The following is a 55,603-nucleotide window of genomic DNA, read 5'->3' on the forward strand; positions in this document are numbered from 1 at the left end:
AAGGGATCGGCGGCGAGGGGGGATGGGTTGTCCATGGTTCGGTCTCCTGTGGGGAGCCAGAGGATACCCTATATGGTGAGATGTAGGACAGAAGGTCGCGATCTCCCCTCCCCTCGATGGGGAGGGGCCGGGGGTGGGGTGACGCCGCAACGGGGGCAAAAGTCCCGGTCGATGCGCCGGGCGGAAAGATCACCCCCACCCAGCCTCCCCCATCAAGGGGGAGGGGCCACGCTTCTCGGCTTTCCTGCCGGGCCAGCCGTCCGTTCAACCCCCTCCCAACGCGCTCACCCTGAGCCTGTCGAAGGGTCGTTGCGGATCGAGAGGACCGTTGACCTTCGGTCGCCTTCGGCACGCCAGGCTCAGGGTGCGCGCGTGGAGGGTGTGGTTCGGCGTTAGAAAGAGGGCGCGGCCATGCCGGTGCGCGCGAAGACGGCCGCCGGAGCGCTCCCCGGCCCGTCGATCAGCGGGCGACAATTTCCTTCATAAAATGTCTTTCAAGCGTTGCAGCGGCAGGGATAGCGCGGTGTGGTGCGGGGTCAAGGCGAGACGAGCGCAAGAGCGCGCTAATCAGAAGGTCACCGGCAAATTAAGAGCGCGGCTCGTATTGCTACGGATCGTCGATGACCCGTCGGACCGCCAGTTACATTGGTCTTTTACTTCTAGCTCTCGCTATCATCCTCGTCTTTTTTCTGTTCATCGAAAACCTTTGATAGCGGACGTCCCGTTATGAGGGCTGTCGGTATAGCGATTACTAGCCAAACGCCAAGCGTGACGAAAATACAGACTGCAAGAAATATGATAACAGAAAAAAGAAGTGGCAAGTCTTGAGTAAATTGATATATCTCATACCAACCATCAGGCACAGGTTTATATAACTCCGTCCGCACTGCCGATCCTGCAAATGTAACTATAGGGAAATCATCCCAATTTGTATACTCTAGATTGCGCTCCGGATAGATAGACCATGCCCAAATTTCGATTGACTCATTCGGGTTTAAGTTGGGTATAACAAAATACTCATCATCATCCGATTTTTGAACATCGACGAAATCTCTTCCCCGTCGATACTGCAAGGCGTTTAGGTCGCTCGCTCGAATCCGGATGTCCGTCGCTATGTCCTGCCCTACGTTTGTTATTTCATAGCGCAGAAGCGAAGAGTCAGATTCCGAAAACTCGCCATTCCAACGAGCGGCAAATTCGATTTCCGTGAAATCTTTGCAGCTTATAAAGCCTGACGGATCATCTTGCTCTTCTTCCGCTCGCCTTAGTTCATCACGGTCCGTCTCAATTACATAGGATTGGTCTATATTTTCACAAAATGATGTGCGGAGATTTTCGACCAAATCCCGCGCTGGCGCGCCTGTACGTAACGGAGCGCCGGAATAGTTCGGCGTGCGAAATTCATACTGGTGGAGAGAAACTGTAAGCTCCGATTTTGCATCCGGTCGTAGATATTGCACTACCGTCACGACAGATGCGAAGAACCCGACGAATGCGAATATCACCAGAGCTAAATTTAATAGCCGGGCCTTGCTATCTTTTGCTGACGTATCTGCCATGACGTGGCGGTCTACTCCGCCGCAACCCCCGCCTGCTTGAACATATCGTCGCCCTCGTCCTCGGCTTCGTCGTCATTGGCCTTGGCCTTTTGCCGGTTGTCGAAGTTCGCCCAGACGGTGTTCCAGTCGCCTTTCGTCGCGGCCTTCGAATATTCGGTGGCGCGGGTTTCGAAGAAGTTGGCGTGCTCGACGCCGTTCAAGAGCGGGGCGAGCCAGGGCAGCGGGTGATCGTCGACCATGTAGATTTGGGGCAGGCCGAGCTGGCTGAGCCGCCAGTCGGCGATGTAGCGGATGTAGCGCTTGATCTGCTTCGCCGTCATGCCCTCCACCGGGCCCATTTCGAAGGCGAGATCGATGAACGCGTCCTCGAGCCGAACCGTTTTCTGGCAGCAGTCCATGATGTCTTCCTTGACCGATTTGGTCAGGCAGTCGCGTTCTTTGGTGAAGGCGTGGAAGAGCTGCGTGATGCCTTCGCAGTGCAGGCTCTCGTCGCGGACGGACCAGCTGACGATCTGCCCCATGCCCTTCATCTTGTTGAAGCGCGGGAAGTTCATCAGCATCGCGAAGCTGGCGAAGAGCTGGACGCCTTCGGTAAACCCGCCGAACATGGCGAGCGTGCGGGCGATATCCTCATCGGTGTCGACGCCGAATTCCTGCAGATAATCGTGCTTGGCGGCCATTTCCTCATATTCGAGGAAGGCGCCATATTCGCTCTCCGGCATGCCGATCGTGTCGAGCAGGTGCGAATAGGCGGCGATGTGGATCGTTTCCATGTTCGAAAACGCGGTCAGCATCATCTTGACCTCGGTCGGCTTGAACACGCGGCCATATTTGTCGTGATAGCAATCCTGCACCTCGACATCGGCCTGGGTGAAGAAGCGGAAGATCTGCGTCAGCAGCGCGCGCTCATGATCGGTAAGCTTCTGCGCCCAATCGCGGCAATCCTCGCCCAGCGGCACCTCTTCGGGCATCCAGTGGACCTGCTGCTGCCGCTTCCAGAAGTCGTACGCCCAAGGATATTCGAACGGCTTATACTGTTTGCGGGATTCGGTAAGGGACATGGATTTGCTCCGCTGGGTTTTAACTGGTGAGATGGAGGGCGAGCGCGAAGCCGCCCAAGAAAAGGCCGAGCGCGAACAGCATCGCGCCGATGATACGCAGGGCGTAGGTCGCGGCATCGCCGTCGCCTGCCCGCAACAGCCGCGCCGCGATGGCGGGGCGGGCGAGGATGGCGAGGCCGGCGAAGGCTGCCGCTGCGCCGATGATCGGCATCAGGGGGAGGGTGCGGGTCATGGCTGCCGGTTCCGGTAGACGATGACCTTTTTCGAGCTGCGCGCGCCGACGCCGAGGAAGACGATGCCGACGAAATAGCCGAAATCGTACCAGCCGCCATTGTTCGGCACCGCGTAGATCGCGACGCTGTCGACGAACAGCGAGATCACCCAGGCAACCGGGAAGATGAAGCCGTGCCACACGCCGAGCAGGAAGCCCGGCGCTTCGGGCGCGACGCCGCCCGCCCCCTGCCGCGCCGCGCAGGCGGCGAGCAGCGCGAGCGGTGCCAGGCAGACGACAAGGCGCGCCGTCCGCGTCATTGGCAGGCGAGAGTGCCGCGCCGGGACCAGTGACGGGGTCACTGGCACGCAAGGCACTCGTCGTAATCGGTCGTGCCGGCGGTCGTTGCCAGTTCGACCTTTTTCGGATCGAGCGTGTTGTCCGCCTCGACGCCGCCGACCGGCGTATCCTCGCCGTTCGAGGCGAAGCCGGCGCGGGCGATGCTCTTCGATCGGAGGTAATAGAGCGACTTGATGCCGAGCTCCCAGGCGCGGAAGTGCAGCATCAGCAGGTCCCATTTGTCGACGTCGGCCGGGATGAAGAGGTTCAGCGACTGCGCCTGATCGATATAGGGCGCGCGATCGGCCGCGAGTTCGAGCAACCAGCGCTGGTCGATCTCGAAGCTGGTGCGGAAGCTCTCCTTTTCTTCCGGCGTCAGGAAGTCGAGATGCTGGACGCTGCCGCCATGTTCCAGGATCGAGTTCCAGACCTTGGCGCTGTCCTTCGACTTCTCGACCAAGATGCGTTCGAGATATTTGTTCTTGACGATGAAGCTGCCCGACAGCGTCTTGTGCGTGTAGATGTTCGCCGGGATCGGCTCGATGCAGGCGCTGGTGCCGCCGCAGATGATGCTGATCGACGCGGTCGGCGCGATCGCCATCTTGCAGCTGAACCGCTCCATCACGCCCTGATCGGCGGCGTCGGGACAGGCGCCGCGTTCCTGCGCCAGCATCATCGAGGCTTCGGACGCCTTGGCCTGGATGTGCTTGAAGATCTTCATGTTCCAGCTTTTCGCCAGCGCGCTCTCGAAGCCGAGCCCGCGCGCCTGCAGGAAGCTGTGGAAGCCCATGACGCCGAGGCCCACCGAACGCTCGCGCTCGGCCGAATATTTCGCCCGCGCCATCTCGTCGGGCGCGCGGTCGATATAATCCTGCAGCACATTGTCGAGGAAGCGCATCACGTCCTCGATGAACTGCTTGTCCTCGCACCACTGGTCCCAGGTTTCGAGGTTGAGCGACGAAAGGCAGCACACGGCGGTGCGATCGACGCCATGCTGGTCGACGCCGGTCGGCAGCGTGATTTCGCTGCACAGGTTCGACGTGCTGACCTTCAGCCCGACATCGCGCTGATGCTTGGGCATCATGCGGTTCACCGTGTCGTTGAAGACGATATAGGGCTCGCCCGTCGCCAGCCGCGTTTCGACGAGCTTCTGGAACAGGCTGCGCGCGTCGACCGTGCCGCGCACGCTGCCGTCCTTGGGCGATTTGAGGTCGAACGGCTCGCCCGCGCGCACCGCTTCCATGAACTCGTCGGTGACGAGCACGCCATGGTGCAGGTTCAGCGCCTTGCGGTTGAAGTCGCCCGAGGGTTTGCGGATCTCGAGGAATTCCTCGATCTCGGGATGGTGGATGTCGATATAGCAGGCGGCGGATCCGCGGCGCAGCGAGCCCTGGCTGATCGCGAGCGTGAGGCTGTCCATCACGCGGATGAAGGGGATGATGCCGCTGGTCTTGCCGTTGAGGCCGACCGGCTCGCCGATGCCGCGGACATTGCCCCAATAGGTGCCGATGCCGCCGCCCTTCGAAGCGAGCCAGACATTCTCGTTCCAGGTGCCGACAATATCGTCGAGGCTGTCGCCGACGCTGTTGAGATAGCAGCTGATCGGCAGCCCGCGCCCGGTGCCGCCGTTCGAAAGCACGGGCGTCGCCGGCATGAACCAGAGCTTGGAGATATAGTCGTAGAGCCGCTGGGCGTGCTCGCTGTCGTCCTTGTCGGCATAGGCCGAGGCGACGCGGGCGAAGAGATCCTGGAACGATTCGCCGGGAAGGAGATAGCGGTCCTTCAGCGTCTCCTTGCCGAAATCGGTGAGGAGCTCGTCGCGCGACGGATCGAGCGTAATCTCATGCGCGCGCGGCGCGACCGACTTGCTGTCGGGCTTCGCGTCGGCCTTGGCCTCGTCCTGCATATCGATGACGTCGTCTGCGCTCACGTCTCTGCTGCTCGAAAAATCCATTATTGCTCCCCTACGCCATACCAAATGTTCCGGCTTCGTTCGAGTCGGTAAACGACCGTCCTACACCATAAACTCGCCTCTGCGGGGACCGATTTCACCTTGTCCCCGATATTCACATGGTCCCTCTCGAAGGCGCAAAACAGGGGCGTGCCGCGAAACGCGATCGCGGCCACATACCACAACCTGTTGAGTTGCCCCCCGAGCGAACCACTAGCCATAGTGTATGAAACGTTAAGACGACACAAGGGGGATCATGCCCTTCCACCGACTCAATTCGTCGCATAAGCGACTCGGTTCGTCGACGCTACAAGGCGGCCCATCGCCCGCGACGCGTGGACCTGACAGGGCTTTCGATAATGCAAGGGAACGAAGCAGGAACGATGAGGATCGTTGCAAATTTATCCGGCAAGCCGGTCTGCCGCACCGGCCATCGGAGCCGCACCGAAACAATATCGTCATATCTGGCGGAATTCCGCCAACGACTCGGAAGCCTGCCGGAAGGGACTATGCCCGTGCGCCTTTCGGGTCCATGACGCATCGAAGCGAGGGAGACAGACATGCGGCATAAGACAATGATCGGCGGCGCGCTGGGCACGGCGCTGTTCGCCACCGCCTTAATCGCCGCGCCCGGCGCGGCCGCGGCCGCCACGCTCGGCAGCGAGGCCAAGCCGGTACATGCCGATATGCCGGCCGGCCAGCGCGCCTATCTCGATCGGCTGCGCTGTGCGGATGGCAATGCTCCCACCTATCAGCGCGCCGGCAATGTCGGCCCCGGTCCCGACGGCCATATCGTCGATCTCTACGAAGTTCTCTGCACCGATTCGGAACCGGGACGCTCCGAAATCTACATGGACATGTATCATGGCGGCCATGTCGAGGATGAGGCGGTGCCGGGCTTCGCCATCGTTCCGGGCTGATGATCGTGGATGGTCGGACTTTGGCATGCGCCAAAGCGCCGCACCGGAACTTATTTGTCAGAACCTCGCTGTCGCGAGGTCGCCGCACCAGCCCTCTCCCCCACCCGGCCTCCCATCCAGGGTACACTCAGTGGGAGGCCGGGTGGGGGAGAGGGCTGGTGCCGCGCTCGACCGGCAGGTCGAGTCTGACAGGAAAAGCCCGAGTCAAATCTGACCGCATATTCTGCTACAAGCTGGCCCTATGGTGATCATCGTATTCCTGATGGGCGTCGCGAACTTCTACTGTCACCGCGCGGTGCTGGAAGGGCAGGGGCGGCTGCTGCGCGAATTCGCCGAGACGATGAAGCGCTATGGCGGCGGCTGGGCCGGCTACGCCCTGGAATTTGTCTTCCTCACCGTCTCGCTCTGGTTCGCGCGCGAGGGCTCGGCGATGATCGTGTTCGTCTACGGCGTGTACACGGCGCTCAATATTGGCGGCTATCTGATGCTGCGGCGGATGGGGTGAAAAACACCCCTCCTCTTCAGGGGAGGGGGACCATGCACGGCATGGTGGAGGGGCGCCGTCCACATTGGCAGATCGCTGAAGAGGCAGGTGCCCCTCCACCGGCTTCGCCGGTTCCCCTCCCCGTTCCGGGGAGGAACTAAACAAACGCCGCCAGCGCCTCGGGCCGTTCCTTCATCACGAGCGCGAGCACCTTCTCGTTCTGCTCGAAGAATTCCATCGGATCGACGGTCGCATTGCCGGCGACGCCGTCGATGCGGAAGCCCGCATAGCCTTTCTCGACCACGGCATCGCAGATGCGGCGATATTCGGGGACGCCGCCGAGATAGGCCATGAAGATGCGCGGCTTGCCCGGGACGTTGTCACCCAGATACCAGCTCTTCGCATAGGGATAGACGGTGAGGTCGGCGACGGCGTTGCAATGGTCGACCCAGTCGTTTTCCGCCGTTTCCAGCGGTTCGATTACACCCTTTCCGACGCGTTCGATACAGTCCGAAATCCATTCGACATGCTGTTCGATCGACACGATCATGTTCGAGATGACCGAGGGGCTTTGCGGGCCGGTGACGAGGAACAGGTTGGGGAAGCCTTCGCTCATCAGCCCCAGATAGGTGCGCGGGCCGTCCGCCCATTTGTCCTTGAGCTTCTTGCCGCCGCGCCCGCTTATGTCGATCTTGGCGAGCGTGCCCGTCATCGCGTCGAAGCCGGTGGCGAATACGATGGCGTCGAATTCATAATCCTTTTCACTCGTTTTCAGCCCCGCCGCGGTGATCCGCTCGATCGGCTCGGCATTGATGTCGACGAGGTGGACGTGATCCTCGTTGAACGTCTCGTAATAGCCGATATCGACGCACATCCGCTTGGCGCCGGCGGGATAGCTGTCCGGGCAGAGCAGCTCGGCGGTGTCGGGATCGTTGACGCGCTCGCGAATCCGGTCGCGGATGAACTCGGCGGCGATGGCATTCGAGTTGAGGCTGACGCCGAAATCGGAGAAGCTCGCCATGAAGGTCAGCCCGCCCTTGTCCCAATAGCGTTGCAGCTCTGCCTCGACCTTTTCGCGCGGCAGGTCGACGGCAAGATCCTCGTTGACGACGCTCGACCCGGTAAAGCCCGCCGCCTGCTCCTTGGCCTCGGCCCGCAGCTCGCGATAGCTTGCCTTGATGCTGGCGACATAATCGGGATCGAGATCGTGATTGTGCGCGGGAATCGCGAAATTGGGCGTGCGCTGAAAGACGGTCAGCTCGGTCGCCTCCTTTGCAATTTGCGGGATCGACTGGATCGCGCTCGATCCGGTGCCGATGACGCCGACCTTCTTGCCGGTGAAATCGACCTTTTCATGCGGCCACAGCCCGGTCAGATAGGTTTCGCCTGTAAAATCCTCCTCGCCCTCGAATTGCGGCTTGTTGGGGGAGGAGAGGCAACCCGTCGCCATCACCACGAAGCGCGCGTCGAGCGTTTCGCCGCCATCGGTCGTCACGCTCCACCGGTCGCGATCCTCGTTATAATGCGCCGCCGTCACCTTCGTCTCGAACGCGATGTCGCGGCGCAGATCGTGCCGGTCGGCAACATGGCCGAGATAGTCGAGAATTTCTGGCTGGGGCGAATAGCGCTCCGACCATTGCCATTCCTGCTCCAGCTCCTCGTCCCAGCTATAGCTGTATTCCATGCTCTCGATATCGCAGCGCGCGCCGGGATAGCGGTTCCAGTACCAGGTGCCGCCGACATCCTTGCCCATCTCGATTACGCGCACGCTGAGCCCCTGCCCGCGCAGCTTGTGCAGCAGATAGAGACCGGAAAAGCCCGCGCCGACGATGATCGCGTCGAAGCTGTTGTCGCTCATTTGACACCTCTCCCAAGGCTATGATTTGCCGGATATGATGCGCATCGCCCACGAGTCTGTCGAGCGTTAAAGTTGACGCTTACGGCAAGTCGACGATTATCCGCCGCGGCGCGCCGTCGCGGGCGCCGTCGAAGAGTACCAGGAGTGTCGCACGATCACGCTCGACCCCGACGATCGCGATGGCCTCCGCCTTGCCACCGCCGGGCGGGGCGATGTCGGTCAGGTCGGAGAGATCGCCCTCGTCATAAAGGTGCAGGCGGTAGGGAATGTCCTGTTCCTGCGCCGGGCCGGAGAGGATCAGCAATCTCCCGTCGGGCAGGAAGGCGAGGTCGCGAATGCCGCGTTGCGGCCCCAGCTCCACCGGGATAGCCCGGCCGGTGCCGACGATATCGCGTTCGAACAAGGTCGCTGCCGTGGTCTCGAACAGAAAGGCATGGCCGTCGATGAGAGGGGCGCGCAGCCCGAAGACCATCCGTCCTTCGCGCACGGCCAGCCCTTCGATATTGAGGCCATTCGCCCGGTTCAGCGACGCCCCGAAATAGCGCGCCAGCGGCGGCGAGCGCCGGAGCAAGGTCCCGAGCCGATGGCTGAGATCGATGGCGACGGTGCCCGGATGCACATCGAGCCCCGGCTCGTCCGGCGCGATCCGGGCGACGAGGAAGCCGGCCGGTCGCAATTCGTCCGAATGGCGCGAACAGCCATGCGAACCGGTGACGTAGAAGACGCCCTCATCGAAGGCCGCCGCTTCGCCGTCGAACTCGCCCGATCCGGGATCGGCCTCCTCACAGATGCCATCGGGCGGCGCGCCGAGCGGGGTCGCCGCATCGAGCAGCCCGATCCGCTCCCGCGCCTCCAGCACGACGCCGTCGAACCCCGCCCATTGCGCCGAACCGCCCTCATCCTCGACGGCGAGACAGCGCATCGCGCCATCGGCCCGTTCGCTCGGCCAGTCGCAGGCCAGCCCGCTGACATCCTCCGATGCACCGCCATCCTCGCCGAAATGGCCGGCGACCGTGATGTTGTCGTCCCGCGCAGCCTGCGGCGCAGCATCGTCTTGCGCACTGTCGCAGGCGCCAAGAAGAATTGCTCCCACAAAAGCAAAAATCGCGCTCATGCTGAGCTTGTCGAAGCATCTTTCCGCATTCGAGGCGCAACACCCTTCGACAGGCTCAGGGTGAGCGCACGGAATCACGAAGCACATCCCACGCATCGCGTCGCCATCGGATCGATCTCCAGCCGCTTGGGCGCGATCGCCTCGCCGCAGGTCAGGCACCAGCCGAACTCACCGTCCTCGATCCGTTCGAGCGCGGCATCGATCCGGGCGATATCGGTGCGGCGGCGACGGCCTTCCGCCTCCGCCATCGCCTGCTGCTGCATCGCGTCCATCCGCGACAGCCGCCCGACCGATTGCTGGTCGAGCGCAACCGGCTTGCGCCAGTCGGCGGTGCTTTCCTCGGCACCGGTGAGTTCGTCGCGCAGGCCGAGGAGGCGGGTGCGATAGGCGGTGAGCTGGGCGGGGGTGAGGTCGGTCACCTGTTCCGTCCCGACACGGGGAGGAACGACCCTGCCAAATCGTCATGCTGAACTTGTTTCAGCATCCACCCCTCAACCTGCCCCGTCCGTTCGCGAGGAGGAGTGGATCCTGAAACAAGTTCAGGATGACGGTTGGGAATGGATGCGGCCTCACTCCCCATCGCCACCCTCCGGCACGACCGTCTCGACCGACAGCCCCTGCGCCAGCCGCTCCTCGATCGCGGTGAAGGCGGAGTTGCCGGGCCGCGCACTCTCTTCGGGCAGGCCGGTGGCGAAATAGGCGACGCCGGTTTGTCCTTCATCGCCAGGGTCGGCCCAAAGGCCGGACCTCAAACCATATGCCTCACCAGAATGGCCCCGGTGATATTGCTGGTCTTCCCAAGCGAGCCGCTGCGATCCGAAAAGATCGTCGTGGCACTCTGGGTTATCATGGTTCAGGTAATGGATTCCCTTGTCGTATCGGCAATATAGTCCACTTTCGCCGTCTCCATACCCCGCTGAAATTGGGTATGCTGTCCGACCAAGAATTACGCTACCGATCCCGGCACTGGAAAAGTGGTCGTACAGGAATGCGAAACTCTCATTTCCGCTCCAGCCCATTAGAACGATCCCGATCCGCGCCAAATCCCGCGCTGAAATCCTGAGACCACCCTGCGGCGAAAAGGCCGCGCCGTTGCGCGCCAACACATAGCTTTCGAGATCGCATGTCCCGTCGCTCGCCGGTGTTGCAGGGCAGCCGGTGGCGATGAAATCCTGGGTGTCGCGGATCGCTTCGCCGTCCGCGCGATAGAGCACGGCGGCGCGGGACCGGGCTTCGTCGCTGCAGGTGGTCCAGTTGAAACAGGCGTCGAGGCCGAGCGGTTCGAAAACCTGGGCGTGCATGATCCGGTCGAACCGCTCGCCGGTCGCGCCTTCCATCGCGGCAGCGACGACGGGGAAATTGAGATTGGCGTAGGAGAACCATTCGCCCGGTTCATGCTCGTGATTCCACGCGCCGTCCTGCCGCATCCATTCCTCAAGATCGGCATCGAGCGGGAGGGCATAGCCGGCATCGTCGCGGATGCCCGAACGGTGTCCGAGAACGTGGCGCAACGTAATCGGCGTATCCGGGAAGGCCGGGTTGCGGAGCGTCCAGCCGAGATAGTCCGACACATCGGCGTCGAGATCGAGCGTCCCCGCCTCTACCAGCCGCAGCACGCCCAGCGCGACGACGAGCTTGGAGACGCTGGCGACGCGAACCGGATCGTCGACCGTCATCGGCCGCATCGTTGCCAGATCGGCATAGCCGCCCGCCTCTTCGCGCGTGATGCCGTTCGCATCGAACTCCACCCGCGCCCAGCCGATGACCGGGTCGGCGGGCGGCGGTTCGGCCAAGGCGGGCGCGGCGAGGAGGAGGAGGGTTGCTACAAGAAGGCGGATCGGCAACATCGTCCGATCTTAGTCCTGTCACCGCCGAAAGAGAAATGATGCTGCTGGGCACGCGATGGTCGTTTGCCCTCCCCCTTGATGGGGGAGGGTTGGGAGGGGGTGACGTTGCCGCAGAAGACAGCGCTCGTGGAGCCGTCACCCCACCCCCGACCCCTCCCCATCGAGGGGAGGGGAGAAAATGATCCTGCGAGTCCTCAGATATTTTTTCGTTGCCCTGCTCTGGCTCGTCATCGCGTTCCTGTTAGCGATCGTGCTCGTCCCGCCCTTTCTCGACCGCATCTATTATCGCGGTGAGGTCAGCGATCATTTCGACGGGGCGCGGTTCTTCAATCCCGATGAGGGCGAGGGCGAATGGGTCGGCGATCCGACGCGGGGCAACAATCGCGGCTCGCTGATCGCGCGTTTCGTGACCGGCGACGGGCGCCCGCCCTGGCCCGAAAGCGTACCGATCGATCAGATCGTGCCCGAAACCCGTGTCGAGGGCGACCGGCTCGTCGTCACCTGGGTCGGCCATGCGACGGTGCTGGTGCAGACGCAGGGATTGAACATCCTTACCGATCCGATCTGGTCGGACTATGCGACGCCGTTCCCGCCATTGGGCCCGCGCCGCGTCAGCCCGCCCGCCGTGCGGTTCGATGACCTGCCGCCGATCGACCTCGTCCTCGTCAGCCACAATCATTACGATCATATGGACCTGCCGACGCTGGAAAGGCTCTGGGAGCGGGACCGGCCGCAAATCGTCACCAGCCTCGGCAACGACACGGTGATCGCGCAGGCGGGCGCGGAGGCGATGGCGCTGGACTGGGGCGGGCAGGTGCGCGTGTCGCCGCAGGCCGAGGTGATCGTGACGCGCAACCATCATTGGGGATCGCGCTGGTTCGTCGATCGCAATAGGGCGCTGTGGTCAAGCTTCGTCATCCGGACGCCGGGCGGCAATATCTTCTTCGCCGGCGATACGGGGCCGGGCGATATGCGCTGGCCCGAAGAGGCGGCGGCTTATGGCCCGGTGCGGCTGGCGCTCATTCCCATCGGCGCCTTCCGCTTCGAGCCGGGGCAGAACTGGAGCGGCAGCCATATCGGCCCGCACCATGCCGTGCGCGTGATGCAGGGGCTTGGCGCGCGCCATGCGCTCGGCATCCACTGGCGCACCTTCCGGCTGAGCTGGGAGGCGTTCGATACGCCGGGGCGGATGCTGGGCGAGGAGCTGGACGCGGCCGGCGTGCCGCGCGAACGGTTCCTCGCGGCGCCGGTCGGGACGGTGTGGGAGGTGCCGGGGCTTTGATCCTCCCCCGAACGGGGAGGAATTATTCGTCGTCGCTCTGGATAACCTCGGCCTCGCACTCGCCGCGCCATTCGCCTCGGATGCGGCCGTTGACGGTCACATCGTCTGCCCCGGTACCGCGCCGGGCACTTGTCGATGCGACATCGAGCGCCGTCTCGTCATACTCGCCATCGATCGTCAGCGTCAGCGAACCCGGCGTCGCGTTGCAACTGATCGTCGCGGTCACGACGCCGCCGGTCATGGTGACCTCGTCATAGCTGCACGGCGTTTCGTTGCCCGCCCAAAAGGCGGCGGGCGGGCGATCGGCATAATCGGGCGGCAGGCAGACGGTGCGCGCGGCGCCGCGATTGGCGGGATCGGCCTCGATCTCTTCCCGCTCCTCGCTGCTGATCGTGGCCGAAGCGACGTCACCCACCGTTTCGCGCAATTCCCACAGGCCGGGACGCAGCGGCTGCAGCAGCGCGCCGACGACCTCGTCCGCGCCTTCGTCTTCGGGCACCTGATCGGTCTCTCCGGCCGGGCCGGACTGGCAGGCGGCGAGCGCAAGCGCGCTGGTCAGGGCAATGGTGAAACGGGTCATGACGGGCCTCCTTTTCGGGGAGCCGCCACGATAGTCCGCGATATTTAACAGGCGGTTAGGGCCCGATCAGCCGCAATCGCCGGTGCGGCGCGCACGATAGGTGGCGTCGAGCTCCCAATTGCCGAGATTCGGATCGTTGAACTGGAAGGTGATCCGCGAATCGAAGCTGTCGGCATCGTAATCGCCGGTCATCCGCATCTGCGACTGGCCGTTGGTGTCCGGAATCTGGCAGGTGCCTTGCAGGTTGACCTCGCCATCTTCGATCTCGTCGCGCGAGAAATTGCACCAGGACACGAAATCCGACGGCAGGATGTTGCCAGCGTTCGGATTGGCCGCGGCGGCGGAAGATACGCAGGCCGACGCGGTTTCGGGCTGGTTGCCGATCGTGTTGCCGAGCTGAGTCCGCATCATCGACGCCGTCTCGTCGGGCAGGTCCGGGAAGCGCGCATCGACGAATTCGAATCGCGTTTCCCACTGGCCGGGATCGAGCTCTTCGGCCGATGCGACCGGCTCTTCTTCCGAACCGCCCAGGGCAAGCAGCAATATCACCGCGAGCACCACCGCAACGCCGCCGATGGCGAGCCAGTGCAACGGTTTCATCTTGCTGAGACTGAAGCCCGATGTCTCTCCCGCGCCGTCGCCGTCCGCGGGCTGCGACATCAGGCCGACAGGCACCGCGGCTTCGGGAGCGGGAGCAGGCTTCGCCGCAGCGGCAGGCGCCGGCTTTGCCGGTTCATCGGGTGGCGTGTCGGCTGGCGCGGCATCGGGAGTTTCCGCTGCGTCATCGGCGGGCTGTTCGTCGCCGGGTTCCGCGCCTTCTTCCTTGCCGGCGGCAAGGCCTTCGGCCTTCTTCGCCTCGACCTGCCGTTTGATCGTCTCGACCAGCTTCTGGATCGTCTCGTCGCGGCGATCCATCCAGTCGATCCACTGATAGTCGTTGAGCCAATAGGCGAGGCCCTTGGCGTCGATATCCTCGAGCCGGATCGGATAGACGAGCTTTTTGTGATTGTCGGCCATGATCAGCTCGCGCTTCACATGGCGCGACTGATCGGATTTTTCGCAGAACAGCAGGACGATGAGATCGGATTTTTCGACCTGGTTGACGATCGCCTCGTCGAACGGAAGCCCCGGCTCGATATCGTCGGGCGCCATCCAGCCATAGACGCCGTTGCGCTCGAGAACCTCTTTCAGGTGCTTCGCGGTCTTATATTCCGAGCTGTGGTGACTGATGAAGGCAGTCGGCATGCGACCATCCGACGTGCCGTCCGGTCCGTTCATGCCCCGTTCCTTCTTATATGTCCCAATAACCCGGCCGGGGGGCGATTGCCCGCCCGGCCGGTCATCGCATTAGCCCTCTGCGCCGCAATCGTCGCTGACATGGCGCCGTGTCATGTTACCCGAAAAGCGCATCGGCCCCAGATCGGGGATTTCGCCCTCGGCGGTGACGGTCATATCGTTGGTCGTTTCGGTGTAGGTGCCGTCCATCGTCATCGTCATGGCCGGTCCGTCGCCTTCCTGGCAGGTCGCGACCACGCGCATATTGCCGCCCGACATGTTGAAATCGGACACCGTGCAATCGTCGTCGTCGTTGAACATGCTTTCCTGCATATTGTCGGCTTCTTCCTGGGTCAGGCAGGACGTATCGCTCATGCCCTGGCCCATCTGCTGGCGCATCGCGCCGAGCATCGACTGCATTTCCGGCGGTGCGTTCGGGATGTCGAGTTCGGTGATTTCGAACGTCGTTTCCCACATGCCCGGACGGACATTGACATCTTCGGCAACCTCGGCGGCCTCGTCGGCCGAAACTTCGCCGTCGCCGTCCGCATCGGCGTCGCCGCCGCCCGAACAGGCCGCCAGCATCGCAATCGGCGCGGCTGCTAAAATCAGTTTCTTCATCGTTTATTCCCCTATGTCAGTCGCAGTTCGTTCCATGCGGCCCCGTTCGTCACGTTGTGCCGAAGCGGCCCGCCCTTGGCAAGCGTCAGCCCGTGCAATCGCCCGAACGTTCGCCCGTCATATCGGCCGTGAATTGGAGCACTTCGTTGCCGTCCCGGAGTTCGGCCTCCATCGTCGCCGTCATCGACGTCGCATCATAGGTGCCCTCGATGGTCAGCGTTCCGCCTTCACCGTCGCAGGTGCCGCTGATCGAGATTTCGCCGTTTTCGACTGTCGATCCTTCGAAGTCGCATTCGCTTTCGGCCTCGTTCGGGATGAACAGCTCGGGCGTCGGTTCGGCCGAATCCTCCTCGCTGATGCACACCGGGTCCATGGCGAGCTCGCGATTGAGCTCGGCGATCAGCTCCTGCTGCATTTCTTCCGGCGCGCCGGGCAGGTTCGCCTCGGTCACATCGAGCGTCAATTCCCACTCGCCGGGCTGCAGATTGTCGCCACCGCCCGATGAGCAGGCGGCAAGCGCCAGGCCGGCCACACCCGCGATCAAAATCACTTTCATCCTGAAATTCCCCTGAAATCTGGTCTCACTTCGTGCGGCCCACAGGCGTTTTGCCCGTCGCGCCGCCGCATGGCAAGTGCGCCAGATCACAGTTCGACTGATCGGCTCCGCCCTAGCAGTCGCCGGTGCGCTCTCCGCTGAATCGGCTCGTGACGGTTACTTCGCCGGCCCCCGGCGCGTTGATGCGGACCTCCATATCGCCTTCCATCGATTGCCGGTCGAAGCTGCCATCGGCGGTAAAGCCTATGGCGCTGCCGTCCGGCATCGTGCATTCGGCCTCGATCGCCATCGAGCCGTCGGCCACGTCCGACCGCGCGAACTCGCACGCATCTTCATTGCCGGGAAACGGGTTGAGCAGGCCGCCGAAATCGTTCGCAGCCATTTCCTCGGTCACGCAGGTCGAAGCCGTTTGCGGCGGCTGGGACGCGGCCGCCTCGCTCATCGCGTCGGATACGCCGGGGCCTTCGATCGACAGCACCTCTGTCGACATCGACCATTCGCCGGCATCGATCCGGTCGGGACCGGAGGAACAGCCCGCAACCGCCAGCGCGGCCGCCACAGGAACAAGGAGAGCTTTCATCAAACGCCTTTCACCAACCGACGGCATCGCACCTTGCCCACCATCGCCGGCCGGCAATTAGGCCAGGCCGAGGCGGTCAGCAATCGCCGATCCGCTCGCCCCGCGCCGTGCCGCTCATCCGCATGGTCCCCATCGGTCCGCCGGTGATTGTCATGTTGGTGGTGCCCGAATAGCTGGCCGGTCCGCCGGTGCCGCTAACCTCGATCACCGCCTGTCCCGCGCCTTGCGTATCGCAGACGAGTTCGACGCGCATCGTGCCGCCCGAATAGCTGAAGTCGCGATATTCGCAATTTTCCTGATTCTCGCCCGCAAAGAGCGCCGAATCGGGATTGAGATCGTCGGCCGAAATACACTGTTCGGACGTGTAGCCCTGGCCGAAGCGCCCCCGCACCATTTCGAGTACATTCGCCGGCAGGCCCGGGATCGAAATATCGGTGATGGTGCTGGTCGAGCGCCACATTCCGGGCTGGATTTGGCCCGGCTGGATCTGGCCGGGCTGGATCTGGGGCGCGCCCGTCTGGGCGGCGGCAACGGTGAGCCCGGCCGCGCCGGTGGCGAGCACAGTGGCGAAGAACAATTTACCTGGCATGAAAATCCTCGAAACGTGAATGCGTTGAACGTCGCGACCCGGACACAGCCTCGCAAAGCCGGCGGCGCTTGTCCAATCCCGATGCGGCCAGCCTACTCGTCTTCGACCGGGCACTCGCCGAGATAGACCGCGGTGATCCGCCCACGAAGCTCCATCTCGAAACCGCTCTGGTCGACGCCGGACATCGTCAGGTCGACGCGCATGGCGAGCGGAGTGTAGGTTCCCGAAAAGGTCATATCCATGGCCATGCCGCCCGCATCCAGGCAGCGCAACGACGCCAGCATCTGTCCATCGGCAAACACGCTCTCGACCATGTCGCAGTCGTCCTCCGACCGCATCATGTTGTGGGCCAGCGGATTGGCCGCCTCTTCGGCGTCCATGCACTCGATCTCCGTGTCGGACCCTTCGGCCAGGGTGCGCGCCAGTTCGCGCCATGCCTCTTCCTGCACCTCTTCCGGCACGGCGATCGAAAATTCCGTCATTTCCATCGACGTCGCCCATTCGCCCGGACGGATGCCTCCGTCATAGGGGTTCGGCACGGGCTGGAGCCCCGCAGCGCCCGCAAGCGAAAACAGCAATAACGACATATATTCCCCTCCCTCCGGTGCGACCCGGCCGGATGTCAGCATGATCGCTTCGCCCGGCCAAGGCAATATTGCGGACGGGGGGCACAGCGCGCATATCGGGCGCATGTCCATCGCCATCCGCACCGGCCTCGACGAACCCGAAACCGGCGAGAGCTTCACCCCACATCGCCCCGAACGCCCCGACAAGGCGGAGGGCGGCAAGCGCTTCGAGCTCGTCTCCGAATATGAGCCCTCGGGCGATCAGCCGACGGCGATCGCCGAGCTGGTGGAGACGGCGCAGGCCGGAGAGAAGGACCAGGTGCTGCTCGGCGTGACCGGCTCCGGCAAGACCTTCACCATGGCCAAGGTCGTCGAGGCGCTGCAGCGGCCGGCGCTCGTGCTCGCGCCGAACAAGATCCTCGCCGCGCAGCTCTATGGCGAATTCAAGAGCTTTTTCCCGAACAACGCGGTCGAATATTTCGTCAGCTATTACGATTATTACCAGCCCGAGGCCTATGTGCCGCGCTCGGACACCTATATCGAGAAAGAATCGAGCGTAAACGAGGCGATCGACCGGATGCGGCACTCGGCCACCCGCTCGCTTCTCGAACGCGACGATGTGCTGATCGTCGCTTCGGTCTCGTGCCTCTACGGTATCGGCTCGGTCGAGACCTATTCGGCGATGACTTTCTCGATCAAGAAGGGCGAGACGGTCGACCAACGGGAGCTGATCCGCAAGCTCGTGTCGCTGCAGTACAAGCGCAACGACCATGCTTTCGCCCGCGGCAATTTCCGCGTGCGCGGCGACAATCTGGAGATCTTTCCCTCGCACTATGAGGATATGGCCTGGCGCATCTCCTTCTTCGGCGACGATATCGAGGAGATCGCCGAGTTCGATCCGCTGACCGGTAGGAAGGGCACGAAGCTCGACCGGGTGAAGGTGTTCGCGAACTCGCACTATGTCACCCCCGGCCCGACGATGAAGCAGGCGATGGGCGCGATCCGGCGCGAGCTTGAGGTGCGGCTGAAGGAGCTGCAGGACGAGGGCAAGCTGCTCGAAGCCCAGCGGCTCGAGCAACGCACGAACTTCGATCTTGAGATGATCGCCGCGACAGGTTCGTGCGCCGGGATCGAGAATTACAGCCGCTTCCTGACCGGGCGCCTCCCCGGCGAACCGCCGCCGACGCTGTTCGAATATCTCCCCGACAATGCGCTGCTCTTCGTCGACGAGAGCCATCAGACGGTGCCGCAGATCGGCGCGATGGCGCGCGGCGACCATCGGCGCAAGATCACGCTGGCCGAATATGGCTTTCGTCTGCCGAGCTGCATCGACAACCGGCCGCTGCGCTTCAACGAATGGGATGCGATGCGGCCGCAGACGGTGTGCGTGTCCGCCACGCCCGGTCCATGGGAGATGGAGCAGACGGGCGGCGTATTCAGCGAACAGGTGATCCGCCCCACCGGCCTGATCGATCCGCCGGTGGAGGTCAAACCCGTCGAGGAGCAGGTCGACGACTGTATCGCCGAATGCAAGGCGACCGCCGCCAAGGGCTATCGCACGCTGGTGACGACGCTCACGAAACGCATGGCCGAGGATTTGACCGAGTTCATGCACGAGGCCGGGCTCAAGGTCCGCTACATGCATTCGGACGTCGAGACGCTGGAGCGCATCGAGCTGATCCGCGACCTGCGGCTCGGCGTGTTCGACGTGCTTGTCGGCATCAACCTGCTGCGCGAAGGCCTCGACATTCCCGAATGCGGGCTGGTCTGCATCCTCGATGCCGACAAGGAGGGCTTCCTGCGTTCGGAGACGAGCCTGGTCCAGACGATCGGCCGCGCCGCGCGCAACGTCGAAGGCCGCGTCATCCTCTATGCCGACCGCATCACCGGATCGATGGAACGCGCCATGGCCGAGACCGACCGGCGGCGCGAAAAGCAGCGCGAATACAATATCGAACACGACATCACGCCGACCACGATCATCCGCAACATCGCCGATATCGTCGCCCACACGGCGTCGAAGGACCAGGTCACCGTCGATACCGGCGACGAAGAGGTCAACAACCTCGTCGGCCACAATCTGCGCGCCTATATCGAAGACCTCGAAAAACGCATGCGCGCCGCCGCAGCGGACCTCGAATTCGAAGAGGCTGGGCGGCTGAGGGACGAAATCCGCAAGCTCGAAGCCGAGGAACTCGGCCTGCCGCCCGACGAGCAGGTGGCTCAGCCGAAGGGGCGGGCGACAGAGGGGCGGCCAGGGACGCGGAAGTTGCGCTACGGCAAGACGCAGCGGAAGATGGGGTGATTTCACCGAACCAGGTTCGGGTTTCTGACGGCGGTAACACTGCCTAGGAATCTGCCATATCGAACCGACCGGAACCATTCCGGGTGTTCGGTTGACGCGATTCAACTCTAACCGATCAACCGGTATTGTCGTAAGTCGGAAAACCTGAGAGGACGTAATGCCCGAACGACCGGCACATTTTGACACGCCGCAATCTGTCCTCTATAAAGGACACGCTTTCGAGGTTCGCGTTACCGAACTTTTCGAAGACTGGCTCGACAATCTGCGCGACCGGCAAGCCCGGGCGCGGATGCCCAGCCATCTTCGCAAGCTCGGCGACGGGAATTTCGGGAACGCAAAATCGGTGGGCGGTGGCGTTCACGAGTTGCGGCTGAATTTCGGGCCCGGTTACCGCGCCTATTTCGTCATTCGCGACAATCGCCTCGTCCTGCTGCTTTGCGGCGGTGACAAGTCCAGCCAGAAGCGCGCTATCGCTCTGGCCAAGGAGATGGCGAAAGGCGATTTCGATGACGAAGAAGGTTCGGACCAGGGTGTTTGATCCGGCGAAATATCTCCAAACCGAAGAGGACATTATCGCCTATCTCGACGAGGCGATGAAGGAAAACGACCCCACACACATTGCCCGCGCGCTGGGCGATGTCGCGCGGTCAGAGGGAATGACGGAGATTTCGCGGCGCACGGGCCTCGGCCGGCAGGCGCTCTACAAAGCCTTGTCCGACCAAGGGAACCCGACGCTGGAGACGGTAACGGCAATCATCGCGTCGCTTGGCTTACGTCTCTCGATCCAGAAAGCGGCATAGAGCAACGGCGCTATCGCATCGCGGTTTTCGGGTGGGCCAAGATCACTGCCATCTCTGATTTGCCGCCCGCCAACACTTCCTTGATTCCCCGCCGCATTCTCCCCATTGGTGGGACAGGCCAAATCCGGAGAGAGATGTGCGCGTAACGCTTGCCCTATTGACGACCGCCCTGGCGTTGACCGCCTGTGCCAAGTCCGAGACGCCCGAAGAGGCGCGCGCGGCGGCGCAGGAGGCCTATGCCGCCTTCGACGCCGAGGCGCAGGCCAATCGCGGCGACGATGAAGAGGATGCGCTGCTCGGCACATCGCCGGGGCAGATCAACACCGCCGGCGCGATGACGCCGGGAAGCTGGTCCACCGTCACCGAAGGCACAGAGCGCATGGCGCGCTATGGCGAGGATGGCAGCATGGCCGTCGTCACGATCAGCTGCGAACTGGGCGGCGGCATCGACATGCGCTTGCCCGGCGTCGCGCCGCAGGGCGGCTCGTCCACCGTCAACATCTCCTCGCCCGAGGGCAGCTCGACCTTCACCGCGTCCGATACCATCGCCGATGATCCGGAAACCTATATCTCGGTTCCCGCCAGCGATCCGTTCATCGGCCGGCTGATTTCGGGCAACGGCCCCTTCGCGCTGCGCATGGGCACCGAACGCCGGATCGTTTTCCCGGCCGACGATATCCTGACGAGCATCGTCAGCGCCTGCGATCGGCGCGGCGACGACGATGCGGCGACGGGCGGCGCGGCGACCGACGCAACAACGGCGACGACGCCTGCCGCTACAGCCGATGGCGCGGAGACCGGCCAATGACGCATCGCACCGCGCTTCGAAACGCCACCGCGCTCGGCGTGACGCTGGCGATGCTGGCGGCTTGCTACCCCTCGCCTCCGGCGCCGCCGCCACCGCCCACACCGCCGCCACCGGCCCCCGCACCGCCGCCTCCGCCACCGCCCGAGCCGCAAGGTGACTGGCGCGACATCGAAGTCACCCCCGGCACTTGGGTCTATCGCGACGATGCGCGCGGATCGGTGGCGCTGTTCGGCGAGCCGAACCAGGAAGCGGCCTTTGTCGTGCGCTGCGACATGTCCGACCGCCGCATCTATTTTTCGCGCGAAGGCAGCGTTGCGGGCGGGCAGGGCATGATGATGTTCCAGGCATCGGCGGGCACGCGGTCCTATCCCGCGCAGAACGGTACCGGCGGCAATAACTATGTCGTCGCCATGACGAGCGCGAGCGACGACTATCTCGACACCATCGCCTATAGCCGCGGGCGGATCGTCGTCTCGGTCAGCGGCCTGCGCGTGCTCGCCATCCCGAACTGGGGAGAAATGACACGCGTGTTCGAGGATTGCCGGGGCTAGCCACCCGCCGCCGCACTGCCGCAAAGCTGTAACACTTCCGTGCCATGCGGCGCGCTTTGCGATGAGTCGCGACAGGAGCTTTCAATATGACGATGCGTGTCCATGGCGCCGCGATGGCGCTGGTTCTGGCCCTTACGGCGTGCAGCGGCGGCGGGGAATCCACCGGCGATACCGTCGAGGAGCCCGCGCCGCTGGAACTCACGCCCGGCAGCTGGGCCGCCAATGACGAGCAGGCCGCCTTCGCCGATGAGGACGGCAACCGGCTCGCCACCTTCCGTTGCGACGCCGAAACCGGCGAGCTGATGCTGGAAACCGACGGCGATTTCGCCGAGGGCGCGCGCCGCGCGATGCTCGTGCGCGTCGGCAATTTCATGCACGGCATCGATCCGGTCGAGGTCCGCGATGACGGCGAGGGCCCCGTCAAGGTGGCCCGCCTTCCCGCCAGCGGCCCGATCACGACCGCGCTGATGGGCGAACCCTCGCCGATGACGATCGAGACCGACGGCGGCGAACCGGTGATGCTCGAGACCGACGAAGCGCTGCAGGGCTTTGTCGAGCGATGCCGGGATGCGGAAATGCCGGCCGAAAGCGGCGAATAAAAAGCCGCGAACGGGTCCGTCGCGGCGAGCGGCAGAGAATTACCCAGAAAAAAATTCAATTCAAGGCTTGTTCCGCGACTCGCGATGATTCATTGATTCACATGCAGTTTCAACAGCGCGAAAGGAGGTGATCCGATGTCTCATGGTTCAGCAATGGGGTCGGTTCAGTCGTTTCGGGAGATGCGGGCCTAACGACCCGCCTTAGTCTTCCCGGCCGGCACTCCGGCCGCTGACCATGTTAGAGACCGCCGGGCAAGCTGCCCGGCGGTCTTTTTCATTGTTTGTCAGGCTCGACCTGGCGGTCGAGCGCCGCACCAGCCCGCTCCCCCACCCGGCCTCCCATCCAGTGTACGCTCGTGGGAGGCCGGGTGGGGGAGCGGGCTGGTGCGGCGCTTTGGCGTTAGCCAAAGTCTGACAAATCAACGCACAAACGGATAAATCAACAACCCGCCGAAACTCCGCTCATGCTCGCCCTCGGCGCCGATCTTCATACCGATCTCGCGCGGCTTGGGATTGGCCGAGCCGAAGAGCCGGTCCCAGACCGACAGGATCGCGGTGTAGTTGCTGTCGGTGTCTTGGCGGATCGCGTGGTGGTGCCGCCAGTGGATGGACGGGGTGACGATAATCCACGAAAGCGCCCGTTCGAATGCAGCAGGCAATCGGACGTTCGAATGGTGGAATGTCGCGTTCGCCATCAGGATCGCTTCGAACAGCAGCATCGTCCACGGCGTGATGCCGAGCAGGATCGCCGGGATCAGACGCATCGCCGCCGACAGGCATATCTCCGCCAGATGAAAGCGGAAGGCCGAACTCGCGTCGAGAAATTCGTCGAGATGGTGCGGCGCGTGGAGCCGCCACATCAACGGCACGCGGTGATAGGCGCGGTGCATCCCGTACGTCCACAGGTCGAGTGCGAGGAGCTGGACGGCGATGGCGCCAGCCGTTCCAAGCGCGGCAAGAGGGATAACCGGCCCCAGCCCTCCCGCTATGCTGCCCGCCAGCCACAGCAGCAGCGGCGCCGCCGTCATGGCGAGCACCCCGAGGCCGAGATTGCGCGCTATGCGCCGCCCATTGTCGCGCGGTGGACAGTCGGCAGGGCGGAGCCGTTCGAGCAGGAAGACGAGCGCGATCCAGCTTCCGGTGGCGACTGTGATCCAGGGATTAGGCACAGGCTATAGCGCCCAACTGTTCGTCATTGGGAGGAGCCGAAGGCGACGCGGCGATCCAGGGCCGCAAACTCTGTCCTGCCTGGCTCTGGATTGCTTCGCTGCGCTCGCAATGACGAGGGGCTTCATGTGGCGCCGACCTCGTTCTGTCCCCGATATCGCCGGGCCACCCGCCCTTGCCACAGCATCAGCAGCGGCACGACGCCCAGCTCCATGACCAGGCCGAAACGATGCCCATCGCTCGCCAACCCATATTCGAAGGCCGAGAATGCCCGGGCCAGCCCGCCGCCGACGACCATCAGCCCGAGCAGCCGGAAGCGCGCCGTCTTCGTCTCGATGGCGGGAATGCACGTCGCGAAGGCGATGCCGAGAACGAAAAAGATGCCGGAGAGATAGCGGAAATGGCTGTCGAGATCGATCGGCGGCGGATTGCCGATGCCCGAAAGGATGGCGGGGCCCAGGATCACGCTCGCTCCGCCCATGGAGAGCGGCACGAGACAGGCGATCGCCACCGCTGCCTGCAGCAATCCTCTCTCCGTGCCGGCTATCACAGGATGTTGTGCCCGACGATATCGGTGCGCACATGGATGGTGCGGTAGGCGAGCAGGACCTCCCAGAGGAAAAGGACCAGCCCCGGGATCAGCAGCGCCATCACGCCAATGAAGCTGGCCGCTATCGTCAGCGAGAGATCCACCGCCATCCAGCTAGTGAGGAACAGCAGTGCGACGACGAGGCAGACAGCGATCATCGACGCCGTTCCGAAAAAGATCGCCCAGTTGACGACGTTCATCCGCCGGTCGAGCTTCTTCAGCTCACCGACCAGCATATCATGCTCCGGTCCCGGCACTTCGGGCAGCATCGCCGCGACGGCACGGGCGCGATCGACGACGCGCGCCAGCCGCCCGGCCGCCAGTTGCAGGAACTGGCCGATCCCGACGAGCAGAAAGGCCGGCGCCAGCGCCAGCTGGATGATCTCCGCAATCTCGAGCGACATGTCCATGCGCCGCATCTCTCCGCGCTAAACCGGAGCCGGTCAAGCATGGCGGATCGGCCGGCCCGCAACGACTGATCGAGTTTCGGTTTCAGCATGCGCAGGAATATTTGTTATCCGCGCACTGGAGCTTTCGCCCGCCATGCGGCATCTGGCCCGCATGGCTTCTGCTGCGCCGCACAAACCGGAACCGGGATTTCGCGAATTCGTCGGGATGATCGCCGCGATGATGGCGATGACCGCGCTCGCCATCGATTCGATGCTGCCGGCGCTGCCCGATATCGGCAACGGCCTGGGCGTGACCGACGAGAACGACCGGCAATGGGTGATCGCCATCTTCCTGTTCGGTTTCGGCGCGATGCAGATCGTCTACGGAACGCTTTCCGACCGGTTCGGCCGCAAGCCCGTGCTGTTCTGGGGCTATGCGCTCTACGTCGCGTTCAGCCTGCTCGCCGCGCTCGCGCCGAGTTTCGAGGTCCTGCTGATCGCGCGGTTCATGCAGGGAGCGGCGCTGGCGGCCAGCCGCGTGATCGCCGTCGCCATTGTGCGCGACCGGTTCGGCGGGCGGCAGATGGCGCGGGTGATGAGCCTCGCCTTCATCGTCTTCATGGCGGCACCGATCCTTGCCCCGGCCATGGGGCAGATCGTGCTGTTCGTGGCGCCGTGGCGCTGGATCTTCGGGATATTGGCGATCGCGGGACTGGCGGTGATGCTGTGGGTGATGCGGCGGATGCCCGAAACGCTGCATCCCGAATATCGTCTTTCGCTCTCCTTTCGGCGGATCGGCCGCGCGTTCCGCCATGCCGCGACGGAGCGTTATTCGGTGGGCTATACGCTCGGCCTGTCGCTGATGCAGGGCGCGCTGATCGGCTTCCTCACCTCGGCGCAGCAGCTCTTTTTCGACGTCTTCCGCCATCCGCTCTGGTTCACGCCCGTCTTCGCGCTGATCGCAAGCACGATGGCGCTCGCCAATTGGCAGAATTCAAGGATCGTCGAACGGCTGGGCACCCGATTCATCGCCCATTGGGCCCTGATCGGTTTTATCGCCGTGTCCGCTGTCCATCTCGTCGTCGCGCTGGCCGGGCTCGAGTCGATTTACATTTTCGCGATATTCCAGGCTCTCGTCATGGGCTGTTTCGGCCTCGCCGCCGCCAATTTCGGCGCGATGGCGATGGAGAATATGAGCGAGATCGCGGGCAGTGCCTCCTCGGTCCAGGGGTGCTTTTCGACCGTATTGGGCACCGCGATCGGAATCGGGATCGGACAGGCCTTCAATGGCACCACCGTGCCGTTCGTCACCGGCTTCCTGATCTGCGGCCTGGCCTCGCTCGCGGTCATCCTGATCGCCGAGCGCGGCAAATTGTTCGGCCGCGCGGAACTGGATAGCGTCGGGGGCGGCAGCTTTTAGGCCGTCGCGCCTTCCCGATGCAACGGCAACAATCGTCTTTGCAACATTCCGATTTCCCCTTCTTGCTGCGCCGCAGCATAAAACACGCAGACCATAAGAGGGACCTGGCAGGCATTCATCGTCGGGAGAAACACCATGAAAATGCTCGCATCCATTGCCATCGCCGCTGCCACGCTTGCCGTTCCGGCCGCCGCCGAACCGGTCGAGGAACAGTTCGAACATGACGGCGTCGTCTACGAGTATACCGCGGAAACCCATGCCGACCGCACCGTGCTGGCCGGCCGCGCCTATCCGGGCAACCGCTTCCGGCTCGTCGTCCGCGATGGGCGCGTGACCGGTTATGCCGGGCACCAGCGCGTCAATTTCACGATCGACGAGGCGCGGGAACAGTTCGGCAGCATGACGGTTGAACCGACGGCCGACTGACATCGTTGCGGGGCCGGATCCGCAACGCGGTCCGGCTCCGTTCGCCGCGTCTGGTGCGATCGCACGATCCAGCCTAAGCCTTCGCCATGGGAGGCATGCTGCTCATCATCCTGCCGGCAATCGCGTTCGTCACGGCGCTGATTTCGGGCATTTTCGGGATGGCGGGCGGGCTGGTGCTGATGGGCGCGCTGGCGCTGCTGCTGCCGGTCAGCGCCGCCTTCGTGACGCACGGGTTGATCCAGATCGTCTCCAATGGCTGGCGCGCCTGGCTCAACCGCGGCGATATCGTCTGGCCGATCATCGGCTGGTATGCGCTCGCCTCGCTGATCGCGGCGCTCGTCTTCGGCGCCATCGCCTGGACGCCGTCGCGCCCGGCGGTGTTCATCGGCCTCGGGCTCGTCGGCTTTTCGGTCTGGATACCGGGCAAGCGGCTTGTGCTCGACGCCCGCCGCTCCAGCCATGCCTTCGCCTCGGGACTGCTGGTGACGGGAACGAACCTGCTGGCAGGTGTGGCCGGACCGCTGCTCGATATCTTCTTCGTCCGCACGACGCTGACGCGGCATCAGATCGTCGCGACCAAGGCCTTCACCCAGGTCTTCGCGCATCTCGCCAAAGTCGTCGTCTACGGCTTCGCGCTTGCAAGTTTGACAGGCGAAGGCGCTCCGCCCTGGGTCGCCATTGCGCTGGCGATTCCGCTGGCCATGGCCGGGACGCGTGTTGGGAAAATGGTGCTCGACCGGATGAGCGACATGCACTTCCTCGCCTGGACGCGATGGCTCGTCACGCTGATCGGCGCGGCCTATCTGATTCGCGGACTCATGATGCTCGGCGGCTGATCAGGCCGGGCGGACGAGCCCCCGCGACAGCAGCCGGCGTATGAAGTCGGTCGCCGCATCGGCCTCGATATCGGGCAGATCACCGCGAGTGAACGCCGCGCCCGACATCGCCCGGTCGAAGGCCGCGCGCTTCTCGTTCAGGAATTCGCTGGCCCCGCCGCGCGTCACAACGGCGAACTCCTTCTCGTCCTCGATCAGCCGGTAGAGCGCATTGGGATCGGCTTCGTAGCGCTGGTCATCGGCGATCACTTCGGATGCATAGGTGACGATGCCGGCCATGTCGGGGGTGCGCGATTTCAGATAATCCTCGGCGATGATGTCGAGCGGCTCGTCGAGCTCGGCCTTCTCCGCCAGTGCGGCGACGAATTCCCGGAACTGCTCGCGCGCCGGCCCGCGATCGAAATCCCGGTTGGCATAGCCGGGCGGCAGCGCGCGGCGCAGTCCCTCGGTTTCCAGCGCCGCCTTGGACACGGCTTCGAGCACGACATCGGCCCAGGTCTTGGTAACCAGGCCGAGGGTAATGTGGAGCGAAGCTTCCTCGGGATGGCTTTCCGCATCGTGCATCAGGCCGCGCGGAACATAGACGGCATCGCCCGCCTTGAGCACGAATTCCTCGGTCGGATCGCCAATATCGTGCTTGTCGGGCTCGAAGCCTTCGCCGCGAAACGGCTTGCCGACGGGCTCGTCGTAAAGCCGCCAGGTCTTCGCACCCTTCACCTGCAGCACGAAGACGTCGTGATTGTCGTAATGGGTGCGAAATCCCTTGGCGCCGGGCGGCGTCAGATAGATGTTGGTCTGTACCGAGGCGCTGAACACCGGCTCGAGCGCGCGAACAAAATCGCCCAGCGGCTTGTGATAGCTGTGCAGATGCGGCGCGATGATCGTCGCCTTGTCCTGATAGAGCCGGAGCAGCGCGCTGCGATCGATCTGGTCGTTGCCCATGACGAACTGGTCGCGCGACACACGGGGTTCGGCGCGCGTCGCATCGATCATCCCGGAAAACAGCACATTCGATGCAATGAAATGGTCCAGCACCTCGACCGACACCAGATCGGCATAACGATCCGGCTCGTCGCGCGCGATCAGATGCGGCCCCTCTTCGAAAATCTCGGTAAAGAAGGTGCTGGGATCGACCGGATCGAGAACGCGGCGCAGCGCCTCAGCGGACTCGTTCGCCAGCCCTTGGGAGGCGTCATATTTGTGCATCGTCAAACCTTACATACGCATCGGCGCACCATCGCCGTTGTCGGTGATACGGAAAATTCCAATGCGGGCAAGCACAGCAGCCGGGCCGGGGCCGGACAATGATTCAGATCAATAATCCGGGCAGGGCGCAGTGTTGGCCGGATCGGCATTGGCGCCGCCATCGCTATCCGAACAGCCGGTGTCCGGATTGTGCGTTCCCGGTGCGCCCCGGCCATAGCCGGCCCGGTCGGCGGTCGAACCGCCATCGCTGTCGGTCAGTCCCGAGCGCGTCGAGCGGCGCGGGCCTCGGCCCCTGCCGCCCGGATCGGCGTTCGATCCGCTATCGGCATCCGACACCTGCGCGCGTGCGGCGGTCGTTCCCGTGATGACGGCCAGCGCCCCCGCGCCTGCCGTCACACCGACGCGCTGCAAAAAGGACCGGCGATCCATCTTTCCGGACATAGACATTCTCCCCCCTCAAAACTGCAGGCATATTTGCCCGCAGCTGCAGCGGCGCCGGGCTCCGTCGCCGGCCCGGCGCCACTGTTGCTTAGTTTCCGCGGCCCTGGCCGACGGGATCGGCGCTCGGTCCGGTATCGCTGTCCGTCACACCGCCGGAACCCGAACCGCCACGGCCCTGGCCGACGGGGTCAGCGCTCGGTCCGGTATCGCTGTCGGTGATGCCGCCGGAACCCGAGCCGCCACGGCCTTGGCCGACCGGGTCGGCGCTCGGACCTGTGTCGCTATCGGTGATGCCGCTCGAGCTCGAACCGCCGCTGGGCCCGCCACGACCGTTGCCGGCTGGATCGGCGCTGGCGCCTGAGTCGCTGTCGGTCAGCCCGCTTTCCTCGCTGCTGCCGAAACCGCCTTCTTCTTCGCTGGCGCCAAAGCCTTCGCTTTCGCTGCCCGAATCTTCGGCTTCGGCCGGTGCGTCGTCTTCTTCCTCGTCGCTATCCTCGGAGCCGCCCAGGCCGAGCTGGTCGCAAGCACCGGTGACGGCAGCAAGCGCGCCTAGGCTTACCGTGGCGCCGACGCGGCTCATGAACGAACGTCTGTCGATTTTCTTGGTCATCAATATTCCCTTCCCCGTTTATTCAACACCTTTGGAGGGAGCCATGCCGATCGGCCTCCCCCTTCCATATTCGACCCGATCCGCCGTCGCTCCTTTGTCGCGATCGGTGAAACCTGTTTATCGCCGGACCCCGTCCGTTTCCGGCCGGATCCGGCCAGGCGCCCGCGTCGCCATCGACAAAGCCGATCTGGCCGGCTCCGCACAGTCCAGCGATGCACCGCGTGGCCGCGACGTCGCATCCGCCACGGCCCCTGCATCATAATCGCCGCTACACGCATTCGCCCTGCCCAGCCCGTCGGGGCGCCGCTCGCGTGCGTCGCCGCCGGGTTGCGCTGCAAGCGGCCGTGCCCCGACAATGGCCGCCAAGACCCCGCCACCCGCTGCCGCACCGATGCGGCCAAGAAATACGCGGCGGCGGAGACGTGGCACCTGATCGTCTAGTTGTCCGATCCGCGACCGTAATTGGCCTGGTCTGCCGTCGAGCCGCTATCGGCATCGGTCAGCCCGGTCGGGCTGGAACGGCGTCCGCCGCGGCCATTGCCGCCCGGATCGGCCATCGAACCGCTATCGCTGTCGGTATATCCCGTGGCACCGCCGCCGCCGCCGCAACGGCCATTGCCTGCCCGATCGGCATAGGCACCGCCATCGCTGTCGGTGCAGCCAGTCCTGTTCGCCGGATCGGCATAGGCGCCGGTATCCGAATCGGTGATCTGCGCCCCGGCGCGCGTTGCGCCGAAGCCGGTCACCACACCGAGCGCGCCGACACCGGCGGTCGCCCCTACACGGCGCAGAAACGAACGCCGATCGATCTTCTTGGACATGCAATCATCCTTTCAACAACAACGATTGGGCACGCAGTAATTCTAGTGATCGGTCCCGCGGCCATAGCCGCCGCGATCGGCGGTCGAGCCGGAGTCGGCATCGGTCAGGCCCGTGCGATAATTGCGGCGCGGCCCACGGCCGTTTCCGCCCGGGTCCGCCATCCGCCCGCTATCGGCATCGGTATAGCCGGTCGAGCTGCTGCAGCGGCCATTGCCGACAGGGTCGGCATAGCTGCCCGTGTCGCTGTCGGTGCAACCCGAGGATCGCGAACCGCGACCGTTGCCGACGGGGTCGGCATAGCTGCCCGTGTCGCTGTCGGTGATGCCCGAGGATCGCGAACCGCGACCGTTGCCGACGGGGTCGGCATAGCTGCCCGTGTCGCTGTCGGTGATGCCCGAACGGCCACGCCCGCGCCCGACCGGGTCTGCATAGCTGCCGGTATCGCTGTCGGTCACGCCCGAACTGCCACGTCCGCGCCCGACGGGATCGGCATACCGCCCCGTGTCGCTGTCCGTGACCTGAAATGCGCGCGCGGGGGACCCCGCGACAACACCAAGTGCCCCGATACCCGCCGTCGCGCCTACGCGACGCAGGAACGAGCGGCGGTCCATCTTCTTACTCATAACTACCCTCCCGCTTCAAAAATCACATGCGCCCGGTCAAATCCTTAGGCCGGGCATTTTGATCTGTCAAAATCGTTCGCGAGGCTTGCCGGACCTTGTCCGCATAGTCGGCTCGCCGCAACTTTGTTACTCATTCTCAATATCATGCCCCGGGCTCGGTGGGCGCGTAGGGCAGAGCGGCTGCATTGGCGCCGGTCCACCGCACATCGGGGTCGGAAAGGTCCATCACATCGCCCAGCTCGAAAACATTCGGATAGCCGTAACCGGTGAGATTGATGAAGGTCTGGATGTTGAGCGCCAGTTCGATCGCCTTGCGCGTCACCGGCGGCACATCGTTGATGAAATTGTTGTTGCAGTAGATCAGGATCGGGCGGTTCCGGTCGGCGCCGATCACCTGCGCCAGGCGCTGCGCGGTGAATTCGGGCAGCGGCAGGTTGACGGCGCCCTCGATATGCCCGGCGGCGAAATCGGCGGCGGACCGCGCATCGAGCAACAGGGCGTCATTCGACTGCGCGCGCTCCATGAAGGCGCCGAAGGGCAACAGCCGCTGGGCTCGCTCCTGCTCGACCTGCCCGGCGAGCGCCACGAAGCCGGCAAAGTCGATCTGCGGATTTTCGGGTTGCGCCAGCGCCGGCGCCGCGCAGGCCAGCATGGCGGCCATGGGAATCAGATATCGCATATCGCCCCTCCCCGAGGCTGACATTATGCGACCCGGGGACGTCCTTGCGCCGGCCTGGATGAGCGGAGGGTGAACGGGCTCCGAATCTTCTCCCCGATATCCTCGTTATTCACAGGCAGAATCCGCTTGGCGCGACTCGAAAATGCATGAGACACAGTGTGTGTCGACGGGAAGAAGAGCCGGAAGGCAACGACCGGAAGCCCTGACCGAAGACATGTCCTGCAAGACAATCGCGCCCCCCGCGGATGCGAGCGTGTTGCAAGGACAGGCGATCGGAAGATCGTGCGGCAAAGTCATCGTGCGAGCGAAGACGGAGCAGTTCGGGACGTCGATCGTCATGGAAGGACGAAGCCTTGAAAGAGACTTCGAATTCCGGTGCCAGAGCGCGGCAGCGAATGCCGCAAGGCAGGCAAAGCCAGGCGCTCGGCGCAGTGGGAGCTGATCTTCGGATCAGCTCCCATTTTGCGTTTGGGGCACGGCTCGAACGGACTCCCGTTGAAGAATCGACTCGAACTGTAGCCGTGATTTCGGCGGCGGCGCCCGCCCCGATCAGCGCGGCGCCCTATACGCTATTCGGTGTCGGTCGATCCTTCCGAATCGGTGGACGCGGTTTCGCCTTCGGCCGGCACCACGTCGCTGTCGATTGCCGGTTCGGCGGGGGCGGCGCTCGTCGCCGGGGCGTCGGTGCTGGCGCCGCTGTCGGAATCGGACTCGGCCTCGGTCACTTCCTCGACGGGCGCGTCGGTGCTGGCGCCGCTGTCCGCGTCATTGGCTTCGCCGCCCGAGGAGCAGGCACCGGTGACGATGGCGAGCGCGCCGATTCCGGCGGCAGGTGCGAGGCGGGCGAGATAGGATGTGCGGCGAAGGCGGGACGACATATTTTTGCGACTCCTGATTGAATGAGAGGCGTCGGCTAGCTTTGTTGCGAATGATTGTCAAAAGCATTTTATGGTCAGAATTTCCCTGTTCGGGAAATCGCCGCACCGGCCCTCTCCCCCACCCGGCCTCCCATCCAGGATACACTCAGTGGGAGGCCGGGTGGGGGTGTGGGCTGGTGCGGCGCCGAGCCGAAGGCGAGGTCTGACAACGAATCACCCGTCACGCCGGCTCCGGCAATCCAACCCAACCCTATTCCAGCTGCCCTCGCACCGCGCCGCCGGGATAGTCCTCGGTATGCACGTTGACGTAGAACTGCGCCGGATCGGCGATGATCGACGCGGCGAGCTGGCGTTCGACATTGTAGCAGCGCGAGCTTTCGCCGTTGGCCGGCGTATCCAGCGTGAGCACGGGCGGGCCGTTCGTCCCGCGCGCGCCGCGATGGATATGCGCCGCCATCGGGCGCGAGATCGCCTGCACCGTGATGTCGGCGCAGACCGTGTTCGTCGTTGCGTCCGCAGTGATTCGCGCCGTGCCCGACCCATCGGGATCGCCCGGCCCCGGCACCTCCTGCCCGCCCGAAAGCCCGGTCGTGTACCGTTCGCCGACGGTACCCGAGATGGTGGAGCAGGCGGCGAGCGCGGGCGCGATCAGGATCGTGGCCAGCAGCGTTCGGGTGGATGGTGTCATGATCGTGTCTCTCCTCGGCTCCCTGGGCCTATCGATAGGAGAACGGACGGCGGTTGGGAAGGTTGGGGTTGTTTGTCAGACCTAGCCTTTGGTTCGGCGCCGCACCGGCCGCCAGGTCGAGTCTGACAATCACAACACCCCCAAAACCTCCCGAACTTCACACCTGCTTTACACCTGCTTGACACATCCGCCCGTTATCCGGCCGCCCCGTCGCTCGCTTCATCCTCGTCCTCCCAAGGACGGGGCCGCCCGATATCCATCCGCGCGGAAAGGCCGCTGCGGTCGGCGCGGTCCCAGTCGCTCAGGCTCCAGCTGTCGCTCTCCGCCGGATCGAGATCGGAAATGTCGATATCCTCGGGCGCCACGTCCTGCAGAGCGACGAGCCAGCCAATATAGGCGAGGCCCTCGCGCTCCTCTTCGGTGAACGACTCGTCCTCGATCTCGGGATCGATCACCGGATGGCGCGGGAATCGCTTTTCGGCGATCGCCCTGTCATAAGCCGGTTCGCGCGCCGGCCCGGCCCCTGCCTCTCCCGGCCGCGCGCCCTGCCGCTCACGCAGGTCGGCCGCGACCCGCTCGTCCCAGTCCGCCGTCGCGCTCTCGGTAATATAGGTGAGCAGATCGCGCGCCGAGCGGGCGTCGAAGCGGCGGCGGTCGGGATCCGGCGCGGCGGCAGGCGCCGCTGCGCCCTTCGCGTCTCCCGCCGCATCGCCATCGGCAAGGTCCGCCTCGATCGGCGGCGGATCGATCATGTCCATCAGGTCTTCCAGATGCGCCTCGGCCAGCCGCGCGGGGCGATCGTGCATCTCGCGGCTTTCCGCCATCCGGTCCGCCCGCGCCATCATGAAGCGCAGCGTCGCGCCGTCGGCCCGCGTCCGCTCGACGATCCGGCCGTCGACGACCACCTCCTCCCACACGCCGTTCAGCGCCCGGTCCATGCAGGCATCGACGAGCGCATCGCGATGGCGCAGGATCGCCCCGTCCCAGGCAAGCGCAAAGGCCGGCATCCGCCGCTTCAGCTGATAGGCCGCCTGCCGCGAAATCCCGAGCTTGCCGCACGCAGCGACGACATTCCCGCTCCGCGCGAGCTGCTCGAGAAAAAAGCGGATGCGATCGGGCGTCCAGCCGGGGGCGGGGTTGGGAAGAGGCGCGGGCGCGGTACGGGGCGCGGTGATAGAGGGGGTGTGGGACATGCGGTGATCCTTTTGGTCGGCCGCCGGTCGTGGCGGCAGCTAACCAAATAGGTTCATAGAAAATATCCTACATTTCAAGTTGTCGCGTTATTTCGGCTAGCCGATGCAGCACCGCCGCCGAGTGCACTTCAAAGAATAAAAATCAGCAATGCCCTAATGTAGTCTATACAAACTACAGTATTAAATCAGGATATAATCATTTTTATATTGACTTTTTGAAGATTTATGGTAATATAAAACTAAATATCAGACAATTCAGAGACGTGGGTTCGAATCCCACCCGAGCAACCATTCGATGCTCGGTCGTCTAGTGGTAGGACGCTGAACTTATTGGCATCCGCTGCTCGACCTGCGGTCGGGCTGCGGATGCGTCACGTTTTGGCCCAACCCTACTAGTTACAAAATGATGCGCCGCCTGCCTTGTTTCTTCCCAGAATCGACTTAAATTGTGTGGACGCCTCTGGCGATGCGAAGTGAGTCAGCCGAAGAATTCGGTGTGGCCAGTGAGCAAAGCGGCAAAGTTCTCGGGCGCGCATGCGTTCAGGATGGAGCAGTAAACGGGATTCAGTCCCTTTGCACAGAGGATAGCGCAGGTCGGATGGGTCGATAAGAGCGGGGCCCGGAGACTGGGAGGAAAGGTCCTTGACGGATTTTTCGGCATTTGTCCGAAAGCATGGCAATCTGACCAAAGCTTGGCAGACGATAAAGACCAATGGCCGACGATCATCGTCGCCATACATAACGGACGACATCGAAAAATTTTCGGAAGCCGAGAAAACAAATATCCGGTCGATTTCGGCTCGTATTCAGCACGGCACCTACGAGTTTTCGCCCGCCAAAGGCGTCGCACTCGAAAAGCCTAATAAGCCCGGGTCAATTCGTCCGATCGTGATCCCGCGCGCGACGGATAGGGTCGTTCAACGCTGTATTCTAGATGCACTTGTGTCCGATGACGCGGTCCGAAAAAAGGCATTCCAACCTTTCAGCTTTGGCGGAGTTCCCAAAGTCGACGGCGCCAGCTTGGCTGGGGTTCCGGCTGCCGTAAATGCGCTTTTGCAGAAAATCGGAGCAGGTGGCACTCATGTTATTGTTGCCGACATATCTGGGTTTTTTACGCGAATAAAGAAACCGGACGCTGTAGAAATGATCCGATCCCTTTCCACTGATGAGAAATTCGCATCTCTTTTTCAGAAGGCCATCTCAGTTGATCTGGAAAATTGCGAGCGTATTTGGCGGTACAAGGATCAGTTTCCTTATGGTGATGTGGGCGTTGGCCAAGGCGTGTGCCTATCGCCATTCTTAGGGAATTTGGTACTCGCAGATTTTGATGAAGCAATGAATGAAGGTGATTGCGCGTGCATTCGCTATGTAGATGATATTATCATCATCGCGCCTTCGGGGAAGGCGGCATCCGCACGATATAGGCGAGCCAAAAAAATGCTCTCTGAAAAGGGTATGGAGTTCTCGTCAGAAAAGTCAGACAAATTGCCATGCCCGGTCGAGAAGAAGTTCGAGTATCTCGGCATCGAGTTCCAGAATGGCCGGATACGCCCTTCATCAAAATCGCGGAAAAGCATTCTTAGAAGAACGAATGAGGTTGCCGCCAAGTCCCTACAAGCGCTCAAAAGCGCGAAAAAGGCAACAGATTTCAACATAGATTATTCGATCCCGAGGACGCAGAACAAAATTTCGGGAATGGCACGCGGTTGGGCGCATCATTATACGTTTTGTAACGATCTAGAAACGGTAAAAAATGTTGATCGGAATATATCGACTACATTTCTAAATTATTCCGCAAAGGCCGTTGAAATTGCACAGGGGAAAATTGCTAACAACCAGCCGGACCTCGCCTCAGCATTCCTCGGCTATCGAGGAATTGTGGGCATGGAGTTCAAACCATTGCATTGGCCAAAACTAAAGACTGGCTAATAAGCGCTCGTTACACCGCCACAGTCTTCTCCAACATCCCCTTTAAATATTCCCCCGTAAAACTCCCCTTCGTTTTCGCCACCTCTTCCGGCGTCCCCTCCGCCACGATCCGCCCGCCCTTGTCGCCGCCCTCGGGGCCGAGGTCGATGATCCAGTCGGCGGTCTTGATGACGTCGAGATTGTGCTCGATCACGACCACCGTGTTCCCCTGCTCGACGAGCGCGTGGAGCACTTCGAGCAGCTTGCGGACGTCTTCGAAGTGCAGCCCCGTGGTCGGCTCGTCGAGGATGTAGAGCGTGTTGCCGGTGGCGCGTTTGGAGAGTTCCTTGGAAAGCTTCACGCGCTGCGCCTCGCCGCCCGACAGCGTCGTCGCCTGCTGGCCGACCTTGATATAGCCGAGCCCGACCTGTTCGAGCATCGCCATCCGATCGCGGATCGGCGGGACGGCCTTGAAGAAGGTGTGCGCGTCCTCGACCGTCATCGCCAGCACATCGGCGATCGACCGCCCCTTGAACTTCACCTCCAGCGTTTCGCGGTTGTAGCGGGCGCCGTGGCAGACATCGCATTCGACATAGACGTCGGGCAGGAAGTGCATTTCGATCTTGAGGACGCCGTCGCCCTGGCACGCCTCGCACCGGCCGCCCTTGACGTTGAAGCTGAATCGCCCGGGTTTGTACCCGCGCGCCTGGCTTTCGGGGAGGCCGGCGAACCAGTCCCGGATCGTCGTGAAGGCGCCGGTATAGGTGGCCGGGTTCGATCGCGGCGTGCGGCCGATCGGCGACTGATCGATGTCGATCACCTTGTCGAGATGTTCGAGGCCGGTGAGCCTGTCATGCTTGCCCGCGACGAGCCGCGCGCCGTTCAGCGACCGCGCCGCGGCGGCGTAGAGCGTGTCGATGGTGAAGGTCGACTTGCCCGAACCCGACAGCCCGGTGATGCAGGTGAAGGTGCCGAGCGGGATCGACGCGGTGATGCCGTCCAGATTGTTCGCGGTGGCGCCATGGACGGTGAGCTTTGCGCCCGTGCCCTTGCGGCGCTTCTTCGGCACGGCGATCTCGCGCGTGCCGTTGAGATAATCGGCGGTGAGCGACCCCTTGGCGCGCAGGATCTGCTTCAGCGTCCCCTGCGCCACGACATCGCCGCCATGGACGCCCGCGCCCGGGCCCATGTCGACGATATGGTCGGCGCTGCGGATCGCATCCTCGTCATGCTCGACGACGATGACGGTGTTGCCGAGATCGCGGAGGCGTTTGAGGGTCGCGAGCAGGCGGTCGTTATCGCGCTGGTGCAGCCCGATCGAGGGTTCGTCGAGCACGTAGAGCACGCCCGAAAGGCCGCTGCCGATCTGGCTGGCGAGCCGGATGCGCTGGCTCTCGCCGCCCGACAGCGTGCCCGAGCTGCGATCGAGGTTGAGGTAATCGAGGCCGACATTGTCGAGAAAGCCCAGCCGCTCGACGATCTCCTTGAGGATCGGCGCGGCGATCTGGCCCTGCTGCTTGTTGAGCTTGGGCGGCAGCTCCTCGAACCATTTGAGCGCCTTGCCGACCGGGCGGCGGGCGGACATCGAGATATCCTCGCCGGCGATCTTCACGGCCAGCGCCTCGGGCTTCAGTCGCGCGCCGCCGCAGGTTTCGCAGGGCGCCGCGGTCTGGAACTTGCTCAATTCCTCGCGCATCCAGGCGCTCTCGGTCTGCATCATGCGGCGCTGGAGGTTGCCGATCACGCCCTCGAACGGTTTCTTGACGTCGTAGCTGCGCTTGCCGTCCTGGAAGCTGAGCGTGATCGCCTGCCCCTTGGTGCCGAAGAGGATCGTGTCGCGCTGCTCCTCGGTCAGGTCCTGCCACGGCGTGTCGAGCTTGAAGTCATAGGCCTTCGCGACGCTGGCGAGCACTTGCATATAGTATGGGCTGGGCGGGTTCGACTTGGCCCAGGGCACGACCGCGCCCTTTTTCAGCGATAGCGCGGGGTTGGGCACGACGAGCTCGACATCGAACTCCTGATGCTCGCCGAGCCCATCGCAGGCGGGGCAGGCGCCCTGCGGTGCATTGAAGCTGAACAAGCGCGGTTCGATCTCGGGGATGGTGAAGCCCGACACCGGGCAGGCGAATTTCTCGCTGAACACGATCCGGTTGTCGGGCACGCCCGCGCCCTTCATTTTGCCGCCGGTAAGCCCCTCCCCTTGATGGGGAGGGGTTTGGGGTGGGGTGACCTCTCCACTCCCGGCATCGCTCGCGGAAGCGTCATCCCCACCTAAATCCTCCCCCATCGATGGGGAGGACTTTCGAAGCGCTTCCTCAACCGTGCCGTCGGCGAGATCGACATAGGCCAGCCCATCGGCCAGCCGCAGCGCGGTCTCGAAACTGTCGGCGAGCCGCGTCGCGATCCCGCCCTCACCCTCATCGTCGCCCGTCCGCACGACGAGCCGGTCGACGACCACTTCGATGTCGTGCTTATACTTCTTGTCGAGCTTGGGCGCGTCCTCGATCGCGTAGATCTCGCCATCGATGCGGACGCGCGTGAAGCCCGCCTTCTGCCACTCGGCGATCTCCTTGCGATATTCGCCCTTGCGGCCGCGCACGACCGGCGCGAGCAGGTAGAAGCGCGTGCCCTCGGGCAGCTGCATGACGCGGTCGACCATCTGGCTGACGGTCTGCGCCGAAATCGGCTCGCCCGTCGCCGGGCTGTACGGAATCCCCGCGCGCGCCCATAACAGCCGCATATAATCGTAGATCTCGGTGACGGTGGCGACAGTAGAGCGCGGGTTCCGCGACGTCGTCTTCTGCTCGATCGAGATGGCGGGCGAGAGGCCCTCGATATGCTCGACATCGGGCTTCTGCATCATCTCGAGGAACTGCCGCGCATAAGCGGACAGACTCTCGACATAGCGCCGCTGCCCCTCGGCATAGATCGTATCGAAGGCGAGGGACGACTTGCCCGACCCCGACAGCCCGGTGATGACGATCATCTTGTCGCGCGGCAGATCGATATCGACACCCTTGAGATTATGCTCGCGCGCGCCTTTGACGGAAATTTTGGTGAGGGACATGGGCGAAGCTTGTTCCAGATTTGTTCTTCTTGGGCAAGGGCCGATCAGACGTCCCGTATCCATCAATGGGGATGGCGCATGTAAATCCCAAGGCCTGCCGCATCTGCCGCATCGGATGGCCACGATCGCACGCTACAGCGCTAACCTGCCTCGTGGCGCATCGTCCATTCCAAATCTGCAACGATCCGAATTTGCGAATGATCGGCCCAACTTCTATGGTTGGGCCATCACCGCGTGCCGTTCCGGCACCTGCCGCCCCTGAAAGACGGTGTGGCCGCACACACGCCCCTCGCATGGAGACCCATGGCTTCCCGAAGCGACCGCAACCCGCCGATTACACCCCCGCTTATCGATCTCCCGATCAACACGCATGATCGCGGCTTTTATGACGGCTTCAGCCGCGAGGTCACCATTCCGGCGAAGATCATCGTCTCGTTGCTCATCATGTGGGCGATCTTCTTTCCCGTCAGCGCGAACGAGACGCTGACCGCGGCGAATTCGACGATCATCTCCGCGTTTCGCGGCTGGTACGTCTATGTCGTCGCCTTCTTCATGGCGATCTGCTTCATCCTCGCCATCATTCCGGGCACCGGCACGCTGCGGATCGGCGCGCAGGACGACCGGCCCGAATTCTCTCGCTTTTCCTGGTTCGCGATGCTGTTCGGCGCGGGCATCGGCATCGGCCTGCTGACCTATTCGACCGGCGAGCCGCTCTCGCATTTCACCGACAATCCCGAGATCATTCGCGGCGCGGTGGAAAGCCAGTCCGCCGAGGCCGTGCCGTCCGCCTATATGTACACCTTCCTGCACTGGGGGTTTGCGCCCTGGGCGACCTATGCGCTGGTCGGCCTCGCCATCGGCTATATCGCCTATCGCCGGGGGCTGCCGCTGACGATCCGCTCCGCGCTCGCGCCGCTGTTCGGCAAATCCATGTCGGGCATGGCGGGCCATCTGGTCGACATCGTGGCCGTGGTCGCGACGATCCTGGGCGTGGCGGTGACGATGGGGCTTGGCGTCGAGCAGTTCGTCGCCGGGCTGGCGCGGCTGGGACTCGGCGACTGGCTGCTCGATGCGGACGGTTCCTCTTCGGCGACCGCCGTGGTGATCGCGCTGCTGGTGCTCGTCGGCGCCTCGACGCTCAGCGCGCTTTCGGGTGTCGGCAAGGGCATCAAATGGCTGTCCAACATCAATCTCGGTCTGTCCTTCCTGCTCCTCACGCTGTTCCTCGTCGCCGGATCGACGGTGTTCGGGCTGGAGCTGCTGGGCTTCGGCATTCTCGATTATCTGCGCACGCTCGTGCCCAATGCGCTGACGATCTTTCAGGATACGGGCAGTCCGGTCAGCGGCGAGCTCGTCCAGTGGCAGCTCGACTGGTCGGTCTTCTACTGGGCCTGGTGGATCGCCTTTGCGCCCTTTGTCGGCATGTTCATCGCGCGTATCTCGCGCGGGCGCACAATCCGCGAATATGTGCTGGGCGTGGTCCTCGTGCCTTCGCTGATGTGCTTCGTCTGGATGACGCTGGTCGGCGGCACGGCGATCGACCTGGAGCTGAGCGGCGCGGCGCAGGGCGCCATCGTCAACACCGGCATGGCGGACCAGCTTTACGCGACGCTCGCGGTGCTGCTCGATCCCGCCTTCGCCTATATCTTCTCCGGGCTGATCGTGATCCTGCTGATGACCTATCTGATCACGTCAGCGGATAGTGCGATCCTGATCGTCAACACGATCAACGGCGCGGGCGATACCGAGGGCGAGCGGCGATGGCATATCCTGTTCTGGGGCGCGGCACTGGCCTTCGTGGTCGGGTCGATGCTGATCCTGGGCGGGATCGACGCGATCCGCATCACGATGATCATCGGCGCCTTGCCCTTCTCGCTCGTCGCGGCGCTGATGGGCGTTTCGATCGTCAAGGCGGTGGTCTTCGATCTGATCCGGCGGCATTATGGCGTGCCGACGACCGAAGCGGGTTGCGCGGCGATGCTGGCCGAGGAAGAACGAAAGGCTGCCATGCCCAAAAAGCCCGGAACGGCCTAGCGGCACCGCCAAAGGAGACGATCCGATGTGTGACACCCCAATGCTGAACGAATGGCTGCGCAAGGGCCGTCGCGACTGGTCGGTCAACCGGCGGCGCTTCGTCGCGCTCGGGGCGGCGGGTATCGTCGCCGCCTGCGCGCCGGCCGGCCAAAGCGGGGCGATGGAGCGCGGGTCGGCGCAGGGCGAAACCGGCGGGGCCGGCGATCCGCAGGGCGACGGCCCGGCGCTGGTCGAAGATCATGTCACCATCGAAACCGCCGATGGCACGATGGACGCGTTTTTCGTGCGCCCGGCGGAGGGAAGCCATCCGGCGATCCTGACCTGGCCCGATATCGCCGGGCTGCGCGAGGCGTTCGAGGTGATGGCGCGGCGGCTGGCGGGGCAGGGCTATGCCGTGCTCGTCGCCAATCCCTATTATCGCGATACGCCCGCGCCGCAATTCACCGATTTCGACGATTTCCGCGCCAATGACGGCTTCCAGGCGGTGCGCCCGTGGCGCGAGAAGCTGACGGCGGACGCGATCATGCGCGACGCGACGGCGGCAGTCGGCTGGCTCGACGCGCAGGAGGCGGTCGATACCGCGCGCGGCGTCGGCACGCACGGCTATTGCATGGGCGGGCCGTTCACCGTGTGGACCGCAGCGGCAGTGCCCGGCCGGGTCGGCGCGGCGGCCTCGCTCCATGGCGGCGGGCTGGTACGCGAGGGCGATCCGCAAAGCCCGCATGCGCTGCTCGGCGATACGCAGGCGAGCTATCTCGTCGCCATCGGGCAGAATGACGATGCGCAGGCGCCCGAGGTGAAAACGGTGCTGCGCGAAGCGGCGGACGCGGCGGGGCGCCCGGCCGAGGTCAACGTCTACGCCGCCGACCATGGCTGGACCGTCATCGACAGCCCCGTTTATGACGAGGCCGAGGCCGAGCGGGCCTGGACGGCGATGAGCGCGCTGTTCGGCCGGGCGCTTTAGGGGCCTGCGCTTCTTTCGCCTTCTCCCGCCGGAACCGATTGCATTCGCGCGCGTAAGGCTTAGGTGCGCGGGGCGAACGGAATGCGCCCTTCGCCTCACCATCCTCCGGCCACCAAAGGACGCTCATGCGCCTCTCCATCTCCGCCATGCTCGATTACACGATCCGCGATTCGGCGGATGTGCTGCTGCAGCTCGAGGTTGCGCCCGACACCCACGACCAGGTCATCCATCGCGGCCATATGACGGTGTCGACGGGCGCGGAGCTGCATCCGTTTCCGGCCGAGGAAGGGTTCGGGCGCCGCACCTGGACGCAGGGCGCGGGCCATTTTCGCGCGGAATACAATGCCGATGTGACGATCGAGCGCGAACGCGCCGATATCGCCGGGCTGCAGGCGATGCCCTATCACAAGCTGCCGCAGCTCGTGGTCCCCTATCTCTGGCCGAGCCGCTATTGCCAGTCGGACCGGTTCGAGATCTTCGTCGGCAAGGTGTTCGGCGATGTCGCGGGCGGCGACAAGATTATCGCCATGAACGACTGGATCGACGAACAGCTCGACTATGTCCCCGGAACGAGCGACGGCACGACGACCGCCGTCGACACCTTCACGACGCGCGAGGGAATCTGCCGCGATTATGCCCATCTGCTGATCACCTTTGCGCGGGCGGCGGGCATTCCGGCTCGCATGGTCTCGGCCTATGGGCTCGGCGTCGAACCGCAGGATTTCCATGCCGTGGTCGAAGTCTGGCTCGACGACAAATGGCATCTGATCGACCCGAGCCGCTTGGCGGAGCAGGACGGGCTCGCCCGCATCGTCGTCGGCCGCGACGCCACCGACATCGCCTTCATGACGATCTTCGGATCGGCACAGCTCAACGAGCAGAAGGTGAGCGTGGAGCGGGTGGATTGACACTCTAAACCTTCTCCCGTCGGGAGAAGGCTACGCAGCCTTGCCGACAAAGGAGGCTAGGCGGAGTTGGATGAGGGGTTCCGCGCTCTCGAAAGGTGCGATCCCTTCACCCAGCTCGTTCTAAGCCGATTGTGCCCCCGGCACAATCTTGGGTTGCCGGGGGCAACCCAACTTGGCACTCCCGATGGGAGAGGGTTTGGCCATGCTCCGCTACATCATCATCGGCGTGCTTGTGCTGCTGGCGTCCGGCGCGGCGATCTGGTTTCTTGTGCCGCCACTGACGCTGTTCAACGCCATCGTGCCCAAGGACGCGGGGTCGGCGCTCGTCGCGAGCGACCGGTCCTTCGGCTCCGATCCGCGCCAGTCGCTCGACGTCTATGCGCCGACAAGGGCGGGCGCGGGAGACCGGCTGCCCGTGATCGTTTTCGTTCATGGCGGCGGCTGGCGCGACGGCAATCGCGAGGGCTATCGCTGGGCGGGGCGCGCATTCGCCGCGCAAGGCTTCGTCGCCATCGTCACCGGCTATCGCCTGTCGCCACAGGTCCATTTCCCCGATTTCGTCGTCGATGTCGCCGAAGCCGTGCGCTGGACCCGCGCCCATGCCGCAGACCATGGCGGCGACCCGGGCCGCATCGTCCTTGTCGGCCATAGCGCCGGCGCGCATATCGCGGCGATGCTGGCGCTCGATCCGCAATGGCTGGGCGAGGATCGCGCGGCGATTGCAGGCTGGGTCGGCATGTCGGGCCCCTATGATTTCCTGCCGCTCGACACGCCCGCGACGATCGGCGCCTTCGGCCGCGTCGAGGAGCCCGAAGAAACGCAGCCTGTGAACCATGTCAGCGAGGGCGACCCGCCCGCTCTCCTGCTTCATGGCAGCGAGGACACCGTGGTCCGCCCGCGGCAGAGCACGAACATGGAGCGCCTCCTGAAGCAGGCAGGCGTCTTCGCCGAGGCGCGGCTCTATGAAGGTGCCGGCCATATCAATATCATGACGGCGGTGTCGCGCTGGGGGCGGGGGAGTTATCCGACGTTGCGGGACGTCGCCGAATTCACGCGGGAGGTGGCGGGGCGCTGAATTGTCAGACTCGACCTAGCGGTCGAGCGCCGCACCGGCCCGCACCCCCACCCGGCCTCCCATTCAGGATACTCTCGTGGGAGGCCGGGTGGGGGTGGGGGTGGGGGTGCGGACCGGTGCGGCGCTTTGGCGCTAGCCAAAGTCTGACAAAAAGCTCCCCCCTCACATCTCCCCGTGGCTCGAATAGTCCGAATAGTGGTCGTTCGGCCGGGCAAAGGCGGTGAAGCTCATTCCGATGGTCAGACTCAACCCCTCGACATGGTGCCACCAGCCTACGGGGAGGAAGAGCGCCTGGCCGGGGCCGAGCGTGCATTCGATGACGCGCGGCTTGCCGGGTTCGGGATCGCCCGCCGGAAGGTCGGCGCCCGACCAGCCACTATAACAATGCCGGTTGTTCCGCATCAGCGGCGTATCGTGCGGGGCCACCATCTTCACCCGCTTTTCGCCGGCGATCTGGACCAGCAGATTGTTGGTGAGGTCGTGGTGGAAGGGCGTGATCGTCCCCTTCGGTCCCATCCAGAAGAAACCCTGCTGTTCGCCGCCCTCTTCCAGAATGCCCGGGATCGGCGCGATTTCATCGTAGAGCGGCGCGAGCCGGTCGCGATTGCGGTCGGCATTGTTCGCCGTGATATAGAAGTCGTTCGTCGGCGCGGTGCCGCGAAAGCGTTCGGCGAGTGCGGAGAACGGCACCAGCCTTTCATGCTGCAGATTGTTATATTCGTAATCGGCGTCCGCCTCGCGGCCGTCCTGCACCGCGACCTTGGTCTCGCCCAGCGTTTCGGCGATGTGATCGAGGCTCCACAGGTCCATCGCGGGCCAATGATCGACCAGCCCGTCGATCAGCACCGGCCGCCCGTGCGCATAATAATCGGCGAAAAAGCGGTCGGGCGCGATCTTCTCCTCATGCGCCAGCTCGCCGATGGCTGGATCGAGCGCGGCAGCCTTGCGCTGGTTGGCGAGCACCCATTCATATTTGCGCAGCCGGGTCTGCAGCTTCGTCATCCCGCGGTAGAACGGGTCGCGGGTCGCCGCCGTGATCTCCTTGCGGACAACATCGGCAGGGAAGCCGCGCATCGAGAGCCATTTCGCAACCTGGTCGGGATGTTCGCCGCCGATCATCCGCTCGGCCATCTGCTCGCGAACCTCGTCGGTCATGATTGCCGCCGGCCGGAACGTCATGCGCGGCGCGGAGAAAATCGGCTTGCCTGTCATGGCTCGTGTCCCGTCTTGCGTGCGAATCATCGCATAAAGTGGCTGATATGACGGCGCAATGACGCGCCGATGACACTCATCGGTCGACGAAACGCAATTTTCCGTCCCGCGCGCGGAGAAAAACGACAGCCGTCGTTAGGTTGGTCGCCGCCGCTTGGCCGTTCGTCGATTGGGCGGAAAGCGCGGCGCGATGGTCGAAGGTCGCGTGATCGGTCCCGGCGAACGGGCTATTTCGATGATCGGAGGCGGAACACGGAACACTCCGGTCCGCCAGCCGAGAAAAACGTTCAATCCGGCCGGGTACCAACTTGGCCAAGGTTCAGGAGACCTACCATGAAGAAGTTTGCTTTCGCCCTCGCCGCCGTTGCCACCGCGGCCACCACCAATTTCGCCGCGCTGTCGCCGGCCATGGCGCAGCCGCCATCGGTCACGATCGACACGACCGGCTACGATGTCGGCACCCAGGCCGGCTATGACGCGCTCGCCGGCCAGGTCGGCCGCGCCTCGCGCCAGGTCTGCGGCAATTTCGACATGCGCAACCTCGACATCGCGCCCGAAGTCATCGCCTGCCGCAGCGAAACGCACGCCAATGCGATGGCGCAGCTCGACCAGATCGCCGGCGAAGGCCGCGTCACCGTCGTCGCCTCGCGCTAGACCCGCTCCCGCAAACCTTGCCGCCCCGCAAGGTTTCAAAGGCGCCCCCCGGACAGTCCCTCGTCCGGGGGGTGATCTTTTATTTGGGAAAGCTTCTGTCAGACTTTGGCTAGCGCCAAAGCGCGGCGCCAGCCCTCTCCCCCACCCGACCTCCCATGAGCATACACTGAGTGGGAGGTCGGGTGGGGGAGAGGGCTGGTGCCGCGCCGAGCCAAAGGCGAGGTCTGACAAAAAATCCCCCCCTAAAACCCGACGCCCACGAACAACCGACCGCCGACACCGTCAAAGTCATCGCCGCCGAAGCTCGCATGGCCGAGCAGGCCGATTTCGAGCTTACCCACCGGGTTCACCGCGACGCTCGCCTCGATCCGGCCATAGTCGCCATCGGGTGCATCGACGCGGTGGGTGCGGGTGAAATCGGGGAGCGAGACGAGCGCGGTGCGGACGTCCTGCGGATCGTCGTCGAGCGCGAAATGCCAGGTGCCGCGCACCCAGAACTGGCCGTCGGGCAGTCCGTTGCCGCCGAAACGCGCCGACAGGCCGAGACCCGCCTCGCCGTAAAAGGCCTCGCTTTCCTGATCGAAGACGATCTGCGACAGGCCCGTGGCGCCGCTTTCGGCGTAGCCGTCGACGTCCGATCGCGACCAGCCGAGCCGCCCGAGCGGGTGCACCATGACGGCAGGCGAGAGCGGGATATTGCCCATCGCCTGCGCGCTCACCGATACGCTCGTGCCGTCGGTCGACCCGCTGCTGACCTGTCCGGCAACGCCCGTCGTGCGCGCGATATCGTCGAAATTGTCGAACCCGACCGAGGCGGCGGCCGAAAGCGAGATCCGCCCGCCCTCATAGCCGATAAAGCCGCCGATATTCGCGGTATCGCGGTCGAAACCGGCGGCGATGTCCTGAAAGGCGACATCGGCGTCGGTGTAGGAAGCGGCGACGCCGGCCTCGAACCCGCCGCCGAAACCATAGGCCGCCACCGCGCCGATCCGCGCCCCTTGTGCATCATAGGCGAGCGCCTGTGGCGCGCCGCCGCGCTCGTAGAAATCATAGGCGCTGTCGACGGCCAGGAGGAACCCTTCGCGCCACGGAATCGCCAGCAGGTCGCGCGCGACGGCTTCGGTGCCGATGCGCGCCGTTTCGCCGAGCGCCGCAATGGTGCGCGGCGCGCGGACCGTGTCGGCGAGGAACAGCGCCTGCAGCCGGTGCCCCGCCGCCGTCGGGAAGAAAGCGTCCCAGAAGAGGAACCGGTCCTGCACCGCCTGCGGCGCGTTCAGGCATTGCGCGACGAGCGAGCATGGCGTCGTGACGTCGCCGAAACCGTATTTCGCCGGATTGGCGGCGACGTCGTTTTGCAGCGTGAAGATGTCCGCGATCAGCACCGACTGGTCGCCCGGCGCGATGGCCGAGAGCTGCGTCACGAGCGCATTGTTGGTCTGCACACTGAACAGCGTCGCCAGTTGCTGTCCGCTCAGCCCGCCTGCGGCGGCCGCCGGGGTCAGTCCGATATTGGGCATGTTCGGCACGAGCACCGTGCCCGCACCGGCATCGACCAGTCGCTGCGCCTGCGTCGCCGTATTGGCCGCGTTGACGGCCGCGCCCTGCGCGATGATCGCGATCGCCTGATTCTGCGGCGGAGCCGTCAGCGCGATCGTGTTGAGCGCCAGCGCCGCATCGTTGTTCGACGGGTAGAGCAGCATCAGATCGTCGGGGCCGAGCGGGCCCGCGCCCGCGAGAAAGCCCGTCACCTGATTGGCGATATCGGTATCGTTCAAGGGAAACAGACCGCGCCCGATCGGCCCGGGGATCGAGCTGCCATTGCCGATCAGCGCCCCGCCCGCGAGCGACACGGGCAACTGGTCCGAAAACGCATTCCCGACGGCGTTGTTGGTGACATTGGCCGGATCATAGCCGAGCAGACCAGGGAGGATTTCGGCGGCAACCGGCCCGTTGGAAAACCGGCCGCCGAAATTCGGAGGCGAGGCGGGGAAATTCGCATCGAACGGGCCGAGCCCGGCGGCATTCGCCGCACGCAGGATCGGCGGGATATTCCCCGGATCGGCGATATTGTCCCCGAACACGCCCACGCTTTGCGCATGGGCGGTCCCGGCGCCCGCAACGGCGAGGACTGTGGAAAGCAGCAATTTGGATAAGGTCTTCACGCGGCAAATCTCCTTGAAGGGGAAAGATGCGACCCGCGTCGGGGGCTTAGAATCATGTCCGGGGCGCGCGGTCAAGCCGCGAACCCGGATAAGCCTGTCAGGCCAGGAAGCTTTGCACCGCGTCGACGAGCCGCGCCATCGCCGGTTCGCGGCTGAGCGGCACATGGCTGTTGCTGTCGAGCGTGACGAGCGTCGCCCCCGGTATCGTCGCCGCCAGTTCGATGCCCGACGCCATCGGGACACGCTGGTCGCCGCGCGAATGGATGACGAGCGTCGGCGCCTGCACGGTCGCCAGCCGGTCGCGGACGTCGATGTGGGAGAAGATATCAAGAAAGCGCAGCGCGTTTTCCGGGCTGGCCGTCTGCTTTTGATAATCGTTGAACCAGGCGATCTCCTCGCCCGTCGCATCGGGATAGAAGGTCTGCGAGAAAAGCTGGCGATAGACGGGATTGTCCTCGCCCCATCCGTGCTCGACCAGCGTCAGCACCGCCTCGCGCTGCGCCCTCTCTTCGGGCTTGGCGAACTGCCGCCACCCCGCGGCATAGCCGCCGATCAGGATGAGCTGGCTGACCTTCTCCGAATGACGCGCCGCATATTCGATCGAAACGGCACCGCCCTGCGAGATGCCGAGCAGCGGGAAGCGATCCAGCCCGACCCGGTCGACCACGGTTTCCAGGTCCTCGACGAAGCTGTCGAAATCGATCCGCTCGACATCCCATTGCGACAGCCCGCTGCCGCGTTCGTCATAGCGCACGAGCATGCGCGAACGCGAAATACCCTCGATCAGATGGCCCCATAACGGGCTGTCCCAATCGCGTTCGAGATGGTTGATCCAGTTCGCCGCCTTGACGAGCGGCGGCCCGTCGCCGGTCACCGCATAGGCGATCTGGGTGCCGTCTTCGGCGAGGCAATAATGGATCTGATGTTCGACGGGCTTGCCGGAAGGCGGTGGCGCAGCGCGCTCGCCGCTATCTTCGCCGATCCGTTCCGCCTCGCTGCGGCAACGCTCGCGATCGGCGGCCGAAAGATTTTCCGATTCCGCCGCGCGGACAAGCCAGTCGCGCCGGCGGGCGTCGACCGCAGCGCGCTCCGCCGCCAGCCAGTTGTCGTAGAAATCGGACCCGTGCCATTCGAGCCCGGCAAGCGGCTGTTCGAACATGCCCTTGACGGCCGAAGGCTCCGGTTCGTCGCCGAGCCGGTCGATGTCGAGCGTGAAATAATCGGGATCGAGCGAGACGGTCTCGCGATCGCCCTTCAGCGCATCGGCATCCTCGCCCAGCGCGGCGCGCAGCTTGGACAATGACCAGCGCAAGGCCGCACGCGGATCGTCCGGCACGTTGAAGAAGACCTCGCACAACCGTTCGCGCCGATGCACCCGCTGTTCGCGCAGGAGAAAGACGAACAACGCGCGCGTCTTGCGAGATGCGGGAAGGGCGAGCGGCGTCCCGCCCCGGCTCAGCTCAAGCTCGCCGAGCAGGCGCACCACGATCCGATCCTGCCGGTCTTCGCCCCCTGCCATCGCCATTCCCACGCAATTCCCACGGCTCCCGAGTCGGCTTTCTACGCTGATTCCAACGGTCGTTCCAACTGTACGCGCCGATAAGCGCATCATCGAAAACGCCAATCAACGGAGTGAACCATGTTTCGCGAATCGACCGTCTTCATCGCCCTGCTTGCCGCGCATGCCGCGCTGTTCCAGCAGCTCGTCCTCAGCATCTGACCCAAACCCTTCAGCCAGGAGAATTCCATGTGCACCACGATGACCCACGAAGCCGCCGCGACGCCGGCGGACGACCTCACCCCCGGGCAGCAGGCCTTTTCGGAGCATATTTTCCGCACGATCAACGGCGGCGCCGCTTCGCTGATGATTGCGATCGGCCATCGCACCGGCCTTTGGGACGCCCTGAATGACGGCGAGCGCGTGACCAGCGTTTCGCTTGCCGCCAAGGCCCAGCTCGACGAACGCTATGTCCGCGAATGGCTGGCCGCGATGGCGACCGCGCGCATCGTCGAATATGCGCCGGAAAGCGGCGAGTATTGGCTGCCGGCCGATCATGCCGTCTTTCTCGGCAAGGACGCCGCGCTCGGCGACATGAGTGGGATGTTCCAGTTCATCTCGGTGCTCGGCAATGTCGAGAGCCGGATCGTCGACTGTTTCCGGACCGGCGGCGGCGTGCCCTATGAAGCCTATGACCGGTTCCATGAATGCATGGCGCAGGAAAGCGACGTCACCGTCGTCGAGGCGCTGGAAGATCACATCCTGCCGCTCATGCCGGGTCTGACGGACCGGCTGGAGCAGGGGATCGCGGTCGCCGATATCGGCTGCGGCTCGGGCCGCGCCCTCAACCGGCTCGCCGCGCTCTACCCCAACAGCCGCTTCACCGGCTACGATCTGTGCGAGGACACCGTGCACCTCGCCCGGTCCGAAGCCGAAGAGCTCGGCCTCACCAACGTCGCCTTCGTCCAGCAGGATGCGACGCTGCTCGACGGCGAGGATTTGTTCGATCTGATCTTCACCTTCGACGCCGTGCACGATCAGGCGCAGCCGGCCGAGGTGCTCGGCCATATCCGCCGGCTCGTGAAAGACGACGGTATCTACCTGATGCAGGATATCGATGCCGCGACCAAGGTTCAGGACAATTTCGACAATCCGCTCGGAACCTTCGTCTACACGATCTCGTGCATGCACTGCATGACCGTATCGCTGGCGCAGGGCGGCGTCGGGCTCGGCGCGGCCTGGGGCGCCGAACTGGCCGAACAGATGCTCGGCGAGGCTGGGTTTGGCGATGTGTCGCTGCACCGGCTCCCGCACGACATGATGAACCTCTATTTCGTCTGCCGCCCCTAGCCCCCTCCCGCGGCAGACGACCGGCCCCGGGGTATCTGCGACCCACCCCGGGGCCGTTTTCTTTGAAAACGGCTGGTTTGTCAGAACCTCGCTGACGCGAGGTCGCCGCACCGGCCCGCACCCCCACCCGGCCTCCCACTCAGTGTATTCTCATGGGAGGCCGGGTGGGGGTGCGGGCCGGTGCGGCGAAATTCCGCTAGGAATTCTCTGACAAATTAAATTCTGGTGCGGCGCTTTGGCGTCAGCCAAAGTCTGACAATCAAAAACGCGGCGCGCTCGACCGTCAGGTCGAATCCGACAAACCCAATTCTACCGCCCCGCGATTTCCTTCACCGTCTTCAGGTACGTCCGGCCGATCCGCACTTCGGACCCGTCGTCCATCTCGGCGAACCAGCCGCCCTGGCCGTCATGGCGCAGCTTGGCGATGCGGGCGCGGTTGAGGATCGAGGAGCGGTGGACGCGGATGAACTGGTCGGGGTTGAGCCGCTCCTCCAGCTTGGTGATCGTCTGGTGCAGCAGATAGCTGCGCTCCCCGACATGCAGCCGCATATAATCGCGCTCGGCCTCGACCCGGTCGATATCTTCCGCCGCAATCCGCACGACTTCGGAGCGGTGCGGCACCCAGAATTCGTCGGCCCAGGGCGATTCCTCTTTTGGCTCCTCGACGGTTTCGCGGATCTGGCCCGCAACCCGCTCGATCGCGCGTTCGAGCCGGTCCTTGCCGACGGGTTTGAGCAGGTAATCGATCGCCGCGACGTCGAACGCCTCGACGGCGAACTGGTCGAACGCGGTCACGAAAATTATTGCGGGCGCGAGGTTCATCCCGTCGAGCGCCCGGGCGACCTCCATCCCGTCCATGCCGGGCATGGCGATATCGAGCAGCAACAGCTCGGGCTGCAGCGCCTCGACGAGCCGCAGCGCGGCCTCGCCATCGGACGCGGTGCCGATCAGGTCGATACCCTCGACCGACGAACACAGGATCTGCATCCGTTCGATCGCCAGCGGTTCGTCGTCGACCAGCAAGGTGCGCAATGGCTTTGCGGGCGGCTTCATGGCGTCATCCCCCTGTCCGGCCTTGGCCTTGTCCGGCGCGTCGGCATCGTTGATCAGCCGCACCATTAGCACGTCTCCCTGTTCACCGGCATCTCCAATACCACCTGATATCCACCGCCCTCCTGCGGGCCCGCGGTGACGCTGCTGTCCTCGCCGTAACGCGCGTCGAGCCGGTCGCGGACATTGGCAAGGCCGACGCCGGTGCCGTGCGGCCCGTCGCCCTCGGGCAGCGGATCGCCGTCATCGGCCACCGAGAGGAACAGCTTGCCCCCCTCCTCCCAGGCGCGGATCGACAGCGTCACCGGGCGCCGCACGCGCGACACGCCATATTTGATCGCATTCTCGACAAGCGGCTGGAGGATCATGGCCGGAACACAGGCCGATGCGAGGTTGGTCGGCACAGAAATGTCGATCGTCAGCCGTTCGGGAAAGCGCACCGCTTCGATATCGAGATAGAGCCGCTGCAACTTGATCTCTTCGGCCAGGCTGACATCGTCTGCCGGTTCGGCGGTCAGGCTGGTTCGGTAGAAGGTCGACAGGTTGAGGATCATCTGCTCCGCCTCGTCCTTGCGGCCGCGCATGACGAGGCTGGAAAGCACATTCAGCGTGTTGAACAGGAAATGCGGATTGACCTGGTAGCGGAGCGCGCGGAGCTGCGCGGTCTGCGCTTCCTGCGCGAAGACCGCGGCGCGGCGTTCGGCGCGGCGAACGACCTGTGCATAGCCCAGCGCCATATAGAGCAGCGTCCAGGCGACGACGACGAAATAGCGCCCCATAACGGCCTCGACATAGGCCTTGTAGGCGATGGTCGGATCGCGGGCGAGCTCGCGCTCATAGGCCGCTCGCTCTTCGGCCCATTCGGGGCTGGAGATGACGTTCATCGGATCCGCGACCTCGAACACGAACATGTTGAACCCGGCGATCGCGGCGGCAACGGGAAGCGCGGCGGCGAAGGCGATCGGGATGCGCCAGCGCAGCGGCTTGTTCGCGAACAGTTCGAGGAACAGGAACAGCAGGAAGGTCACGCCGATCGCGAACAGCGTGACGACGACGCGGTAGATCAGCAGCTCGATCTGCCCGCTCGGCAGCATCAGCGCCGAACGGCCGGTGATGATGAAGAAGTAGAAGGCCCAGAGCCCGGCGATCGAAACGAAGCCCAGCCGCTTCGTCACGCCCATGCTGCGCCGGGAATCCATAAAATATTCGTCCATGGGGGCCTTTTAGCGGATTTTTGCGTTTCGTCGCGGGGGACGAACGCCCTGTGTCGAACGAACGACTTGTTTTGTCGATGGCTGCTGCACCGGCGCAGGAACGAAGCGCGGCGTCATGGGTTGGTCGGGTGAGAAGCCAAGGAGTCGTGCCATGAGCTGCGAACAGATTGTCGGCGAAAACAAGATGGAAAAAATGTCCGTTGCCCCGCCGGACCCGGAAGATACCGGGAAAACGAAGAAGGAAAAGCGTGAGAGCGAGGAGCTGGACGAGGGGCTGGAAGAGACCTTCCCAGCCTCCGATCCGCCCGCGAACACCCAGCCGGGCCATGGCGAGCCCATGCCCTCTTCCGGATATGACGAAAAGGACGGCAAGGACTGACCGTGCCCTGCGCCATTGCTTTATTGCAACAGCGCGCCGCCAATCCACATAAAATTGTGCAATTCAGTTGCACTGCAGCAATATAATCGATTCTAATCGGCCAAAGCGTTGATGGTTAACGCTCCGTCAACGCTTTGGGGCGCATAAGCGGCCTATGGATCAACAACGGACCGGAGGGTTCGATGGCTGCGACGAAAAAACCCAATCATGGCGCGCTGGCACTGGCGGAAATGAAGGAATTCGCCGGTTTCGAAGCATCGACGCAGCGTTACGTCCGCCGATCGCTCGATGTCGGGCTGGGCCGCAAGGACGCGGTGGGCCTGTGGTCACGCGATCTCGTCGAAGCCGCCAGCATCCGGGCACAGAGCCGGATCTACCGGCGCCTCGATACGATCCGTGGCCATATTCCCGACGATAGCGGTCTCGACGCCGTCGAGCCGTTTTTCGGCCCGCTGGTGACGATCTCGGCCTTCGATCTCGGCCAGGACCGGCTGCCGCATTTCCCCTCCTACCGGTTTCTCTACGAGCGCCTGCTCGGTGCGGAAATCCGGCCCTGGCTGCCGGGCGCCTTCTGCGCCGCGGCCTCGCTTCCGCATATCCATCCCGACCGGCGCAAGGATCTGCTGCAATCGATCAGCGAAGCGGCGGCGACGGCGCCGGGCTGGTCGAGCCGCGCACCGACCTTCTATCCCGACTGGGTGGAGAAGGTGCCCGAAAGCGCCCTGCCGAACTAGGCGCGCGCCGGCCCGAACGCCATTCCGATTGAAATCGACCCGCCTTTGGGTGTATCGTTCTGCCGCCTTTGAGAAATTCTGGCGGGAGTAACGACATGATCAAATTTGGTATCGCAGCCGGTATTGCCCTGCTGGCCGCCGCCCCGGCCGCCGCGGGCGGCATCGCTGTCTGCACGGGTTCGACCGAAGACCGCAACGGGATGACCGATTTCAGCGCCTACACGCTGGCGCAATCGGGCGATGCGACGATCGACCGGCGCGCCCTTGAAACCGAAGCGGAGCGCAATTTCCGCTCGAACTACGCAGAAAACCAGCGCATTCGCTGCCGCGGCTATAATGGCAACGGCCATTATGTCGTCGTCCGGGCGGCGCAGGGCCTGAACGGCCGGGTGCTGCAACTGATCGGCTTCGGCTTCGGCGCGACGCGCGAAGAGGCGCTGTCGAACAGCCGCGAATCGCTCGACGACTATCCGGGCTATCACATGTTCATCGGCCGCGGCGGCGAGCTCGAAGTGCTCGAAGAGGGCACGGTCGCCAGCTAAGGCCCGCGCTTCGGCGCATCAGCGATAACAGGGCTCGTCCGGCTGCCTGCCGGGCGGGCCCTTTTCGTTGCTAGCGGCAGACGCCGCCGCTTATCGCGCCGCGCCGGGCCATATCGAGATGGAAGTGATCGGCATGGGCGGCGTTATAGTCGGGCGACAGCACGGTGGCGAAGAGATCGCAGGCACCGTCGCGAACGTCGCGGAGAAAGGCTTGCTCGTCCGCCTCGCCGTTCCAGCCGGAAACGACCGAGACCCTGCGCCCGTCTTCCGTGACGAAGGCGGCGATGTCGAGCGCGTCGGCGGTGGCATGTTCGGACCAGCGCCCGGTCTCGGCGCCATACATCCGGCGGCAGCTATAGCCGCCATAATGTTCGATGCGGGCGACCGGCGATCCGAGATGTTCGATCGCGGCGGGTTGCAAACTATGCC

57 protein-coding genes (1 of these 57 cut by a window edge) are annotated in these 55,603 nt (G+C 64.0%); 22 read left to right on the forward strand and 35 right to left on the reverse strand.

Going from position 1 to position 55,603, the window contains the following annotated elements:
• Positions 1-659: 659 nt before the first annotated feature.
• The 5 genes from Q0139_RS14925 to Q0139_RS14945 are packed head-to-tail and all read right to left on the reverse strand — an operon-like array spanning position 660 to position 5,124.
• The gene (locus tag Q0139_RS14925; RefSeq protein WP_298023864.1) at positions 660-1,559 is read right to left on the reverse strand and encodes a hypothetical protein; all 900 of its coding nucleotides are present in this window, start codon (positions 1,557-1,559) and stop codon (positions 660-662) included.
• 11 nt (positions 1,560-1,570) lie between these two features.
• The gene (locus Q0139_RS14930) at positions 1,571-2,620 is read right to left on the reverse strand and encodes a ribonucleotide-diphosphate reductase subunit beta (RefSeq protein ID WP_298023867.1); all 1,050 of its coding nucleotides are present in this window, start codon (positions 2,618-2,620) and stop codon (positions 1,571-1,573) included.
• Positions 2,621-2,639: 19 nt separating this feature from the next.
• Positions 2,640-2,852, reverse strand: a complete 213-nt coding sequence (locus tag Q0139_RS14935) for a hypothetical protein (protein ID WP_298023870.1) — start codon at positions 2,850-2,852, stop codon at positions 2,640-2,642.
• On the reverse strand, positions 2,849-3,151 hold the full coding sequence (locus Q0139_RS14940) for a hypothetical protein (protein WP_298023873.1): 303 nt from the start codon (positions 3,149-3,151) through the stop codon (positions 2,849-2,851). The genes Q0139_RS14935 and Q0139_RS14940 overlap by 4 nt, the downstream gene beginning before the upstream one ends.
• A 38-nt stretch (positions 3,152-3,189) precedes the next feature.
• Positions 3,190-5,124, reverse strand: coding sequence for a ribonucleoside-diphosphate reductase subunit alpha (locus tag Q0139_RS14945; RefSeq protein ID WP_298023876.1), 1,935 nt, complete (start codon positions 5,122-5,124; stop codon positions 3,190-3,192).
• Between the two features lie 557 nt (positions 5,125-5,681).
• On the opposite strand from Q0139_RS14945, the gene Q0139_RS14950 reads away from it, so the two are divergent.
• Positions 5,682-6,041, forward strand: a complete 360-nt coding sequence (locus Q0139_RS14950) for a hypothetical protein (protein WP_298023879.1) — start codon at positions 5,682-5,684, stop codon at positions 6,039-6,041.
• Between the two features lie 241 nt (positions 6,042-6,282).
• On the forward strand, positions 6,283-6,546 hold the full coding sequence (locus Q0139_RS14955) for a hypothetical protein (protein ID WP_298023882.1): 264 nt from the start codon (positions 6,283-6,285) through the stop codon (positions 6,544-6,546).
• Positions 6,547-6,682: 136 nt separating this feature from the next.
• Here Q0139_RS14955 and Q0139_RS14960 read toward each other — a convergent pair whose 3' ends face one another.
• From Q0139_RS14960 to Q0139_RS14975, 4 genes are all read right to left on the reverse strand, one after another.
• Positions 6,683-8,383: an NAD(P)/FAD-dependent oxidoreductase gene (locus Q0139_RS14960; protein ID WP_298023885.1), complete on the reverse strand. Its 1,701-nt coding sequence runs from the start codon at positions 8,381-8,383 to the stop codon at positions 6,683-6,685.
• 79 nt (positions 8,384-8,462) lie between these two features.
• Positions 8,463-9,497: a DUF3616 domain-containing protein gene (locus Q0139_RS14965; RefSeq protein ID WP_298023888.1), complete on the reverse strand. Its 1,035-nt coding sequence runs from the start codon at positions 9,495-9,497 to the stop codon at positions 8,463-8,465.
• Between the two features lie 74 nt (positions 9,498-9,571).
• Positions 9,572-9,916: a TraR/DksA family transcriptional regulator gene (locus Q0139_RS14970; protein ID WP_298023890.1), complete on the reverse strand. Its 345-nt coding sequence runs from the start codon at positions 9,914-9,916 to the stop codon at positions 9,572-9,574.
• 150 nt (positions 9,917-10,066) lie between these two features.
• Complete coding sequence (locus Q0139_RS14975) at positions 10,067-11,344, reverse strand: serine hydrolase (RefSeq protein ID WP_298023892.1); 1,278 nt, start codon at positions 11,342-11,344, stop codon at positions 10,067-10,069.
• A gap of 178 nt (positions 11,345-11,522) precedes the next feature.
• On the opposite strand from Q0139_RS14975, the gene Q0139_RS14980 reads away from it, so the two are divergent.
• A complete protein-coding gene (locus tag Q0139_RS14980; RefSeq protein WP_298023895.1) occupies positions 11,523-12,626 on the forward strand; it encodes an MBL fold metallo-hydrolase in 1,104 nt (367 codons plus the stop codon).
• A gap of 22 nt (positions 12,627-12,648) precedes the next feature.
• On the opposite strand, the gene Q0139_RS14985 is transcribed toward Q0139_RS14980, so the two are convergent.
• The 7 genes from Q0139_RS14985 to Q0139_RS15015 all read right to left on the reverse strand — a co-directional run bounded on the left by Q0139_RS14985 (position 12,649) and on the right by Q0139_RS15015 (position 17,414).
• Entirely contained in the window at positions 12,649-13,206 is a 558-nt protein-coding gene (locus Q0139_RS14985) for a DUF3617 family protein (protein WP_298023898.1), read from the reverse strand.
• A gap of 66 nt (positions 13,207-13,272) precedes the next feature.
• Positions 13,273-14,484, reverse strand: coding sequence for a TIR domain-containing protein (locus Q0139_RS14990; protein ID WP_298023900.1), 1,212 nt, complete (start codon positions 14,482-14,484; stop codon positions 13,273-13,275).
• A 69-nt stretch (positions 14,485-14,553) separates the two neighbouring features.
• Positions 14,554-15,102 (reverse strand): DUF3617 domain-containing protein, encoded by a 549-nt coding sequence (locus Q0139_RS14995; RefSeq protein ID WP_298023903.1) that lies wholly within the window; start codon positions 15,100-15,102, stop codon positions 14,554-14,556.
• Between the two features lie 85 nt (positions 15,103-15,187).
• Positions 15,188-15,658, reverse strand: a complete 471-nt coding sequence (locus Q0139_RS15000; RefSeq protein WP_298023906.1) for a DUF3617 domain-containing protein — start codon at positions 15,656-15,658, stop codon at positions 15,188-15,190.
• A gap of 112 nt (positions 15,659-15,770) precedes the next feature.
• Positions 15,771-16,238 (reverse strand): DUF3617 family protein, encoded by a 468-nt coding sequence (locus Q0139_RS15005; RefSeq protein ID WP_298023910.1) that lies wholly within the window; start codon positions 16,236-16,238, stop codon positions 15,771-15,773.
• A gap of 76 nt (positions 16,239-16,314) precedes the next feature.
• Positions 16,315-16,827, reverse strand: a complete 513-nt coding sequence (locus Q0139_RS15010) for a DUF3617 domain-containing protein (protein WP_298023912.1) — start codon at positions 16,825-16,827, stop codon at positions 16,315-16,317.
• A gap of 92 nt (positions 16,828-16,919) precedes the next feature.
• Complete coding sequence (locus Q0139_RS15015; protein WP_298023914.1) at positions 16,920-17,414, reverse strand: DUF3617 family protein; 495 nt, start codon at positions 17,412-17,414, stop codon at positions 16,920-16,922.
• A gap of 103 nt (positions 17,415-17,517) precedes the next feature.
• Between Q0139_RS15015 and uvrB the strand changes: the two genes are divergently transcribed.
• The 6 genes from uvrB to Q0139_RS15045 all read left to right on the forward strand — a co-directional run bounded on the left by uvrB (position 17,518) and on the right by Q0139_RS15045 (position 22,456).
• A complete protein-coding gene (gene uvrB / locus Q0139_RS15020) occupies positions 17,518-19,698 on the forward strand; it encodes an excinuclease ABC subunit UvrB (protein WP_298023917.1) in 2,181 nt (726 codons plus the stop codon).
• A 157-nt stretch (positions 19,699-19,855) separates the two neighbouring features.
• Entirely contained in the window at positions 19,856-20,236 is a 381-nt protein-coding gene (locus Q0139_RS15025; protein WP_298023919.1) for a type II toxin-antitoxin system RelE/ParE family toxin, read from the forward strand.
• Positions 20,205-20,498 (forward strand): addiction module antidote protein, encoded by a 294-nt coding sequence (locus Q0139_RS15030; protein WP_298023922.1) that lies wholly within the window; start codon positions 20,205-20,207, stop codon positions 20,496-20,498. Before Q0139_RS15025 ends, Q0139_RS15030 begins: the two co-directional genes overlap by 32 nt.
• Positions 20,499-20,655: 157 nt before the next feature.
• The gene (locus Q0139_RS15035) at positions 20,656-21,306 is read left to right on the forward strand and encodes a hypothetical protein (protein ID WP_298023925.1); all 651 of its coding nucleotides are present in this window, start codon (positions 20,656-20,658) and stop codon (positions 21,304-21,306) included.
• On the forward strand, positions 21,303-21,857 hold the full coding sequence (locus tag Q0139_RS15040; RefSeq protein WP_298023928.1) for a hypothetical protein: 555 nt from the start codon (positions 21,303-21,305) through the stop codon (positions 21,855-21,857). Before Q0139_RS15035 ends, Q0139_RS15040 begins: the two co-directional genes overlap by 4 nt.
• Positions 21,858-21,943: 86 nt before the next feature.
• Complete coding sequence (locus tag Q0139_RS15045) at positions 21,944-22,456, forward strand: hypothetical protein (RefSeq protein ID WP_298023930.1); 513 nt, start codon at positions 21,944-21,946, stop codon at positions 22,454-22,456.
• A gap of 419 nt (positions 22,457-22,875) precedes the next feature.
• Here Q0139_RS15045 and Q0139_RS15050 read toward each other — a convergent pair whose 3' ends face one another.
• The 3 genes from Q0139_RS15050 to Q0139_RS15060 all read right to left on the reverse strand — a co-directional run bounded on the left by Q0139_RS15050 (position 22,876) and on the right by Q0139_RS15060 (position 24,622).
• Positions 22,876-23,625 carry a sterol desaturase family protein gene (locus Q0139_RS15050; protein WP_298023933.1) on the reverse strand — a complete coding sequence of 250 codons (750 nt, stop codon included), beginning with the start codon at positions 23,623-23,625 and terminating at the stop codon, positions 22,876-22,878.
• Positions 23,626-23,747: 122 nt separating this feature from the next.
• Positions 23,748-24,149, reverse strand: a complete 402-nt coding sequence (locus tag Q0139_RS15055) for a DUF4345 domain-containing protein (protein ID WP_298023936.1) — start codon at positions 24,147-24,149, stop codon at positions 23,748-23,750.
• Between the two features lie 20 nt (positions 24,150-24,169).
• Entirely contained in the window at positions 24,170-24,622 is a 453-nt protein-coding gene (locus Q0139_RS15060) for a DUF2721 domain-containing protein (RefSeq protein ID WP_298023939.1), read from the reverse strand.
• Positions 24,623-24,755: 133 nt separating this feature from the next.
• Between Q0139_RS15060 and Q0139_RS15065 the strand changes: the two genes are divergently transcribed.
• From Q0139_RS15065 to Q0139_RS15075, 3 genes are all read left to right on the forward strand, one after another.
• Positions 24,756-26,021 (forward strand): multidrug effflux MFS transporter, encoded by a 1,266-nt coding sequence (locus Q0139_RS15065; RefSeq protein ID WP_298023942.1) that lies wholly within the window; start codon positions 24,756-24,758, stop codon positions 26,019-26,021.
• Positions 26,022-26,156: 135 nt separating this feature from the next.
• Positions 26,157-26,447: a hypothetical protein gene (locus Q0139_RS15070; protein ID WP_298023945.1), complete on the forward strand. Its 291-nt coding sequence runs from the start codon at positions 26,157-26,159 to the stop codon at positions 26,445-26,447.
• A gap of 86 nt (positions 26,448-26,533) precedes the next feature.
• The gene (locus tag Q0139_RS15075) at positions 26,534-27,283 is read left to right on the forward strand and encodes a sulfite exporter TauE/SafE family protein (protein WP_298023948.1); all 750 of its coding nucleotides are present in this window, start codon (positions 26,534-26,536) and stop codon (positions 27,281-27,283) included.
• Here Q0139_RS15075 and Q0139_RS15080 read toward each other — a convergent pair whose 3' ends face one another.
• From Q0139_RS15080 to Q0139_RS15120, 9 genes are all read right to left on the reverse strand, one after another.
• A complete protein-coding gene (locus Q0139_RS15080; RefSeq protein WP_298023951.1) occupies positions 27,284-28,489 on the reverse strand; it encodes a cupin domain-containing protein in 1,206 nt (401 codons plus the stop codon). It lies immediately after the preceding gene.
• A gap of 108 nt (positions 28,490-28,597) precedes the next feature.
• A complete protein-coding gene (locus Q0139_RS15085; protein WP_298023954.1) occupies positions 28,598-28,930 on the reverse strand; it encodes a twin-arginine translocation signal domain-containing protein in 333 nt (110 codons plus the stop codon).
• 88 nt (positions 28,931-29,018) lie between these two features.
• Positions 29,019-29,540 carry a hypothetical protein gene (locus Q0139_RS15090; protein WP_298023957.1) on the reverse strand — a complete coding sequence of 174 codons (522 nt, stop codon included), beginning with the start codon at positions 29,538-29,540 and terminating at the stop codon, positions 29,019-29,021.
• A 437-nt stretch (positions 29,541-29,977) separates the two neighbouring features.
• Complete coding sequence (locus Q0139_RS15095; RefSeq protein ID WP_298023960.1) at positions 29,978-30,361, reverse strand: hypothetical protein; 384 nt, start codon at positions 30,359-30,361, stop codon at positions 29,978-29,980.
• Positions 30,362-30,403: 42 nt separating this feature from the next.
• On the reverse strand, positions 30,404-30,985 hold the full coding sequence (locus Q0139_RS15100; protein ID WP_298023963.1) for a twin-arginine translocation signal domain-containing protein: 582 nt from the start codon (positions 30,983-30,985) through the stop codon (positions 30,404-30,406).
• A 142-nt stretch (positions 30,986-31,127) separates the two neighbouring features.
• Complete coding sequence (locus Q0139_RS15105; protein ID WP_298023966.1) at positions 31,128-31,664, reverse strand: rhodanese-like domain-containing protein; 537 nt, start codon at positions 31,662-31,664, stop codon at positions 31,128-31,130.
• A 569-nt stretch (positions 31,665-32,233) separates the two neighbouring features.
• A complete protein-coding gene (locus Q0139_RS15110; protein ID WP_298023969.1) occupies positions 32,234-32,542 on the reverse strand; it encodes a hypothetical protein in 309 nt (102 codons plus the stop codon).
• A gap of 250 nt (positions 32,543-32,792) precedes the next feature.
• Entirely contained in the window at positions 32,793-33,230 is a 438-nt protein-coding gene (locus Q0139_RS15115) for a CHRD domain-containing protein (protein ID WP_298023972.1), read from the reverse strand.
• 194 nt (positions 33,231-33,424) lie between these two features.
• Positions 33,425-34,423, reverse strand: a complete 999-nt coding sequence (locus Q0139_RS15120; protein ID WP_298023975.1) for a hypothetical protein — start codon at positions 34,421-34,423, stop codon at positions 33,425-33,427.
• Between the two features lie 642 nt (positions 34,424-35,065).
• Between Q0139_RS15120 and Q0139_RS15125 the strand changes: the two genes are divergently transcribed.
• Positions 35,066-36,352 (forward strand): reverse transcriptase/maturase family protein, encoded by a 1,287-nt coding sequence (locus Q0139_RS15125; protein WP_298023979.1) that lies wholly within the window; start codon positions 35,066-35,068, stop codon positions 36,350-36,352.
• Positions 36,353-36,362: 10 nt separating this feature from the next.
• Here the strand turns inward: Q0139_RS15125 and uvrA are convergent, their stop codons facing one another.
• Positions 36,363-39,398 (reverse strand): excinuclease ABC subunit UvrA, encoded by a 3,036-nt coding sequence (gene uvrA, locus Q0139_RS15130; RefSeq protein ID WP_298023982.1) that lies wholly within the window; start codon positions 39,396-39,398, stop codon positions 36,363-36,365.
• A 303-nt stretch (positions 39,399-39,701) separates the two neighbouring features.
• Between uvrA and Q0139_RS15135 the strand changes: the two genes are divergently transcribed.
• The 4 genes from Q0139_RS15135 to Q0139_RS15150 all read left to right on the forward strand — a co-directional run bounded on the left by Q0139_RS15135 (position 39,702) and on the right by Q0139_RS15150 (position 44,379).
• Positions 39,702-41,432: a BCCT family transporter gene (locus Q0139_RS15135; RefSeq protein WP_298023985.1), complete on the forward strand. Its 1,731-nt coding sequence runs from the start codon at positions 39,702-39,704 to the stop codon at positions 41,430-41,432.
• Positions 41,433-41,457: 25 nt separating this feature from the next.
• Positions 41,458-42,396: a dienelactone hydrolase family protein gene (locus Q0139_RS15140; RefSeq protein ID WP_298023987.1), complete on the forward strand. Its 939-nt coding sequence runs from the start codon at positions 41,458-41,460 to the stop codon at positions 42,394-42,396.
• Between the two features lie 125 nt (positions 42,397-42,521).
• Positions 42,522-43,304: a transglutaminase family protein gene (locus Q0139_RS15145; RefSeq protein WP_298023990.1), complete on the forward strand. Its 783-nt coding sequence runs from the start codon at positions 42,522-42,524 to the stop codon at positions 43,302-43,304.
• 184 nt (positions 43,305-43,488) lie between these two features.
• Complete coding sequence (locus Q0139_RS15150; RefSeq protein ID WP_298023993.1) at positions 43,489-44,379, forward strand: alpha/beta hydrolase; 891 nt, start codon at positions 43,489-43,491, stop codon at positions 44,377-44,379.
• A 162-nt stretch (positions 44,380-44,541) separates the two neighbouring features.
• Here Q0139_RS15150 and Q0139_RS15155 read toward each other — a convergent pair whose 3' ends face one another.
• Positions 44,542-45,591, reverse strand: coding sequence for a cupin-like domain-containing protein (locus Q0139_RS15155; RefSeq protein ID WP_298023996.1), 1,050 nt, complete (start codon positions 45,589-45,591; stop codon positions 44,542-44,544).
• A 333-nt stretch (positions 45,592-45,924) separates the two neighbouring features.
• Between Q0139_RS15155 and Q0139_RS15160 the strand changes: the two genes are divergently transcribed.
• The gene (locus Q0139_RS15160; protein WP_298024000.1) at positions 45,925-46,245 is read left to right on the forward strand and encodes a UrcA family protein; all 321 of its coding nucleotides are present in this window, start codon (positions 45,925-45,927) and stop codon (positions 46,243-46,245) included.
• Positions 46,246-46,487: 242 nt separating this feature from the next.
• On the opposite strand, the gene Q0139_RS15165 is transcribed toward Q0139_RS15160, so the two are convergent.
• Both Q0139_RS15165 and Q0139_RS15170 read right to left on the reverse strand, forming a co-directional pair.
• Positions 46,488-48,407, reverse strand: coding sequence for an autotransporter domain-containing protein (locus Q0139_RS15165; protein WP_298024003.1), 1,920 nt, complete (start codon positions 48,405-48,407; stop codon positions 46,488-46,490).
• Between the two features lie 97 nt (positions 48,408-48,504).
• The gene (locus Q0139_RS15170; RefSeq protein ID WP_298024005.1) at positions 48,505-49,926 is read right to left on the reverse strand and encodes an alpha/beta hydrolase; all 1,422 of its coding nucleotides are present in this window, start codon (positions 49,924-49,926) and stop codon (positions 48,505-48,507) included.
• A gap of 228 nt (positions 49,927-50,154) precedes the next feature.
• Here Q0139_RS15170 and Q0139_RS15175 point away from each other — a divergent pair, with 228 nt between their 5' ends.
• Positions 50,155-51,255: a class I SAM-dependent methyltransferase gene (locus Q0139_RS15175; protein WP_298024008.1), complete on the forward strand. Its 1,101-nt coding sequence runs from the start codon at positions 50,155-50,157 to the stop codon at positions 51,253-51,255.
• 309 nt (positions 51,256-51,564) lie between these two features.
• On the opposite strand, the gene Q0139_RS15180 is transcribed toward Q0139_RS15175, so the two are convergent.
• Positions 51,565-52,308 carry a LytTR family DNA-binding domain-containing protein gene (locus Q0139_RS15180; protein WP_298024174.1) on the reverse strand — a complete coding sequence of 248 codons (744 nt, stop codon included), beginning with the start codon at positions 52,306-52,308 and terminating at the stop codon, positions 51,565-51,567.
• 65 nt (positions 52,309-52,373) lie between these two features.
• Positions 52,374-53,504, reverse strand: a complete 1,131-nt coding sequence (locus tag Q0139_RS15185; RefSeq protein ID WP_298024177.1) for a sensor histidine kinase — start codon at positions 53,502-53,504, stop codon at positions 52,374-52,376.
• Between the two features lie 166 nt (positions 53,505-53,670).
• Here Q0139_RS15185 and Q0139_RS15190 point away from each other — a divergent pair, with 166 nt between their 5' ends.
• From Q0139_RS15190 to Q0139_RS15200, 3 genes are all read left to right on the forward strand, one after another.
• Entirely contained in the window at positions 53,671-53,898 is a 228-nt protein-coding gene (locus Q0139_RS15190; protein WP_298024011.1) for a hypothetical protein, read from the forward strand.
• A 182-nt stretch (positions 53,899-54,080) separates the two neighbouring features.
• Positions 54,081-54,632: a hypothetical protein gene (locus tag Q0139_RS15195; RefSeq protein WP_298024014.1), complete on the forward strand. Its 552-nt coding sequence runs from the start codon at positions 54,081-54,083 to the stop codon at positions 54,630-54,632.
• A 95-nt stretch (positions 54,633-54,727) separates the two neighbouring features.
• Entirely contained in the window at positions 54,728-55,174 is a 447-nt protein-coding gene (locus Q0139_RS15200; RefSeq protein WP_298024017.1) for a hypothetical protein, read from the forward strand.
• Positions 55,175-55,244: 70 nt separating this feature from the next.
• On the opposite strand, the gene Q0139_RS15205 is transcribed toward Q0139_RS15200, so the two are convergent.
• Positions 55,245-55,603, reverse strand: partial view of an extensin family protein gene (locus Q0139_RS15205; protein WP_298024020.1) — the 3' portion only. 373 nt of this gene lie beyond the right edge of the window; the window shows 359 of its 732 coding nt (coding positions 374-732); its start codon lies off the right edge, out of view; its stop codon occupies positions 55,245-55,247.

The sequence above is a fragment of the uncultured Parasphingopyxis sp. genome, from assembly GCF_937129435.1.
GTDB lineage: Bacteria > Pseudomonadota > Alphaproteobacteria > Sphingomonadales > Sphingomonadaceae > Parasphingopyxis.

What these genes read in the sequence shown, in the direction of transcription:
- Q0139_RS15005 (WP_298023910.1), bottom strand. Translation starts at nt 16,238, where the DNA reads ATGAAAGCTCTCCTTGTTCCTGTGGCGGCCGCGCTGGCGGTTGCGGGC.
- Q0139_RS15085 (WP_298023954.1), bottom strand. Translation starts at nt 28,930, where the DNA reads ATGTCCGGAAAGATGGATCGCCGGTCCTTTTTGCAGCGCGTCGGTGTG.
- Q0139_RS15175 (WP_298024008.1), top strand. Translation starts at nt 50,155, where the DNA reads ATGTGCACCACGATGACCCACGAAGCCGCCGCGACGCCGGCGGACGAC.
- Q0139_RS15135 (WP_298023985.1), top strand. Translation starts at nt 39,702, where the DNA reads ATGGCTTCCCGAAGCGACCGCAACCCGCCGATTACACCCCCGCTTATC.
- Q0139_RS15000 (WP_298023906.1), bottom strand. Translation starts at nt 15,658, where the DNA reads ATGAAAGTGATTTTGATCGCGGGTGTGGCCGGCCTGGCGCTTGCCGCC.
- Q0139_RS14940 (WP_298023873.1), bottom strand. Translation starts at nt 3,151, where the DNA reads ATGACGCGGACGGCGCGCCTTGTCGTCTGCCTGGCACCGCTCGCGCTG.
- Q0139_RS15070 (WP_298023945.1), top strand. Translation starts at nt 26,157, where the DNA reads ATGAAAATGCTCGCATCCATTGCCATCGCCGCTGCCACGCTTGCCGTT.
- Q0139_RS14965 (WP_298023888.1), bottom strand. Translation starts at nt 9,497, where the DNA reads ATGAGCGCGATTTTTGCTTTTGTGGGAGCAATTCTTCTTGGCGCCTGC.
- Q0139_RS15200 (WP_298024017.1), top strand. Translation starts at nt 54,728, where the DNA reads ATGATCAAATTTGGTATCGCAGCCGGTATTGCCCTGCTGGCCGCCGCC.
- Q0139_RS15040 (WP_298023928.1), top strand. Translation starts at nt 21,303, where the DNA reads ATGACGCATCGCACCGCGCTTCGAAACGCCACCGCGCTCGGCGTGACG.
- Q0139_RS15160 (WP_298024000.1), top strand. Translation starts at nt 45,925, where the DNA reads ATGAAGAAGTTTGCTTTCGCCCTCGCCGCCGTTGCCACCGCGGCCACC.
- Q0139_RS15060 (WP_298023939.1), bottom strand. Translation starts at nt 24,622, where the DNA reads ATGGACATGTCGCTCGAGATTGCGGAGATCATCCAGCTGGCGCTGGCG.
- Q0139_RS15190 (WP_298024011.1), top strand. Translation starts at nt 53,671, where the DNA reads ATGAGCTGCGAACAGATTGTCGGCGAAAACAAGATGGAAAAAATGTCC.
- Q0139_RS15115 (WP_298023972.1), bottom strand. Translation starts at nt 33,230, where the DNA reads ATGACACCATCCACCCGAACGCTGCTGGCCACGATCCTGATCGCGCCC.
- Q0139_RS15105 (WP_298023966.1), bottom strand. Translation starts at nt 31,664, where the DNA reads ATGCGATATCTGATTCCCATGGCCGCCATGCTGGCCTGCGCGGCGCCG.
- Q0139_RS15075 (WP_298023948.1), top strand. Translation starts at nt 26,534, where the DNA reads ATGGGAGGCATGCTGCTCATCATCCTGCCGGCAATCGCGTTCGTCACG.
- Q0139_RS15180 (WP_298024174.1), bottom strand. Translation starts at nt 52,308, where the DNA reads ATGAAGCCGCCCGCAAAGCCATTGCGCACCTTGCTGGTCGACGACGAA.
- Q0139_RS15045 (WP_298023930.1), top strand. Translation starts at nt 21,944, where the DNA reads ATGACGATGCGTGTCCATGGCGCCGCGATGGCGCTGGTTCTGGCCCTT.
- Q0139_RS14935 (WP_298023870.1), bottom strand. Translation starts at nt 2,852, where the DNA reads ATGACCCGCACCCTCCCCCTGATGCCGATCATCGGCGCAGCGGCAGCC.
- Q0139_RS15170 (WP_298024005.1), bottom strand. Translation starts at nt 49,926, where the DNA reads ATGGCAGGGGGCGAAGACCGGCAGGATCGGATCGTGGTGCGCCTGCTC.
- Q0139_RS14945 (WP_298023876.1), bottom strand. Translation starts at nt 5,124, where the DNA reads ATGGATTTTTCGAGCAGCAGAGACGTGAGCGCAGACGACGTCATCGAT.
- Q0139_RS15030 (WP_298023922.1), top strand. Translation starts at nt 20,205, where the DNA reads ATGACGAAGAAGGTTCGGACCAGGGTGTTTGATCCGGCGAAATATCTC.
- Q0139_RS15110 (WP_298023969.1), bottom strand. Translation starts at nt 32,542, where the DNA reads ATGTCGTCCCGCCTTCGCCGCACATCCTATCTCGCCCGCCTCGCACCT.
- uvrB (WP_298023917.1), top strand. Translation starts at nt 17,518, where the DNA reads ATGTCCATCGCCATCCGCACCGGCCTCGACGAACCCGAAACCGGCGAG.
- Q0139_RS15015 (WP_298023914.1), bottom strand. Translation starts at nt 17,414, where the DNA reads ATGTCGTTATTGCTGTTTTCGCTTGCGGGCGCTGCGGGGCTCCAGCCC.
- Q0139_RS15195 (WP_298024014.1), top strand. Translation starts at nt 54,081, where the DNA reads ATGGCTGCGACGAAAAAACCCAATCATGGCGCGCTGGCACTGGCGGAA.
- Q0139_RS15025 (WP_298023919.1), top strand. Translation starts at nt 19,856, where the DNA reads ATGCCCGAACGACCGGCACATTTTGACACGCCGCAATCTGTCCTCTAT.
- Q0139_RS14980 (WP_298023895.1), top strand. Translation starts at nt 11,523, where the DNA reads ATGATCCTGCGAGTCCTCAGATATTTTTTCGTTGCCCTGCTCTGGCTC.
- Q0139_RS15185 (WP_298024177.1), bottom strand. Translation starts at nt 53,504, where the DNA reads ATGGATTCCCGGCGCAGCATGGGCGTGACGAAGCGGCTGGGCTTCGTT.
- Q0139_RS15140 (WP_298023987.1), top strand. Translation starts at nt 41,458, where the DNA reads ATGTGTGACACCCCAATGCTGAACGAATGGCTGCGCAAGGGCCGTCGC.
- Q0139_RS15010 (WP_298023912.1), bottom strand. Translation starts at nt 16,827, where the DNA reads ATGCCAGGTAAATTGTTCTTCGCCACTGTGCTCGCCACCGGCGCGGCC.
- Q0139_RS14950 (WP_298023879.1), top strand. Translation starts at nt 5,682, where the DNA reads ATGCGGCATAAGACAATGATCGGCGGCGCGCTGGGCACGGCGCTGTTC.
- Q0139_RS15065 (WP_298023942.1), top strand. Translation starts at nt 24,756, where the DNA reads ATGCGGCATCTGGCCCGCATGGCTTCTGCTGCGCCGCACAAACCGGAA.
- Q0139_RS15095 (WP_298023960.1), bottom strand. Translation starts at nt 30,361, where the DNA reads ATGTCCAAGAAGATCGATCGGCGTTCGTTTCTGCGCCGTGTAGGGGCG.
- Q0139_RS14960 (WP_298023885.1), bottom strand. Translation starts at nt 8,383, where the DNA reads ATGAGCGACAACAGCTTCGACGCGATCATCGTCGGCGCGGGCTTTTCC.
- Q0139_RS14925 (WP_298023864.1), bottom strand. Translation starts at nt 1,559, where the DNA reads ATGGCAGATACGTCAGCAAAAGATAGCAAGGCCCGGCTATTAAATTTA.
- Q0139_RS15100 (WP_298023963.1), bottom strand. Translation starts at nt 30,985, where the DNA reads ATGAGTAAGAAGATGGACCGCCGCTCGTTCCTGCGTCGCGTAGGCGCG.
- Q0139_RS14955 (WP_298023882.1), top strand. Translation starts at nt 6,283, where the DNA reads ATGGTGATCATCGTATTCCTGATGGGCGTCGCGAACTTCTACTGTCAC.
- Q0139_RS15120 (WP_298023975.1), bottom strand. Translation starts at nt 34,423, where the DNA reads ATGTCCCACACCCCCTCTATCACCGCGCCCCGTACCGCGCCCGCGCCT.
- Q0139_RS14975 (WP_298023892.1), bottom strand. Translation starts at nt 11,344, where the DNA reads ATGTTGCCGATCCGCCTTCTTGTAGCAACCCTCCTCCTCCTCGCCGCG.
- Q0139_RS14930 (WP_298023867.1), bottom strand. Translation starts at nt 2,620, where the DNA reads ATGTCCCTTACCGAATCCCGCAAACAGTATAAGCCGTTCGAATATCCT.
- Q0139_RS14990 (WP_298023900.1), bottom strand. Translation starts at nt 14,484, where the DNA reads ATGAACGGACCGGACGGCACGTCGGATGGTCGCATGCCGACTGCCTTC.
- Q0139_RS15090 (WP_298023957.1), bottom strand. Translation starts at nt 29,540, where the DNA reads ATGACCAAGAAAATCGACAGACGTTCGTTCATGAGCCGCGTCGGCGCC.
- Q0139_RS15150 (WP_298023993.1), top strand. Translation starts at nt 43,489, where the DNA reads ATGGGAGAGGGTTTGGCCATGCTCCGCTACATCATCATCGGCGTGCTT.
- Q0139_RS14985 (WP_298023898.1), bottom strand. Translation starts at nt 13,206, where the DNA reads ATGACCCGTTTCACCATTGCCCTGACCAGCGCGCTTGCGCTCGCCGCC.
- Q0139_RS15155 (WP_298023996.1), bottom strand. Translation starts at nt 45,591, where the DNA reads ATGACAGGCAAGCCGATTTTCTCCGCGCCGCGCATGACGTTCCGGCCG.
- Q0139_RS15080 (WP_298023951.1), bottom strand. Translation starts at nt 28,489, where the DNA reads ATGCACAAATATGACGCCTCCCAAGGGCTGGCGAACGAGTCCGCTGAG.
- Q0139_RS14995 (WP_298023903.1), bottom strand. Translation starts at nt 15,102, where the DNA reads ATGAAGAAACTGATTTTAGCAGCCGCGCCGATTGCGATGCTGGCGGCC.
- Q0139_RS15145 (WP_298023990.1), top strand. Translation starts at nt 42,522, where the DNA reads ATGCGCCTCTCCATCTCCGCCATGCTCGATTACACGATCCGCGATTCG.
- uvrA (WP_298023982.1), bottom strand. Translation starts at nt 39,398, where the DNA reads ATGTCCCTCACCAAAATTTCCGTCAAAGGCGCGCGCGAGCATAATCTC.